Source organism: Fodinicola acaciae (assembly GCF_010993745.1).
Taxonomy (GTDB): domain Bacteria; phylum Actinomycetota; class Actinomycetes; order Mycobacteriales; family HKI-0501; genus Fodinicola; species Fodinicola acaciae.
In genome coordinates, this window is the sequence record NZ_WOTN01000002.1 from 1423860 (window position 1) to 1481530 (window position 57671).

General features: G+C 67.2%; 53 protein-coding genes (1 of these 53 only partly in view). 34 read left to right on the forward strand and 19 right to left on the reverse strand.

All coding sequences use genetic code 11. The features are described 5' to 3' along the window. The first annotated feature begins 73 nt into the window (after positions 1–73). From GNX95_RS21935 to GNX95_RS21985, 11 genes are all read left to right on the forward strand, one after another. Positions 74–523: a DUF6918 family protein gene (locus GNX95_RS21935; protein ID WP_163509265.1), complete on the forward strand. Its 450-nt coding sequence runs from the start codon at positions 74–76 to the stop codon at positions 521–523. Positions 524–680: 157 nt separating this feature from the next. Next, positions 681–2231, forward strand: coding sequence for an NCS1 family nucleobase:cation symporter-1 (locus GNX95_RS21940; protein WP_163509266.1), 1551 nt, complete (start codon positions 681–683; stop codon positions 2229–2231). 161 nt (positions 2232–2392) lie between these two features. Beyond that, positions 2393–3226: a nitrilase-related carbon-nitrogen hydrolase gene (locus GNX95_RS21945; protein WP_222853926.1), complete on the forward strand. Its 834-nt coding sequence runs from the start codon at positions 2393–2395 to the stop codon at positions 3224–3226. Continuing rightward, on the forward strand, positions 3223–4620 hold the full coding sequence (gene hydA, locus GNX95_RS21950) for a dihydropyrimidinase (RefSeq protein ID WP_163509268.1): 1398 nt from the start codon (positions 3223–3225) through the stop codon (positions 4618–4620). The genes GNX95_RS21945 and hydA overlap by 4 nt, the downstream gene beginning before the upstream one ends. Positions 4621–4628: 8 nt before the next feature. Continuing rightward, positions 4629–5618 carry a TIGR03842 family LLM class F420-dependent oxidoreductase gene (locus GNX95_RS21955; protein ID WP_163509269.1) on the forward strand — a complete coding sequence of 330 codons (990 nt, stop codon included), beginning with the start codon at positions 4629–4631 and terminating at the stop codon, positions 5616–5618. A 268-nt stretch (positions 5619–5886) separates the two neighbouring features. Continuing rightward, a complete protein-coding gene (locus GNX95_RS21960) occupies positions 5887–6699 on the forward strand; it encodes an META domain-containing protein (RefSeq protein ID WP_163509270.1) in 813 nt (270 codons plus the stop codon). 114 nt (positions 6700–6813) lie between these two features. After that, positions 6814–7764: a ferritin family protein gene (locus tag GNX95_RS21965; protein ID WP_163509271.1), complete on the forward strand. Its 951-nt coding sequence runs from the start codon at positions 6814–6816 to the stop codon at positions 7762–7764. Between the two features lie 2 nt (positions 7765–7766). Then, the gene (locus GNX95_RS21970; protein WP_163509272.1) at positions 7767–8201 is read left to right on the forward strand and encodes a hypothetical protein; all 435 of its coding nucleotides are present in this window, start codon (positions 7767–7769) and stop codon (positions 8199–8201) included. An 8-nt stretch (positions 8202–8209) separates the two neighbouring features. After that, positions 8210–9403 (forward strand): serine hydrolase domain-containing protein, encoded by a 1194-nt coding sequence (locus GNX95_RS21975; RefSeq protein WP_163509273.1) that lies wholly within the window; start codon positions 8210–8212, stop codon positions 9401–9403. Then, a complete protein-coding gene (locus GNX95_RS21980) occupies positions 9400–10320 on the forward strand; it encodes an SDR family oxidoreductase (RefSeq protein ID WP_163509274.1) in 921 nt (306 codons plus the stop codon). Before GNX95_RS21975 ends, GNX95_RS21980 begins: the two co-directional genes overlap by 4 nt. A gap of 3 nt (positions 10321–10323) precedes the next feature. Beyond that, a complete protein-coding gene (locus GNX95_RS21985; protein ID WP_163509275.1) occupies positions 10324–11160 on the forward strand; it encodes a MaoC/PaaZ C-terminal domain-containing protein in 837 nt (278 codons plus the stop codon). A gap of 321 nt (positions 11161–11481) precedes the next feature. Here GNX95_RS21985 and GNX95_RS21990 read toward each other — a convergent pair whose 3' ends face one another. Beyond that, the gene (locus GNX95_RS21990; RefSeq protein ID WP_163509276.1) at positions 11482–12303 is read right to left on the reverse strand and encodes an acyl-CoA thioesterase domain-containing protein; all 822 of its coding nucleotides are present in this window, start codon (positions 12301–12303) and stop codon (positions 11482–11484) included. Then, a complete protein-coding gene (locus GNX95_RS21995) occupies positions 12296–12931 on the reverse strand; it encodes a TetR/AcrR family transcriptional regulator (RefSeq protein ID WP_163509277.1) in 636 nt (211 codons plus the stop codon). The genes GNX95_RS21990 and GNX95_RS21995 overlap by 8 nt, the downstream gene beginning before the upstream one ends. A gap of 140 nt (positions 12932–13071) precedes the next feature. On the opposite strand from GNX95_RS21995, the gene GNX95_RS22000 reads away from it, so the two are divergent. Genes GNX95_RS22000 through GNX95_RS22015 form a run of 4 tightly spaced genes read left to right on the forward strand, consistent with a single transcriptional unit; the run spans position 13072 to position 17829 of the window. Continuing rightward, on the forward strand, positions 13072–14244 hold the full coding sequence (locus GNX95_RS22000) for an acyl-CoA dehydrogenase family protein (RefSeq protein WP_163509278.1): 1173 nt from the start codon (positions 13072–13074) through the stop codon (positions 14242–14244). Beyond that, on the forward strand, positions 14241–15380 hold the full coding sequence (locus tag GNX95_RS22005) for an acetyl-CoA acetyltransferase (RefSeq protein ID WP_163509279.1): 1140 nt from the start codon (positions 14241–14243) through the stop codon (positions 15378–15380). The genes GNX95_RS22000 and GNX95_RS22005 overlap by 4 nt, the downstream gene beginning before the upstream one ends. 5 nt (positions 15381–15385) lie before the next feature. Beyond that, on the forward strand, positions 15386–15763 hold the full coding sequence (locus GNX95_RS22010; protein WP_222853809.1) for a Zn-ribbon domain-containing OB-fold protein: 378 nt from the start codon (positions 15386–15388) through the stop codon (positions 15761–15763). Next, a complete protein-coding gene (locus GNX95_RS22015; RefSeq protein ID WP_163509281.1) occupies positions 15760–17829 on the forward strand; it encodes an acetate--CoA ligase family protein in 2070 nt (689 codons plus the stop codon). The genes GNX95_RS22010 and GNX95_RS22015 overlap by 4 nt, the downstream gene beginning before the upstream one ends. Here the strand turns inward: GNX95_RS22015 and GNX95_RS22020 are convergent. The 5 genes from GNX95_RS22020 to GNX95_RS22040 all read right to left on the reverse strand — a co-directional run bounded on the left by GNX95_RS22020 (position 17803) and on the right by GNX95_RS22040 (position 22886). After that, on the reverse strand, positions 17803–18321 hold the full coding sequence (locus GNX95_RS22020; RefSeq protein WP_163509282.1) for a GNAT family N-acetyltransferase: 519 nt from the start codon (positions 18319–18321) through the stop codon (positions 17803–17805). The genes GNX95_RS22015 and GNX95_RS22020 overlap by 27 nt on opposite strands. 327 nt (positions 18322–18648) lie before the next feature. Continuing rightward, on the reverse strand, positions 18649–19548 hold the full coding sequence (locus GNX95_RS22025; protein WP_163509283.1) for a phytoene/squalene synthase family protein: 900 nt from the start codon (positions 19546–19548) through the stop codon (positions 18649–18651). Then, positions 19545–21425 carry a Na+/H+ antiporter NhaA gene (nhaA, locus tag GNX95_RS22030; RefSeq protein WP_163509284.1) on the reverse strand — a complete coding sequence of 627 codons (1881 nt, stop codon included), beginning with the start codon at positions 21423–21425 and terminating at the stop codon, positions 19545–19547. Before nhaA ends, GNX95_RS22025 begins: the two co-directional genes overlap by 4 nt. After that, complete coding sequence (locus GNX95_RS22035; RefSeq protein ID WP_163509285.1) at positions 21419–22030, reverse strand: TetR/AcrR family transcriptional regulator; 612 nt, start codon at positions 22028–22030, stop codon at positions 21419–21421. Before GNX95_RS22035 ends, nhaA begins: the two co-directional genes overlap by 7 nt. Further along, a complete protein-coding gene (locus tag GNX95_RS22040; protein WP_163509286.1) occupies positions 22014–22886 on the reverse strand; it encodes an oxygenase MpaB family protein in 873 nt (290 codons plus the stop codon). Before GNX95_RS22040 ends, GNX95_RS22035 begins: the two co-directional genes overlap by 17 nt. A gap of 98 nt (positions 22887–22984) precedes the next feature. On the opposite strand from GNX95_RS22040, the gene GNX95_RS22045 reads away from it, so the two are divergent. Beyond that, positions 22985–23851, forward strand: a complete 867-nt coding sequence (locus GNX95_RS22045; RefSeq protein ID WP_163509287.1) for an SMP-30/gluconolactonase/LRE family protein — start codon at positions 22985–22987, stop codon at positions 23849–23851. Positions 23852–23904: 53 nt separating this feature from the next. Here GNX95_RS22045 and dgoD read toward each other — a convergent pair whose 3' ends face one another. Together dgoD and GNX95_RS22055 are read right to left on the reverse strand one after the other, a co-directional pair. Further along, complete coding sequence (dgoD, locus tag GNX95_RS22050) at positions 23905–25050, reverse strand: galactonate dehydratase (protein ID WP_163509288.1); 1146 nt, start codon at positions 25048–25050, stop codon at positions 23905–23907. Next, positions 25047–25712: a FadR/GntR family transcriptional regulator gene (locus GNX95_RS22055; protein WP_222853810.1), complete on the reverse strand. Its 666-nt coding sequence runs from the start codon at positions 25710–25712 to the stop codon at positions 25047–25049. The genes dgoD and GNX95_RS22055 overlap by 4 nt, the downstream gene beginning before the upstream one ends. 34 nt (positions 25713–25746) lie before the next feature. Here GNX95_RS22055 and GNX95_RS22060 point away from each other — a divergent pair, with 34 nt between their 5' ends. The 3 genes from GNX95_RS22060 to GNX95_RS22070 all read left to right on the forward strand — a co-directional run bounded on the left by GNX95_RS22060 (position 25747) and on the right by GNX95_RS22070 (position 28480). After that, entirely contained in the window at positions 25747–26475 is a 729-nt protein-coding gene (locus GNX95_RS22060; RefSeq protein ID WP_246281699.1) for an SDR family NAD(P)-dependent oxidoreductase, read from the forward strand. Between the two features lie 219 nt (positions 26476–26694). After that, on the forward strand, positions 26695–27618 hold the full coding sequence (locus GNX95_RS22065) for an oxidoreductase (protein WP_163509290.1): 924 nt from the start codon (positions 26695–26697) through the stop codon (positions 27616–27618). A gap of 109 nt (positions 27619–27727) precedes the next feature. Continuing rightward, on the forward strand, positions 27728–28480 hold the full coding sequence (locus GNX95_RS22070; RefSeq protein WP_163509291.1) for a dienelactone hydrolase family protein: 753 nt from the start codon (positions 27728–27730) through the stop codon (positions 28478–28480). On the opposite strand, the gene GNX95_RS22075 is transcribed toward GNX95_RS22070, so the two are convergent. Beyond that, on the reverse strand, positions 28449–30056 hold the full coding sequence (locus tag GNX95_RS22075; protein WP_163509292.1) for an acyl-CoA synthetase: 1608 nt from the start codon (positions 30054–30056) through the stop codon (positions 28449–28451). The genes GNX95_RS22070 and GNX95_RS22075 overlap by 32 nt on opposite strands. A gap of 138 nt (positions 30057–30194) precedes the next feature. On the opposite strand from GNX95_RS22075, the gene GNX95_RS22080 reads away from it, so the two are divergent. The 3 genes from GNX95_RS22080 to GNX95_RS22090 all read left to right on the forward strand — a co-directional run bounded on the left by GNX95_RS22080 (position 30195) and on the right by GNX95_RS22090 (position 33295). Further along, positions 30195–31397 (forward strand): alpha/beta hydrolase, encoded by a 1203-nt coding sequence (locus GNX95_RS22080; protein WP_222853811.1) that lies wholly within the window; start codon positions 30195–30197, stop codon positions 31395–31397. Between the two features lie 147 nt (positions 31398–31544). After that, complete coding sequence (locus tag GNX95_RS22085) at positions 31545–32204, forward strand: response regulator (RefSeq protein WP_187369674.1); 660 nt, start codon at positions 31545–31547, stop codon at positions 32202–32204. After that, the gene (locus GNX95_RS22090) at positions 32201–33295 is read left to right on the forward strand and encodes a sensor histidine kinase (RefSeq protein ID WP_246281700.1); all 1095 of its coding nucleotides are present in this window, start codon (positions 32201–32203) and stop codon (positions 33293–33295) included. Before GNX95_RS22085 ends, GNX95_RS22090 begins: the two co-directional genes overlap by 4 nt. A gap of 3 nt (positions 33296–33298) precedes the next feature. On the opposite strand, the gene GNX95_RS22095 is transcribed toward GNX95_RS22090, so the two are convergent. The 5 genes from GNX95_RS22095 to GNX95_RS22115 form a co-directional block, all read right to left on the reverse strand. Then, on the reverse strand, positions 33299–33634 hold the full coding sequence (locus tag GNX95_RS22095; protein WP_163509293.1) for a DUF6355 family natural product biosynthesis protein: 336 nt from the start codon (positions 33632–33634) through the stop codon (positions 33299–33301). Positions 33635–33670: 36 nt separating this feature from the next. Further along, the gene (locus GNX95_RS22100) at positions 33671–33961 is read right to left on the reverse strand and encodes a DUF6355 family natural product biosynthesis protein (RefSeq protein WP_163509294.1); all 291 of its coding nucleotides are present in this window, start codon (positions 33959–33961) and stop codon (positions 33671–33673) included. A 183-nt stretch (positions 33962–34144) separates the two neighbouring features. Then, positions 34145–34777 carry a response regulator gene (locus tag GNX95_RS22105; protein WP_163509295.1) on the reverse strand — a complete coding sequence of 211 codons (633 nt, stop codon included), beginning with the start codon at positions 34775–34777 and terminating at the stop codon, positions 34145–34147. Then, positions 34774–35928 (reverse strand): sensor histidine kinase, encoded by a 1155-nt coding sequence (locus GNX95_RS22110; protein WP_163509296.1) that lies wholly within the window; start codon positions 35926–35928, stop codon positions 34774–34776. Before GNX95_RS22110 ends, GNX95_RS22105 begins: the two co-directional genes overlap by 4 nt. 147 nt (positions 35929–36075) lie before the next feature. Beyond that, entirely contained in the window at positions 36076–36699 is a 624-nt protein-coding gene (locus GNX95_RS22115; RefSeq protein WP_163509297.1) for a class I SAM-dependent methyltransferase, read from the reverse strand. 82 nt (positions 36700–36781) lie between these two features. Between GNX95_RS22115 and GNX95_RS22120 the strand changes: the two genes are divergently transcribed. The 8 genes from GNX95_RS22120 (at position 36782) to GNX95_RS22155 (ending at position 50708) form a co-directional block, all read left to right on the forward strand. Further along, positions 36782–37255: a DUF4188 domain-containing protein gene (locus GNX95_RS22120; RefSeq protein ID WP_246281701.1), complete on the forward strand. Its 474-nt coding sequence runs from the start codon at positions 36782–36784 to the stop codon at positions 37253–37255. 135 nt (positions 37256–37390) lie between these two features. After that, entirely contained in the window at positions 37391–39922 is a 2532-nt protein-coding gene (locus tag GNX95_RS22125) for a preprotein translocase subunit SecA (protein ID WP_163509299.1), read from the forward strand. A 577-nt stretch (positions 39923–40499) separates the two neighbouring features. After that, positions 40500–43724 carry a DUF2961 domain-containing protein gene (locus GNX95_RS22130; RefSeq protein WP_246281702.1) on the forward strand — a complete coding sequence of 1075 codons (3225 nt, stop codon included), beginning with the start codon at positions 40500–40502 and terminating at the stop codon, positions 43722–43724. A gap of 188 nt (positions 43725–43912) precedes the next feature. Beyond that, positions 43913–45265, forward strand: a complete 1353-nt coding sequence (locus GNX95_RS22135; protein WP_163509301.1) for an MFS transporter — start codon at positions 43913–43915, stop codon at positions 45263–45265. Between the two features lie 185 nt (positions 45266–45450). Continuing rightward, positions 45451–47079, forward strand: a complete 1629-nt coding sequence (gene ctaD / locus GNX95_RS22140; protein WP_222853929.1) for an aa3-type cytochrome oxidase subunit I — start codon at positions 45451–45453, stop codon at positions 47077–47079. 808 nt (positions 47080–47887) lie between these two features. Then, the gene (locus tag GNX95_RS22145) at positions 47888–48796 is read left to right on the forward strand and encodes a DUF559 domain-containing protein (RefSeq protein WP_163509303.1); all 909 of its coding nucleotides are present in this window, start codon (positions 47888–47890) and stop codon (positions 48794–48796) included. Between the two features lie 9 nt (positions 48797–48805). Further along, the gene (gene serB, locus GNX95_RS22150) at positions 48806–50008 is read left to right on the forward strand and encodes a phosphoserine phosphatase SerB (protein ID WP_163509304.1); all 1203 of its coding nucleotides are present in this window, start codon (positions 48806–48808) and stop codon (positions 50006–50008) included. Beyond that, entirely contained in the window at positions 49995–50708 is a 714-nt protein-coding gene (locus GNX95_RS22155) for a peptidyl-tRNA hydrolase (RefSeq protein ID WP_163509305.1), read from the forward strand. Before serB ends, GNX95_RS22155 begins: the two co-directional genes overlap by 14 nt. On the opposite strand, the gene GNX95_RS22160 is transcribed toward GNX95_RS22155, so the two are convergent. Continuing rightward, a complete protein-coding gene (locus GNX95_RS22160) occupies positions 50686–51402 on the reverse strand; it encodes a TetR/AcrR family transcriptional regulator (RefSeq protein WP_222853812.1) in 717 nt (238 codons plus the stop codon). The genes GNX95_RS22155 and GNX95_RS22160 overlap by 23 nt on opposite strands. Positions 51403–51458: 56 nt before the next feature. On the opposite strand from GNX95_RS22160, the gene GNX95_RS22165 reads away from it, so the two are divergent. From GNX95_RS22165 to GNX95_RS22170, 3 genes are read left to right on the forward strand one after another with little or no spacing between them, the layout of a single operon-like run. After that, the gene (locus tag GNX95_RS22165; protein WP_222853813.1) at positions 51459–52718 is read left to right on the forward strand and encodes an FAD-dependent monooxygenase; all 1260 of its coding nucleotides are present in this window, start codon (positions 51459–51461) and stop codon (positions 52716–52718) included. Beyond that, positions 52664–52804 (forward strand): aromatic-ring hydroxylase C-terminal domain-containing protein, encoded by a 141-nt coding sequence (locus GNX95_RS44370; protein ID WP_425483908.1) that lies wholly within the window; start codon positions 52664–52666, stop codon positions 52802–52804. Before GNX95_RS22165 ends, GNX95_RS44370 begins: the two co-directional genes overlap by 55 nt. A gap of 28 nt (positions 52805–52832) precedes the next feature. After that, complete coding sequence (locus tag GNX95_RS22170; protein WP_163509306.1) at positions 52833–53231, forward strand: MerR family transcriptional regulator; 399 nt, start codon at positions 52833–52835, stop codon at positions 53229–53231. A gap of 182 nt (positions 53232–53413) precedes the next feature. On the opposite strand, the gene GNX95_RS22175 is transcribed toward GNX95_RS22170, so the two are convergent. After that, entirely contained in the window at positions 53414–55114 is a 1701-nt protein-coding gene (locus GNX95_RS22175; RefSeq protein WP_163509307.1) for an MFS transporter, read from the reverse strand. A 70-nt stretch (positions 55115–55184) separates the two neighbouring features. On the opposite strand from GNX95_RS22175, the gene GNX95_RS22180 reads away from it, so the two are divergent. Beyond that, entirely contained in the window at positions 55185–55880 is a 696-nt protein-coding gene (locus GNX95_RS22180) for a TetR/AcrR family transcriptional regulator (RefSeq protein WP_163509308.1), read from the forward strand. 866 nt (positions 55881–56746) lie between these two features. Here GNX95_RS22180 and GNX95_RS22185 read toward each other — a convergent pair. Together GNX95_RS22185 and GNX95_RS22190 are read right to left on the reverse strand one after the other, a co-directional pair. Next, positions 56747–57331, reverse strand: a complete 585-nt coding sequence (locus tag GNX95_RS22185; protein ID WP_163509309.1) for an isochorismatase family protein — start codon at positions 57329–57331, stop codon at positions 56747–56749. Further along, positions 57328–57671, reverse strand: the end of a protein-coding gene (locus GNX95_RS22190) for a nicotinate phosphoribosyltransferase (protein ID WP_163509310.1). It continues 997 nt past the right edge of the window; the window shows 344 of its 1341 coding nt (coding positions 998–1341); its start codon lies off the right edge, out of view — the gene reads right to left on this strand; its stop codon occupies positions 57328–57330. The genes GNX95_RS22185 and GNX95_RS22190 overlap by 4 nt, the downstream gene beginning before the upstream one ends.

Consider the following 57671-nt stretch of genomic DNA (forward strand, 5'->3'; position numbering starts at 1 on the left):
GGCGCACTCCATGGTCTGACCAGCGGGTACGACCGTGCGCCGAACAGTGACAAGAGAGAGGGTTGGTACTCAGGTGGCAGAGACGCTGCACGAGATCCTGCTCACGCCAGGAAAGCGGCCCGAGGTCATCGCTGACTGCAAGCAGCTCCTGGACGAGGAGGTGTCGAGCAAGTCCGGCGCCTCGGGGCTCGCGGTCAAGAGCGCCTACACCATGGTCAAGGCCGTCAAGCCGGGCATCATCGACGAGGCCGTGGACAAGCTGCTGGACGACTTCATCGGCCGCCTGCAGCCGTTCTACGCCGACTACCGCGCGGCCGGCGCCGCGCAGCCGCTGGACGCCTACCTGGTCGGCCGCGGCGACGAGGTGTCCGACGCGCTGCTCGGGGTGACCGACGACCGCGCCGCCAACACCAGCCGCGCGACGGTCAAGAAGGCGTACGAGAAGATCCGTCCGCAAGGCAAGAAGAACGTCGAGCTGGCCCTGCCGCGACTCGGCAAGCTCATCGAGAAGCACGCCAGCTGACCACCGGCCGAAGGCGGCGGAGGACGCCTCCGCCGCCTTTTGCGTGCCCGCGTACGTCCAGAAGATCTTCCGAACCGCTTGGCAACTCGGCCGCCGTCGGGGACTATTCCGTGATCCGGCCGATCCGCGACCGGTGTGACACCAGGTGGAGGCGGAGATGACCAGTGCGGCCAGCGAGCTGCCGGTCGTGCATCCGGACGGCCGGGTCGACCTGGGGGAGACACCGCCGGCCAGCGGCCGGTACGCCAACCCCGAGCTGGCGCCGGTCCCGGTCGGCAAGCGCACCTGGACGACGTACAACTTCGCCGCCCTGTGGATGGGGATGGCGCACAACATCCCCAGCTATCTGCTCGCCTCCGGCCTGATCGCGCTGGGGATGGACTGGCTGCAGGCCTTCGTCACCATCACGCTGGGAAACATCATCGTGCTCATACCGATGTTGTTGAACAGCCACGCGGGCACGAAATACGGCATTCCGTTCCCGATTTTCGCGCGCGCTTTCTACGGCGTACGCGGCGCCAACCTCGCGGCGTTGTTGCGCGCTTTCATCGCCTGTGGCTGGTTTGGCATCCAGACCTGGGTCGGCGGCGAGGCGGTGTACGTCATCGTCGGAAAACTCGCCGGTGGCGGCTGGAGCAACGCGCCGTCGGTCGGCGGCCATCCGTGGACACTTTGGCTGAGCTTCGCGGTTTTCTGGCTGATCCAGATGGCCATCATCTGGCGCGGCATCGACGCGATCCGGCGGTTCGAAAACTGGGCCGCACCGCTGGTCACCGTGGCGTTCGCGGCGTTGCTGGTGTGGATCGTCATCCAGGCCGGCGGCCTCGGCCCGATCCTGACCACGCCGTCGAAACTCGGCTGGGGACCGGCGTTCTGGGCCGTCTTCGCGCCGTCGCTGATGGCGATGATCGCGTTCTGGGCCACGCTCTCGTTGAACATGCCTGACTTCACCAGGTTTGGCCTGAGCCAACGCAAGCAGGCGCTCGGCCAGATCCTCGGCCTGCCGACCACCATGTCGTTCATCTCGCTGGTGTCGATCGTGGTCACCTCCGGCACGGTGGTCATCTACGGCAAGGCGATCTGGGATCCGGTGCAGCTGGCCGGAAACTTCAGCAATCCGGTCGTTGTCGTCATCGGCCTGATCGTGGCCGTGTTGGCGACGATCTCCTGCAACGTCGCCGCCAACGTGGTGAGTCCGTCGTACGACTTTTCCAACGCCGCACCACGATTCGTCAGTTTCCGCACCGGTGGCCTCATCACCGGAATTATCGGCATCCTGATCCAGCCGTGGCAGCTGGTCAGCAATCCGCAGATCTACATCTACAACTGGCTCGGCCTCTACGGTGGCGTGCTCGCCGCCGTCGCCGGTGTCCTGCTGGCCGGCTACTGGGTCCGTGACCGCGCGGAGCTGGTGCTCGGCGACCTTTATCGCTCCGGCGGCCGTTACTGGTATTTTCACGGCTGGAACGTGCAGGCCGTGGTCGCGACGGTCATCGGCGCGGTGCTCGCGGTCGGTGGCGTCAATTCCCAACCGGGCAACGGACCTTTCCCCGCCGAGGGCCTGATTCCGTTCCTGAAGCCGCTTTACGACTACAGCTGGGCGGTCGGGCTGGTCGTCGGCTTCGCCGTCTATCTGCTGCTCACGCTGCCTGGTGCGAGCCAGCGGCGGCCGGTTCCGGCAGTAGCGGCCGCCGACGATTCGGGCTAGGGTCTGTCTCCATATTCCGCGGGGCGATAGCCGAGCCGCTGTCACATCTGTCTCGGGCCGCCTGACGGCGTTTGGATCTCGACTCTCATCCCCCCGGAATATGGAGACAGACCCAGCATCCGAACATCAAACGTATCGGGAGGAGCGCATAGATGGCGGAGATCATCCGGGCCGGCCTGGTCCAGCAGAAGTGGACCGGTGACAAGGAGTCGATGATCCGGGTCGCGGTCGACCACATCGCCACCGCCGCATCGCAAGGTGCGCAGGTGGTGTGTCTGCAGGAGCTGTTCTACGGGCCGTACTTCTGCCAGGTGCAGGACGCCGACTACTACTCCTACACCGAGCGGATCCCGGACGGGCCGACCACCAAGCTCATGCAGGAGGTCGCCAAACAGCACGGTGTCGTGCTGATCGTGCCGATGTACGAGGAAGAACAACCCGGTGTCTACTACAACACCGCCGCGGTCATCGACGCCGACGGCAAATACCTGGGCATGCACCGGAAAAACCACATCCCGCAGGTGAAGGGATTCTGGGAGAAGTTCTATTTCCGCCCCGGCAACCTCGGCTATCCGGTGTTCGACACCGCGGTCGGCCGGATCGGCGTCTACATCTGCTATGAGCGGCATTTCCCGGAAGGCTGGCGCGCTCTGGGCCTGGCCGGTGCCCGGATCGTATTCAACCCGTCGGCGACCAGCCGCGGACTTTCCCAGTATCTGTGGCGGTTGGAGCAGCCGGCGGCCGCGGTCGCCAACGAGTACTTCGTCGGCGCGATCAACCGGGTCGGCACCGAACCGTTGGGAGACAACGACTTCTACGGCCAGACCTACTTCGTCGACCCGCGCGGCCAGCTCGTCGGCGACGCGGCGTCCGACACCGAGGACGAGGTCGTCGTACGCGACCTGGACATGGGGACGCTGGCCGAGGTGCGCGACCTGTGGGCCTTCTATCGCGACCGCCGTCCCGACTCGTACGAAAGCCTGGTCACGCCATGAGTGTGGTGATTCGCGGCGGGCTCGTGGTCAGTCCGAGCGGCGCGACCGCCGGCGACGTCCTCGTGGAAGGCGAGAAAATCGTCGCGGTCGCCTCGCCGGACAGCGACGCCGCGCGGAGCTGGACCGCTGACCGTACGATCGACGCCGCCGGAAAATACGTGCTGCCGGGCGGCATCGACGCGCACACGCACATGGAAATGCCTTTCGGCGGCACGCATTCGGTGGACACCTTCGCGACCGGCACGACCGCCGCCGCGTGGGGTGGCACGACGACGATCATCGACTTCGCCGTGCAGGCCAAAGGTACGTCCCTGCTGTCCACATTGGACAAATGGCACGAGAAGGCCGACGGCAACTGCGCCATCGACTACGGCTTCCACATGATCCTCTCGGACGTCAACGAGGCGAGCCTGAAGGAGATGGACGCCTGCATCGAGGCCGGCGTGAACACCTTCAAGATGTTCATGGCCTATCCCGGCGTCTTCTACTCCACCGACGGCGACATCCTGCTGGCCATGCAGCGAGCCAAGGACAGCGGCTCGATCATCATGATGCACGCGGAAAACGGCATCGCGATCGACCAGCTGGTGGCGCAGTCGATCGCCGCCGGCCGCACGGACCCGGTCCATCACGGCCTGACCCGGCCGCCGGAGCTGGAGGGCGAGGCGACCTCGCGCGCGATCCAGCTGGCGAAGGTCACCGGTGCGCCGCTCTACATCGTGCATCTGTCGGCATCGCAGGCTCTGGCCGCGGTCGCGGAGGCACGCGACACCGGACAGAACGTGTTTGCCGAGACCTGTCCCCAATATCTTTATCTGTCCATTGAGGACTTGGCGCGGCCGGACTTCGAAGGCTCCAAGTTCGTCTGCTCGCCGCCGCTGCGGGAGAAGAGCCATCAGGCGGATTTGTGGCGTGGCCTGCGGACGAACGACCTGTCGGTGGTCTCCACCGACCACTGCCCGTTCTGTTTCAAGGACCAGAAAGAGCTCGGCCGCGGCGACTTCTCCAAGATTCCCAACGGAATGCCCGGTGTCGAGCACCGGATGGACCTGCTGCACCAGGGCGTGGCGGCCGGTGAGCTGTCGCTGACCCGCTGGGTCGAGGTCGCGTCGACGACCCCGGCGCGGATGTTTGGCCTCTATCCGCGTAAAGGCGTCATCGCCGCCGGGTCCGACGCCGACATCGTCGTGTACGACCCGGCCGCGTCGCAAACGCTGTCGGCGGCGACGCACCACATGAACGTGGACTATTCGGCGTACGAAGGCATGCGGCTGACCGGTCGCGTCTCGACCGTGCTGTCCCGTGGCTCGATCATCGTCGACGGCGGCGAGTTCCACGGAAAGACCGGCCACGGAAAGTTCCTGCACCGCGATCACTCGCAATATCTGAACTAGGACGCACCGTGGACTTTGGGATCGTGCTGCAGACCGATCCGCCGGCGAAAGCCGTCGTGGACCGGCTGATCGAGGCGGAGTCGCTGGGATTCCGCTACGGCTGGACGTTCGACTCGCACGTGCTCTGGCAGGAGCCGTTCGTCATCTACTCGCAGATCCTGGCGTCCACCTCGGACCTGGTCGTGGGGCCGCTGGTGACCAACCCGGCGACCCGCGACTGGTCGGTGATCGCGTCACTTTTCGCGACGCTCAACGACATGTACGGCAACCGTACGGTCTGCGGCATCGGCCGCGGCGACTCGGCACGGAGGGTTATCGGCCTGCCGCCGGCAAACCTGGCAACGCTCGGCGAGTCGATGCGTGTCATCAAGGAACTGGCCGAGGGGCGCGAGGTCGAGTACAACGGTGTGGCCGTCCGGATTCCGTGGGTCAGGGACGGAAAACTGGAGATCTGGATGGCCGGCTATGGCCCCAGGGCGCTCCGGCTGGTCGGCGAGCAGGCTGACGGTTTCGTGTTGCAGACCGCGGATCCGGACATCGCGCGCTGGACGATCGGTGCCGTACGCGCTGCGGCGACGGCCGCCGGTCGCGATCCGGCGGAGATCACGATGTGCGTCGCGGCGCCGGCGTACGTCGGCGAGGACATCGCACACCAGCGTGACCAGCTGCGCTGGTTTGGCGGCATGGTGGGAAACCACGTGGCCGACCTGGTCGCGCGCTATGGCGAGTCCGGCGCCGTGCCGCACGCGCTGACCGACTACATCCGCGAACGCGAAGGCTATGACTACGCGCATCACGGCCGCGCCGGCAACCCGTCGACCGACTTCGTGCCGGACAGCATCGTCGACCGGTTTTGTCTGGTGGGGCCGGTTTCCGCGCACCAGGACCGGCTGGCCGAGCTGGCCGAGATCGGCGTGGACAACTTCGCCATCTACCTGATGCACGACCAGCCGGCCGAGACGATGCGCGCGTACGGCGGCAAGATCATCCAAACCTAGACCCTTAGCCTGAGTTTTAGAAGGTGTAGGGGTCTGGTTCACGCGTGAGGTGTCAACCAGACCCGAGGCGAGTAATGCTGTTGTGGTTGCTCGCCAGGCCGGCCCCGATGTCCGGGGGTGCCAGGCCGCCCACCAGGATCACCCGACGCGCCTCACAACACACCCCACAGGAATCGCAATCAGACACAGCCCAAAAGGCCGCCAGGGCCCAACAGGTCAAACAACAAGCTGAAGGGAACCGGAACCGGTCCGGCTGCGTCTCAACGGTATGAACGGTACGAAGCTGCTGATAACTGTCATCGCGGTGTCGACGCTGACTGCTTGCGGTGGCCGCGCCGTCACAACCGGAGACGGTCCGGACCAGCTGGTCGGCCGCACTTTCGTGTCCACCAAGGTGACCGAGAACGGCAAGGCCAAGGAGCTGGCGCCGGGCACCACGGTGAGCTTCCAGTTCACCGACGACGGCCGGCTGAACGTACGCGGCGGCTGCAACGGCCTGTCCGGCAAGGTGGATGCCGCCGGCGGGCACCTGACCGTCGACAACCCGACGAGCACGCTGATGGCCTGCACGCAGCCGGGGCTGGACGCGCAGGAGAAGTGGCTGGCCCGGCTGATCAGCCAGAAACCGGCCTGGCAGCTGACCGGCGACGCGCTGGTCGTGTCCACCTCGACGACCCGGATCGAGATGGCAGACCGGCGCCAGGCCGACCCGGACAAGCCGTTGGCCGGTCCGCGGTGGACGGTCGACACGATCATTTCCGGGACCGTCGCCTCCAGCACGCCGGCCGCGCGGAAGGCATTCCTCAGCTTCAAAGACGGCAAGGTGAGCGGCAACAGCGGGTGCAACGGTTTCGGTGGCGAGGCGAAGATCGACGGCCGGACGATCCACTTCGGCAACGGCCCGATCCACACCGAGATCGCCTGCTCCGACGACATCATGAAGGTGGAACGCGGCGTTTTCGCGGTGTTGCGCGGCGACGTGACGTACAAAATCGAGTCCGACAAGCTGACGCTGACCGGCCAGGGCGGCGCCGGCCTGCAGTTGACCGCCACCGACGTGACCCCGTCGCCGACCAAATAACGCTACGGAAATCAGCCGATCCGTCCCCGGCCCGGCCATTGACATCGGCAGGGCCGGCGGTGGATGCTGCGATCAGTATTAGAGCGTGATTCTAATATCGATCGGAGTGTGGGTATGACCCAGACAGCCGCGCGGGTCGAGGACGGGGACCTCGCCCAGATGCGCGACGTCGACATCGACGACGTGCTCGACTACGTCCATCGCGATCTCAAGAAACTGCCGGGATATCTCGATCTTTACAAGCGCTATCTCAAGCAGCGCTGGGATGTCTACGAGCTGGACTTCGGCCAGGACCGGATTGACTGGCAGCAGAACATGTCCGAGGAGGAGCGCGAGTCGTTCGTCGCGATTTCCTCCGGCTTTCACCATGGCGAGCGCCAGGTGGAGGTGGAGCTGCCGGTGTTCATGCTGGCCGGCAGCGAGGAGTCGAAGATCTACATGTCCAGCCAGATCGAGGACGAGGCCCGGCACACGATCTTCTTCGACCGGTTCTATCGGGAGGTCGTCGGCCTTCCCGGTGACTCGGTGCAGGACGTGCTGGACCTGTCGTTCAAACACGTGTCCGAGACGTTCATCGGACCCTTCGGCCTGCTCGCGTACCAGGCCGACGACCTGCGCAAGGACCCGGCGGATCTGGCCGCGCGGGTACGCTATGGCACCAACTATTTCCTCTGGATCGAGGGCGTGTTGGCACTGACGGTCATGAAGGTGACCCTCAGCTATTGCCGCAACCGCGGGTTTCTGCCGGCCTACTACACCGGTTTCACCGCCACCTGCCGCGACGAGGCCCGGCATGTCCAGTCCGGCATGCGGTTTCTCCGCGAGGCGGTCGAGGAAGATCCGAAGATGTTGTTGGAGATCCACGAAACTCTCCGGGTCATCCTGTCGATGAACGGCGCGGCCAGCCGTGCGCTCGGCCTGGAGGCGCTGGGGTGGACGCCGGAGGAGGTGCGCCGGCTGATGATCCGCCAGCTGAAGATGAAGCTCTCCGACGTCGGCATCAAGCTCGCGCCGGACCTGGTGGAGATGGTGGAGAAAATCGAGCCGGAGCTGGCGGGAGGCTGACGATGACCGTACGGTTTTTCAGCCCGGAATGGGCCGAGTTGGCGCGCGACGCTGTCGACCGCGGTCCGGACGACGCGCTGCGGGCCAGCAAGCTGGAGACATACTGGGACTGGATCGACAACGTACGCACGGATTATTCGGATTCGTGGGCGCTGGGCGTCCGCGACCTGGACGGCGAGCCGGCGTATCTGTGGCTGGTGTGGGAAGCCGGGAAGTGCGTACGAGCCGAGGTGTCGCAGACGCTGCCGGACGCGACGTACGTGCTGGCCGGCGATCTGGACGTGTGGCAGGACCTGCTGTCCGGTGAGGACACCGGGCGGATCGTGATGTATCGCCGGCTGTTGCTGGAAAAAGGCGATGTGTTGCGGTTTTTCCGCGGCATCTATTTCTTCGTCGAGTCGGTCGCGGCGATCGGCCGGATCGCGGCCGCGGTGTGAGGAGCCGAATGCACGGGACGTGTGATCCGGCCTTTGCCGAGGTGCGCGAGGAGTTCGAACGCAACTTCGCCGAGCGCGGCGAGGCCGGCGCGTCGGTGCACGTCACGGTCGAGGGCGAGACCGTCGTCGACCTGGCCGGCGGCGGCTGGGATCCGGACACGCTCGTACACGTGTGGTCCGGCAGCAAAGGCGCCACCGCGCTGTGCGCGCACCTGCTGGCCTCTCGCGGCGAGCTCGACCTGCGCGCTCCGGTCGCCGCGTACTGGCCGGAGTTTGGCCAGAACGGCAAGGAAAACATCCTCGTCGCGCAGTTGTTGAACCATCAGGCGGGATTGCCGGCGGTCCGCAAGCCGTTGCCGCCGGGCGCGTTCTACGACTGGCAGACGATGATCTCGGCGTTGGCCGCCGAGGAGCCGTTCTGGCCGCCTGGCACGCGCAACGGCTATCACGGCCTGACTTTCGGCTTCCTGGTTGGCGAAGTCGTGCGGCGAGTGAGCGGCCGTGGTCTCGGCCAGTTCTTCCGCGAGGAGGTCGCCGAGCCGCTCGGCCTGGACTTCTGGTTCGGCCTGCCAGCCGAGCTGGAGCCGCGTGTGTCGCCGACGATTCCGGCTGATCCGACCGCGCCGGGCGCCCTGGTGCCGACCATGTACGCGACGATTTTCGCCGACCAGACCTCGATCCCGGCGCTCATGATGATGAACAGCGGCGGCTACATGTTGCCGGGCGAGTCGGACTCGAGGTCGGCGCATGCGGCCGTCATGGGTGCGGTCGGCGGCATCACCAACGCGCGTGGCCTGGCCGGCCTCTATCGGCCGCTGGCGCTGGACGGGTCGTACGGTGGCGTGCGGCTGGTCGAACAGAGCCAGCTTGCCGTCATGTCGGCGGTCAGCTCGGCGACCTCGGTGGACGCCTCGATCCTCGTACCGACGCGGTTTTCACTCGGTTTCGTGAAATGCGTGGACAACCGGCATCTTCCGGAAAACGACCGGGAGGGCATCCTGCTGTCCGAGGAGGCTTTTGGGCACAGCGGTTTCGGCGGATCGCTCGGTTTCGCCGATCCGCGTGCGCGGATGTCGTTTGGTTACGCGATGAACCGGCAGGGCATCGGTCTGGGTGTCAACGAGCGCGGACAGTCCCTGGTGGACGCGACCTACCGTGCGCTTGGATATCGGCGAGTTCCGGGAGGGATCTGGTACGCATGACCGGTCTGGTCGAGGACAAGGTCGTCGTCATCACCGGCGCCGCGCGCGGCATCGGGCGTGGCCACGCGCTGGAGTTTGCCAGGCAGGGCGCCAAAGTCGTGGTCAACGACCTTGGCGCACAGGTGGACGGCAGCGGCTCGTCGGACGGTCCGGCCGGTGAGGTGGTCGACCAGATCCGCGCGGCCGGCGGCGAGGCGATCGCCAACGGCGAGGACGTGGCCGACTTCGACGGCGCCGGCCGGCTGATCGGGTCGGCGATCGATCACTTCGGTGGTTTGGACGTGCTGGTCAACAACGCCGGCATTCTCCGCGACCGGATGATCTTCAACATGAGCATCGAGGAATGGGACGCGGTGATCCGCGTACACCTGCGCGGCACCTTCGGTCCGCTGCGGCATGCCGCGGCTTTTTGGCGTGAGCGCTCGAAAGCCGGCAACGCGGTCGAGGCGGCCGTCATCAACACCACGTCGTCGTCCGGCATTTATGGCAATCCAGGCCAGGCAAACTATGGCGCGGCGAAGGCCGGCATCGCCAGCCTGACCGTTATCGCCGCGCGTGAGCTGGAAAGATACGGCGTCACGGTCAACGCGGTCGCGCCGGCCGCGTTGACCAGGATGACCGAAAATCTGGTCAGGTGGCAGCAGGAGAAGCCGGCCGGTTTCGACCCGACCGCGTCGGACAACATCGCGCCTTTGGTGGTGTGGCTGGCAAGCGCGCAGGCCCGCGGGATCACCGGCCGCGTCTTCAACGTACGCGGTGGGTCGATCAGCATCGCCGAGGGATGGCACGCCGGGCCGCCGGTGGACAAAGGCGCGCGGTGGGAGCCGGACGAGCTCGGCGCGGTCATCCCTGATCTGGTGGCGAAAGCACGTGCGAACGCGTTGATGAACGGGCTCGCGCCCGGCGAGGAGGTCTGAGAGGTGCCGCTCAATCTCGACATCGTCGGCGTGGAGTCCGACCCGGTCGAACGTTCCTGGACGTCCAAGGACTCGCTGATCTACGCGCTGGGGATCGGTGCTGGCACGGAGGAGTTGGCGTTCACAACGGAAAACTCCGCCGGCGTCGAGCAGCAGGTGTTTCCGACGTACGCGGTGCTGCTCGCGCAGTCGACCGGCCATCGGCTCGGCGACTTCGATCCGGCGATGCTGGTGCACGCCGAGCAGGCATTCGAGCTGCACCGCCCGCTGACGCCGGCCGGCGCGCTGCGTACGACCGCGACAGTCACCGGCGTCTTTGACAAAGGCGCGGCGGCTTTGGTTGTCATTGAAGCCAAAGCGGTGGACCCGACGACCGGTGAGCCGGTGGTGACCACACGGTCGTCGCTCTACATTCGCGGTGAGGGTGGATTTGGCGGCGACCGCGGGCCGAAGGACCAGTGGACGCTGCCAGACCGCGCGCCGGACCACAAGCTCACGTACGCGACGCGACCGGAGCAGGCGCTGATCTATCGGCTCTCCGGTGACCGCAACCCGCTACACTCCGATCCGACTTTTGCCGCGCGCGCCGGCTTCGACCGGCCGATCCTGCATGGCCTCTGCACATACGGCATCACCGGCCGGGCCTTGCTGCACGGGATCGCCGGCTCGGACCCGGCGCGTTTCGTGCGGATGTCCGGCCGGTTCACCGCGCCGGTTTTTCCAGGCGAGTCACTGACAATCTCGGTGTGGCGCGGCGACGGCATCGACTTTCTGTTCCGTACGACCAAAGACGACGGCACCGTCGTCATCGACCGCGGCGTCGCCGGGATCGCGGAGTAGCAGCGGGCGCCGGGTCGCACACAGCAGGATGCATCGAGCGTGTTACCGATGTGACTACTGCGGCTGACGACTCGGTTGAGGCGCCCCACAGGTGTAATACTTGTCCAACAAGACATCAAACGAGGCCATACAACCATCGCAAAGTCGCGCCGACCGCCACACCCCGCCGCCACGACGAGCTCCCAGCACATGGACCACCCCACAAACAAACCGCACCGCGGCACCCAGCCCTCCACGGAATTGGGGGACCCTCTCAGCAGGTATCAAACAGTCGACGTAAGCATTTAGCGATAGCCCTCTGCGCCAGACGCACGCAAACAATCAGGCCTTGCCGAGCGACGCGGTCGGGTTCGCGACGGCGGCGATGTTGCAGAAGCCGATCGGTCCGGCGGTGTCGTGCATGACGCAGGATCCGACCGCGATGCCGTCCTCGCCGGCGTAACCATTGGCTTCCAGGCCAATTTCCTCGCCGCATGGCAGGCGCCGCAGGTAAAGCGTGTAGTCGGCGTTGATGAACTCCAGGCCGTTGCTGCCGCCGACGGCCAGCGGGCTGGCGAAGTCGGCGGCCAGGCCGAGGCGTACGAACGGCGACAGCGACTCGCCGGCGACCAGTTCGTGCGTGTCACGCAGCCAGGCGCGCCGGCAGTTTTCGCCGCGCCAGTTGGTGGTGACTTTTCCATCGGGGTCGAACATCCACAGGTCCCACGGCACCGACCACTGTCCGGGACGGTCCGTCGACGGCGCCGGGCCGAGCGTGGCCGGCTCCGGAATGTCCCAGGCCGGGGTTGCCGGGATCTCGCCGGTGGGATGCTCAGTGCGCTTCAGTTGTACGGAGCTGGCGCGCGCGATCGGTCCGTCCGGTCCGAGAACGACCGCGTCGGCGACCCGGATGCGGCGGCCGTCGCGTACGCGCGTGGTCTGCACTCGCAGCGGGACGAGCTTGCTGTTCTTGAAAAGATCGACGGTCAGCCGGCTGAAGTGAAAGCCTGGCGCGGCCTGTTCGCGTTCCAGAGCGCGCGCCAGCAGGCCGCCGAGCAGCCGGCCGTGCAACATGTCCGGCGACCAGGCGCTGCGCGCGTGCGGAGCCGGCATCAACTCTTGGCCGGAGAGCTCGAAAAAAGCCGGTAGGTCGCGGTCAGCCATCGTCGTCCTCGTCGTCGCGCAACGGATCCAGCCGGCGGATCAGCCGTACGGTCGCCTCGATCACCCGGTTGGCCTCGCGTTTGTTGGCGCAGGTCGCGATTTCCCTGCTGGCCTCGCCGATGATGCTGGTCAGGATCGACACCGTCATCCGCTCGACCGGATCGGCGCCGGCTTCCAACAGTACGGCGTTTTGGCGTATCCACTCGCGATTGCTGGCCCGCCGCACCAAGGTGAATCCCGGCGGTCCGTCGCCGTCCATGAACAACCGGATCAGATCGCGGCGCAACCACGCGCCTTCCATGAAAGCGCGCGCGCCGACGATGAAGAGCGCGAGGCGGTCCTCTTCTCCGTCGGCACGTGCCTTCGCGACCGCGGTGATCGCGCGCTGCTCCTGACTGGCCTCGTGGTCCTCCCACAGCGCCAGGAAAAGCTCGGTCTTGCCACCGAAATGATGATAGAGACTGCCGACGCTGGAGCTGGCCCGCTCGACCACCTCGGCGACGCTCGCCTCGGCAAACCCGCGCTGCACGAACACGGCGCTGGCCGCCTCCAGCAGGACGCGGCGGGTCTGCGCCGTACGGCTCCACTGCCAGGCGTTGGACGCCTTTCCGGTCGGCTTGCGCGGCATCCCCCGATTCTAGAGCAACGTTCTAGGATCCGGGAGTGAGACTTCCCACCCGTGCCCGTCCCGGCCCTTGACAGGCCACCGCGCCGGCGGCACGCTCATAACCATTACTAGAGGCGCGTTCTAGAAATAGGAGCCCGGCGATGGTCGACTTCTCGTTGAGCGACACCGAGCGGCAGATCCGCGACACGGTGCGCTCGTTCATCACCAAAGAGGTCATGCCGCTGGAGCCGGAGGTGCTGCGCAACGAACGCGCCGGCCGGCCGGCGCTGGAGCCAGGCGTCATCCGCGAGCTGCAACTGAAGGCGCGCAAGTCGGGTTTCTGGGGGATCAACACGCCGGAGGAGTACGGCGGCATGGCGCTCGGTCCGGTGATGTCGGTGATCATCGCGATCGAGACCGGTCGCACCTTCGTGCCGTTCGGTTTCGGCGGCACGGCCGACAACATCCTCTACGCCGGCACCGAGGAGCAGAAAAAGCGTTATCTCATCCCGACGATCGAGGGTGAGCGGCGCTCGTGTTTCGCGATCACCGAGCCTGGCGCCGGATCGGACGCGCGCGCCATCCGTACGCGTGCGGTGAAAGACGGCAGCGACTGGATCATCAACGGCGAGAAGACGTTTATCACCAACGGCAACGAGGCCGACTTCACCATGGTTTTCGCGGTCAACAACCCCGAGCTGGGGGCCGCCGGCGGGGTGACCTGCTTCCTGGTCGATCGCGACATGGGATGGAAGTCCGAACCGATCCCGACCATGGGTGAGTGGGGGCCGGCGTCGCTGATCTTCGAAGATGTACGCGTACCAGAGGAAAACGTGCTCGGCGAGGTCGGCCGCGGCTTCGAGCTGGCGATGAAGTGGATCGGCCAGGGTCGCTACATGATCCCGGCGCGCGCCATCGGCTCGGCCGAGCGGATGCTGCAGATGGCGATCGACTACGCCAAAATTCGCAAGTCCATGGGCAACTTCATCGCCGACTACCAGGCCATCCAGTGGATGATCGCCGATTCGGCGGTGGAGATCGAGTCGGCGAAATGGCTCACGTTGTTCGCGGCCTGGTCGGTCCAACAGGGTCTGGACGCCCGGCAGGCGTCGTCGATTTCCAAGCTGCAAGGCGCGACCATGGCCAACCACGTGGTCGACCGGGTGCTGCAGATCCACGGCGGCATGGGCTACACCAAGGAGCTGCCCATCGAGCGGTGGTATCGCGAGCTGCGGCTGCTGCGGATTTTCGAGGGCACGGACGAGATCCAGCGCCGTACGATCGCACGCAACCTGATCAAGGGCCACGCGCGGCTCGGTGGGATCGGGGAATGAGCCGCCGCGCCGGCATCGTCGGCGTGGCCGAGTCCGACCTCGGCAAGACGCCACACCTGACGGTGCTTTCGCAGCAGGCCACGGCAAGTGTCGCCGCACTGGCCGAAGCCGGCCTCGGTTTCGCCGATGTCGACGGCCTTTTCACGGCCGGCGGGTGGTCGTGGTCGCCGGCCATCGCGCTCGCGGAATATCTTGGGATCCAGCCGAAACACCTCGATGGAACGAACATCGGCGGCTCCTCGTTCGAGGCGCATGTCGGTCATGCGGTGGCGGCGATCGAGGCCGGTCTGATCGATGTCGCGTTGATCGCATATGGCAGCACGCAACGCACCGACCGGTCACGAAACCAGCCGCGTCCGGCGACGCTGGCCGAGCAGTATGAGCGGCCATACGGACTTCCCACGCCGGTTGGTGCGTACGCCCTCGCCGCCAACCGCTACATGTACGAGCACGGCGTCACCAGCGAGCAAATGGCGGAGGTTGCCGTCAGCGCTCGCGACTGGGCCGCGCTCAATCCAAAGGCGTACTATCGCGATCCGATCACCGTTGACGATGTCCTCGCGTCGGAGATGATCTGCGAGCCGCTGCACAAACTCGACTGCTGCCTGGTGACCGACGGCGGTGGCGCGGTCGTGCTGGCCGCCGAGGACCGCTGGCCGGACGTGGCGGCCCGGCCGGTCGTGGTGCTCGGACACGGCGAAACCACGACACACAACGGAATCGCGCAGATGCCGGACCTCACGGTGACCGGTGCGGCGCGGTCGGGTCCGGCGGCGATGACGATGGCCGGCGTGAGTCACACCGACTTCGACGTGGTGGAGATCTACGACTCTTTCACCATCACCGTGCTGCTTACCTTGGAATCGTTGGGTTTCTGCAAGCCCGGCGAGGCCGGTGACTTCGTACGCGCCGGCCGCACCGGTCCTGGTGGCGAGTTTCCGATGAACACCAACGGCGGCGGCCTGTCATACACGCACCCGGGAATGTACGGCATTTTCCTGCTGATCGAGGCGACTCGGCAGCTGCGTGGCGATTTCGCCGGTGCGCGGCAGGTCACGGATGCCGAGTTGGCGCTCGTCCATGGCACCGGCGGCGTGTTGTCGTCCACGTCCACGGTCGTGCTCGGAAGGGGATGAGTCGCGTGGAGATCGCGGTGGACACGGAAAGCAGGGAATTCTGGGACGGTGTCGCCGCCGGCGAGCTGCGAATCCAACGGTGTGAAGCCTGCGGGCACGCGGTTTTCTATCCGCGCGCGCTCTGTCCGTCGTGCCACTGCGACCGGCTGGTGTGGATTGTGGCGAGCGGCCGCGGCGAGGTTTACTCCTACACGGTGGCACATCGCGCGTTCGGTGAGTTCGCCACGGAGGCTCCTTTCACCGTGGCGCTGGTTGATCTGGACGAGGGGGTCAGGATGCTTACCCGGATCGTCGGCGGCACGGTCGCGATCGGCGACCGCGTCGAGCTGGAATTCGCGACTGCCGCGGGCAATCAGCTGCCGTGCTTCCGGCCGGTGGCATGAGCGCCGTCGGGGCGCTCTTCCATCCACGTTCGATCGCTCTGGTCGGCGCCACCGACAAGTCCGGATGGTCGCTGAACACCTACAACAACCTGCTGCTGCACCGGTTTGCCGGTCCGGTGTATTTGGTGAATCCACGTGCGGCGACTGTTCACGGCGCTGAGGCGTACGAAAGCCTGACCGCGATCGGGCTGCCGGTCGACCTCGCCTACGTCATGGTGCCGACGAAGGCTGTGCTTTCCGTGCTGACCGAAGGAGCTCGGCTTGGCATCAAGAACTATGTCATCCTCACCGCCGGTTTCGGCGAGGCCGGGCCGGGCGGTGTCGCGCTGCAGACGGCCTTGACCGAGCTGGTCGCGCGCGAGAATCTGACTGTGTTGGGGCCAAACGGCAACGGCTACATCAACGCCGCCGGTGGTGTGACGCCGTACGGCCTGCCGATCCCGACGCCGCTGCTGACCGGCCCGGTCGGCGTGGTGTTGCAGAGCGGCGCGCTCGCCAGTGCGGTGCTTTCCTTTGCTCAGGCCAGAAATATCGGCATCAGCCTGCTCACGTCGATGGGGAACGAGGCGACGGTTTCGGTCGTCGACGTGCTGGACTATCTGGTCGACGATCCGGCGACACGAGTCATCGCACTGTTCCTGGAATCCGTCCGGCGGCCGGATCGGTTCGCCGCGGTCGCACGCAAGGCCCAGGCGGCCGGAAAGCCGATCGTGGCACTGAAAATCGGGTCGAGCCAGCTCGCCTCGCAGACCGCACGTGCGCACACCGGTGCGCTCGTCGGCGACGACGATGTGACGAGTGCGGCGTTCCGGCAGCTCGGCGTGATCCGCGTACGATCGCTGGAAGATCTCATCATCACCGCCGGTCTGTTGGCCAGCTCCGGCTCGCTGCGAGGTCCGCGGATCGGTGTCGTGACGCCGTCCGGCGGTGCGTCGGAGATCATCGCCGACCGAGCCGAGGCCGAAGGTTTGCGACTTCCGTCGTACGCGCCGGAAACCGTGCGCCGGCTGACCGAGATCCTGCCGGATTTCGGCCAGGTGGCCAATCCGCTCGACATCACCGGCTACGTGGTCGTCGACCGGACATTGCTCGGTCGCGCGATGGAGGTCGTCGCCGACGACCCCGGCATCGACGTCGTCTTGCTGCTCAACGAGCTTCCGCGGGTACGTCCACCGGATCCGGCGCAGTTGCTGGAAATGTTTGGCCTTACCGCCAAGCGCATCCACAGCGCGCCGAAGCCGGTGGTGGTCGTCAGCAATGCGCTCACCGACATCACCGAGTTTGGCCGCGAGGTCGCCGCGGCGACCGGTTTCCCTTACGTGACAGGCGGCATCGAGCATGGCCTGACGGCGATCGGTGCCGCCGTACGCTGGTCGACCGCGCGACCGCCGCAGCCGAGCGTGCCATCGACACCGGTGCTGCGCGGCTCGCCGTCAGGTCTGTGGGTCGAGCGTGAAGCGGCCACATTGCTGGCCGACAACGGCATTCCGGTCGTGCCGTCGACCTATGCGTCCAATGTGGACACCGCGGTCACGGCGGCAGAGTCGTACGGCTATCCGGTCGTGCTCAAAGCGGCGGCCGAAGGTCTTGGTCACAAGAGCGATGTCGGTGGCGTGCGGCTTGGACTGTCCACTGTGGACCACGTACGCTCGGCGTACGAGGAGATTCTGGCCAGGACCAGGGCCACTGGCGTGCTCGTCCAGCCACAGCGCGTCGGTGGCGTCGAGCTGCTGGTCGGCGTCGTACGCGATGCCGCCTGGGGACTGACGATGGCCGTTGGTCTTGGCGGCATCTGGGTCGAGGTGCTGCGTGACTCGTCGTTGCGGCTGCTGCCGGTCGACCGCGCCGAGGCTTTGGCCGCGTTGAACGAATTGCGCGGTGTCGAGCTGCTGCGTGGCGCTCGCGGCACGGAGCCGGCCGACCTCGAGGCGGTCGCGGATGTTGTCGCTCGGGTGAGCGATCTCGCGGTCGGTCTCGGCGACCGGCTGGAGTCGTTGGAAATCAACCCGCTGCTGGTGCGCGGATCGACGGTCGAGGCGCTAGACGCTCTGGTCACCTGGCGATAGAGCCGCGCCGTAGATGCGCACCGGCCAGTTTTTGTAGGTGAGCGCGCGCTCGTAGCTGAGGCCGATCTTTTCGGCCACCCGCTGCGAAGGAACGTTGTCGGGATGGATGATCGCGACCAACCGGCGTACGCCCAATGCTTTCGCCGCGTGGTCGCGACAGGCGGCCGCTGCCTCCGTCGCGTAGCCGTTGCCTTGTAGGTCGGCGCGTACGTGATAGCCGACCTCGATCTCGCGCACGCCTTCCACCACCTGGACGGTCAGCCCGCAGTCGCCGATGAACTCGCCGGAGCGCAGGGTCAGGATCCACAGGCCGAAACCCTCGTCGCGATAAAGCCGTTTGCTCCAGTCGATCCAGCCCTGCGCTTCCTCGCGTGTCTTGGTGCGGGGGTAATAGCGCATCACGGCCGGGTCGGCGAAAAGCGTGGCCATGTCGTCCAGGTCGGCGTCGGTCATCTGCCGGAACGAGAGCCGGTCGGTTGGGTCTGGAGTCACCTGGTCTCCCCTCGTCGCGTGCCAACCGGTCGCGTGAATTCTACCGGCCAAGGCAAGGTCTTTTCGGAACGCCCCTTTCCGTGCACACAGGGGTCGGCTGGGTTTCGCCTGTGTGGCGGGTGCTCCTGCGCGGAGGGCGACCTCAAGGGAGAGGAGGCGGGGGCGCCATCACAGCCTCCGTAGCGCTATGCGTAATAGTTGTTTAACAAGACATCAAACCGGACATCTGCTGCGAGTCGCCAGTCACAACTGCCTTGCCTGCCTCGAAGTCGAGCACCCGCGATGCCGGATTTTCATTGACAAGAGCCAGAAAGAACGCTGACTCGCTCAGACCGGCCTGTCGCCGAGAAAAGCTCGGCCGGCGACCCGCAGCCGGGTGGCCAGCGGCACCGAGACACGCCGATCGAAAACCTGGTAGTCGGCCTTCTCCACCTCGTCGAGAATTCCACGATAGAGCACCAAAGCGGTGCCGATGCACAGCCGGCTGGAGTCGGCCAGCAGCGGAATGCCGCCGGCCGCATACGCGTAGATGTCGCGCGTACGCTCGATTTCGAAAGCCAGCAGCTCGCGGATCTGCGGCGTCACCACCCGCCGTTGCCACGCATGCCGCGTCACGCCAAACTTTTCCAGGTCTTCCAACGGAAGATAGATCCGGTCGCGGTCCAGGTCCTCGGCGATGTCGCGGATGAAGTTGGTCAGCTGGAACGCCTCGCCGAGCGCGTGCGCACGCGGATATGCCTCGTCGCTGACCGGCTCCAGAATCGGCGTCATCTGCAGGCCGATCACCGCGGCCGAGCCGTACATGTATCGCTGGAGATCGGCGTAGGTCCGGTAGGCGGTGACGGTCAGGTCCATCCGCATCGACTGCAGGAATGCCTTGATGTGGCCGACCGGAATGTCCCAGGTGCGGATGGTGTGCAGCAGCGCCCGGCAGACCGGGTCGGCGGAGCTGCCGGCGTCGAGGTCGCCGAGCACTCGCTCGCTCCACCTGTCAAACTCGGCCGCTTTGCTGGCCGGGTCGCCGTTGTCGACGATTTCGTCGGCGTGGCGGGCAAAACCGTAGAGACTGTGGACGTACGGACGTTTCGCCGCCGGCAGCAGAAGCGTCGCCAGATAATACGTGCGGCCGAAGGTCGCGTGCAGTTGGCGGCAGCGCTCGTACGACGCGCGCAGGCTCGGCTCGGTGATGCCGGCCGCGTCCAGCCAGCGCGCATGCCTCCGCTTCACCTGGTTGAGCCCGTCCGCGCACCGATGGAGGCACGCGCTCGTGCGGTTTTCACCGCTGCCGTCAGCGTCTGGATGTCGAACGCGCCATAGTGCCGGCGGCCGTTGATGAAAAACGTCGGCGTGCCGGAAACTCCGGACAGGTCGGCGGATTCCACGTCCTGTGCGACGCGGCCGGAGTGTACGTGCCGGAGCAGCTCGTCGTGGAAGCGGTCGCCGTCCAGACCGAGCTGTTCGGCGTATGCCACCAGCTCCTTCGGCCGCAGGTTTTCCTGTCGTTCCAACAACAGGTCGTGCATGTCCCAGAAGCGGCCCTGCGCGGCGGCGGCCTCGGCCGCCTCGGCGGCGAGCTCGGCCTGCGGATGTACGTCGGTCAGCGGCAGATGCCGCCAAACATACCGTAAATCGTTGTCAGCCAGCAGATCGCGGACCACCGGCTCGGCGCGTCCACAGTAGGGACACTGGAAATCGCCGTATTCGACGATGGTCACCGACGCCTGCGCCGGACCGCGGATGTGGTCGCGCTCCGGGTCGACCGGCTCGGTCAGGTCGATGATGTCCTCGGTGTCACCGTGCAAAGCGAGCGCTCGGCGCTCCGGAGAGAGCAGCCTGGTGGCGCGATAGACGATCCAGGTGATCGCCGAGCTGAGGACCGCGGCGGTCAGTACGCCGAGTTTCGCCTCGTCCAGTTGGCGTCCCTGGAAGGCCAGCGTCGCGATCAGGAACGACACGGTGAAACCGATGCCGGCGATCGTGCCGCTGCCGCCGACCGCGGCCCAGCCGACCTGCGGCCGCAGCCGGCCGCGGGTCATCCGTGAGATGACCCAGGACGTGCCGATGATGCCGATCGGTTTGCCAATGACAAAGCCGAAAATAATGCCGAGCGTGACCGGTGTCGTGTACGCGCGCGCCAGGAACCCTCCGTCGATCACGATTCCGGCATTTGCCAGGGCGAAAAGCGGCACGATGACATAGCTCGTCCACGGATGGAAGCGGTTTTGCAGGCGTGCGTTGGGGGACAGGCTCGCGGTCAGGCCGGCGACCGCCTCGCGCGCCAGCTGCGCGGTCGGTTGTTCGCGGAACAGCCGGAAAAGCCCGGTCGCGCGCTCGAGCGCGTCGCGCGCCGGCGTGTACGCCGTCGTGACCAGACCGATCGCCAGGCCGGACACCACCGGATCGACGCCACTTTCCAGCAGCGCGGCCCAGACGATCATGCCGAGCGCGGCGTAGACGAATCCTGATCGTACGTGCGCCGCGCGAATGCCAAGCAATATCGCGAAAACCGCGACCGCGACGAGCAGCGGCAACAGCTGGATGTCTTTGCTGTAGACAAAAGCGATGACAATCAGCGACACGACATCATCGACGACGAAGACGGTCAGCAGGAACACGCGAATCCGGTCCGGCACGTCTTTCCCGAGCAGGGCGAGCATTCCGAGCGCCAGCGCGGTGTCGGTGGACATCGCCACGGCCCAGCCGTGCGCCGCGTCGCCGGTGGCGTTGAAGGCGAGATAGATCAGCGACGGGACCGCCAGGCCGGCGACGCCGGCGGCGGCCGGCAGCACGAAACGGCTGCGCTCGCGCAGGTCGCCGAGGTCGAACTCGCGCCTCGCCTCCAGGCCGACGACCAGGAAGAACAGCGCCATCAGCCCGCTGTTGACGCAGCCGCGCAGGTCGAGGCCGAGGCTGGCGCCGGCCATCCGGACCGACAGCGGCAGGTGCCAGAGGCCTTCGTACGTGCTCGGCGAGACATTGGCCCAGATCAGTGCGGCGGCGATGGCGCCGACCAGGACGCCGGAGCTGCCCGCCTCGGTGCGCAGGAACGCGCGTACCGGTGCCGCGATCGCCCTCGTCCACAGCGTACGGTCGTCGGTCACCACTGGCGGAGGAGCGGCAGGAAGTAGCGGCGGGCCGTGGCGCGTACGTCGTCGTCTGTCTCCAGCGGCAGGCAGGTCTCGGGCGTGAGCACCAGCGACATCGACAGCCGCACCAGGATCTCGGCGAACTGGTCCGGGTCGACGCCGGTGTCCGGCCGGTATTCCGGCGACTGCCGGTATTGGTCGGCCATGAACTGCCGCATGATGGCGATCGCCGGACCGCCATGAATCGTCAGGAACGGCAACAAAAACTCCGGCTCGCTCTGCAGCAGGCGGCCGAGCAGCGGTTGTTTGCGCGCGTTGCGAAGGCCGACCACGAAGCCTTCCACCAGCCGGTCGGCGAGCGTCGGCTGCGACTGTACGGCGTCGTTGATCTCGGTGAAGAAGCGGCGCGACTCGCGTACCAGCACGGCTTGGATGAGCTCGTCGCGGCTGGCGAACCGGCGATAGAGCGTGGCGCGGCCGAGGCCGGCGCGGCGGGCTACGTCGTCCACGCTGGTGCGCCGCAGGCCGTGGTCGAGATATTCGGCCAGCGCCGCGTCCAGGATCCGTACGCTGACCTCGTCGACCTGCGGTTCGGGAAGCAGCGCGTCAAGCGAGGTTGCCATCGGTCCCACGATAGCGGCGTGCCGGCCAGCCTTCCCGCCGGAACGCCGCTTTGGCTCGCGGCATGAAGCGCAGCTGGCGCGGCACCAGCGGCCACGACCGGCGGATCACCGCGGCGAGCCGCTCCAACTTTCGCTGGTCGCGGCGGGTCCAGGACAGGCCGAGCGTCTCGCGGGTCGACGGCGCCAGCAGCCCGACGCCGAGCAGCCACATGGGGTTGCTGACGACCGGCGACACCAGCCGCCACAACGGTTGCGGGATCCACGGCTGCGTCATCGTCGCCGGTTTGTGCGCCATCTCGATGAAAGCCTCGACGGCCGGCGTCTTCTCCAGCACGTGTGCGTACGTGTTTTCCAGATATCGCTCGAAACCGTCGCGATCGTCCGGCGCGGGCCGGTCACTGACGCCGTAACGCGCGTAGACCACCTGCTGCTCACGAAACAGCGTCTCGCGCTCGTGCCGTGTCGTCGGATGGTCGAGCAGGTCGACCATCTTGATGACCGCCTCGCTCATCGTCGCGTGCGCCCAGTAGAAAACCTCCGGATCGAGCGCGTGATAGCGGCGGCCTCGGTTGTCTGTGCCCTTGATCTGGTGGTGCAGGTCGCGAATGCCGTGGCCGGTCTCGGCCGGCCGGGAGTCGTAGATGACGCCGGCGATCTGCGGCACCGACCGGAGAAACCGGTCCCACGGCTCGGTGTAGAAGGCCGAGTGCTGCTCGACGCCGGCGCCCAGGCCCGGCAGCGACAGCTGGACCAGGCCGACCCACGGACCGATCAGGATCATCCGCTGGTCGCCGGCGTAGCGCCAGCTCAGCGACGCCGGACCGACCAGCGAGTCGTCGAGTGTGGGTACGCTCATCGCGGCCTCCTGAGACATTGAGACGATTCTTTCATGGATGTCTCACGTGTCAAGACCGATAGGCTGTTTCCCATCTCCGACAGCGAAAGCGAGGACGCATGACCGCCGCCGAGCAAGTCACCGATCCGATCTGCGCGCACGGTGAGGGACCCGTGTGGCATCCGGGGTGGGGCGGCCTGCGCTGGGTCGACATGCTCGCCGGCGACGTGCTGACGCTCGGCGACACGGTGACCCGGCGTAACTTCGGCAAGGTCGCCGCGGTCATGCGGCCGCGTACGTCGGGCGGCGCGGTGCTCGCGGTCGAGCGCGGATTTGTGTTGCTGGACAACGGATCCGACGGCTTCGGCGCCGGCACCGAGCCGCGCTTTCTCGGCGAGCTGTGGTCGTCGCAGGACGTACGGATGAACGAGGGTGGCTGCGATCCGGACGGCCGGTTCTATTGCGGCAGCATGCCCTACGACGAGACCTCACCGGTCGGCAAGGTCTATCGGCTCGACCCGTCCGGCGAGGTCAGCGTCGTGCTGGAAGGCGTGACGATCTCCAACGGCTTCGCGTTCAGCCCGGACAACAGCGTCGCGTACTACGTGGACACGCCGACGCATCGCATCGACGCCTTCGACTATGACCCGGTGAACGGGCTGACCAACCGGCGCGTGGCGGTGGCGGTGCCGGAGGAGGCCGGCGGGCCGGACGGCCTGACCGTCGATGCGGAAGGCTACATCTGGCTGGCGCTCTTCGGCGGCTCGGCGGTGCACCGGTATGCGCCGGACGGCCGGCTGGACGGCAGGATCGAGCTGCCGACCAGCCAGATCACCGCTTGCACATTTGGCGGCGCCGACCTCGACAAGCTCTACATCACCACGTCGCAGCTGGCGCTGGAGCCCGGCTCGCAGGCGCTGGCCGGCGCGCTGTTCGTCGCCGACGTGGGTGTACGGGGCCTGCCCGCGCACCCCTTCGCCGGCTGAGGCCGCATGGCCACCATGCTTGCATCCAACGCAAGCATGGTGGCCATGCGAACTCACCACTCGGCGAAGGAGCCGTCGTTGTGGCGCCACACAGGCGTACGCCAGACGGGCGCTGAGGTGGCGGCGCGGCGTACGGCGGCCTCGTCGACCTCGATGCCGAGGCCGGGCCGCTCGGTGCGTACGGCGTGGCCGTCGACGAACCGGAAGACCGACGGGTCGACCAGATAGTCGAGCAGCTCGGCGCCGGCGTTGTAATGGATGCCCAGACTTTGTTCCTGGATAAGGAAGTTCGGCGTCGCGAAGGCGACCTGCAGGCTGGCGGCCAGCGAGATCGGACCGAGCGGGCAGTGCGGTGCGAGATGCGCGCCGAAGACCTCGGCAAGCGCGGCGATCCGGCGTACCTCCGAGATGCCGCCGGCGTGCGAGAGGTCCGGTTGTACGACCGCGATGCCGGCCTGCAGCGCCGGCAGGAAGTCGGTGCGGGAGAACAGCCGCTCGCCGGTCGCGATCGGGATCTGGCTGGCGTCGACGACCGACCGCAGTGCGCTGACGTGCTCCGGCAGCACCGGCTCCTCGACGAACAACGGATGTGTGTCGGTCAGCATCGGCAACAGCCGGCGCGCGTTGGCGGCGGTGACGCGGCCGTGGAAGTCGATCGCGAAGTCGCGCGCGTCGCCGAGCACCGACCGCGCGATCTCGGCACGCTCCACGACGGCGGCGGTGTCGGCGCGCGAGGCGATCGGTGCGAGCCGGCCGGTGGCGTTCATCTTGACCGCGGTGAAACCGGCTTCCACCTGTGCTTTCACCGACTCGGCGAGCTGTGACGGCTCGTCGCCGCCGACCCAGCCGTAGACGCGTACGCGGTCGCGGACCGGTCCGCCGAGCAGCGCGTGCACCGGCGCCTCCCGGGCCTTGCCGGCGATGTCCCACAATGCCTGGTCGAGCCCGGCGACCGCACTGGAGCGTACGGGTCCGCCGCGATAGAAGCCGGCCTTGGACAGCACCTGCCAGTGGTCCTCGATACGCAGCGGATCGGTGCCGACGATCAGCTCGGCAAGCTCGTCGACCGCCGCGCGTACGACCTCCACGCTGCCTTCCAGCGTCGGCTCACCCCAGCCGACCAGGCCGTCGTCGGTCTCGACACGGCAGAACAGCCAGCGTGGCGCGACCGGAAACGTCTCGACTCTGGTGATCTTCACTGGCGTTCGTCCTGGTTGGCGACCTGCAGCAGCGTACGCATCGCGTCCTCCGCCGCGTCGGCGTCGCCGGCTCGGATGGCCTCCACGACGGCCTGGTGCACCGGCACGGGTGACGGCGCTTCGCCGCTGTGTACGAGCCGGTCGCGCTGCGCCAGACCGGTGGCGATAACCGCTTCCAGTCGCCGCATCATGTCGTTGTGCGTGGCCGCGAACAGCGCCTGGTGATAGTCGAGGTCTGCTCGTACGGGGTCCTGGTCGTCGGCCATCGCGCTGAGCGCGTTTTCGAGTTTCTCGAGGTCTTCATCGGTGCGTCGTTGTGCTGCGAGGCGCGCCGCTGCTGGCTCGAGCGCCGCGCGCACCTCACCGAGCTCGGCCAGGAACTCGTCGGTCACCACCGGCGCCTGCCAGTGCAGCACGTCGCCGTCGAGCAGGTTCCAGTCGGCGCGTGGCCGTACGAAGGTGCCGCGTTTGGGCCGCGAGTCGACCAGGCCCTTGGCCGAGAGCACCTTCAGGGCCTCGCGAAACGCGGTCAGGCTCACGTCCAGCTCGGCCTGCAGGCCGGCGGTGTCGATGATGGTGCCAGGCGGCATGCCGCCGCCGACGATGCGGCGGGCGATGGCCTCCACCGTCTGGCCGTGCACGCCTCTGGTGGAGTACGCCACCGCCACCTCCTCGATAATTAATTATGAATATATAGTGACCGCCGTGAGCCTGTCCGAGCGGATCGTGGTGGTCACCGGTGGAGCCAACGGCATCGGCCGCGCGGTCGCCGAGGTCGCTGCTCGGGACGGCGCTCGGGTGGTGGTCGTCGACATCGATGTTTCCGCTGGTCAGTATCGGTGTGACGTGGCCGACGGCGAGGCCGTCGCCGAGGTCTTCGGCCGGATCGTGCAGGCGTACGGCCGGATCGACGTGCTGGTCAACAACGCCGGCCGCAACGCCTACTTCGACCCGGTCGAGATGACCGAGGCCGACTGGGACGAGGTCTTCGCCGTCGATCTGAAGGCCGCCTGGCTGTGCGCCAAGCACGCGCTGCCGTCGATGCTCGCGCAGGGCCGTGGGTCGATCGTCAACGTGGCGTCGCTGCACTCGCGGCTGACCGCCGCCGGCATGTTTCCGTACGCGGCGGCCAAGTCCGGCCTGGTCGGCCTGACCCGCAGCCTGGCGCTGGAGGTGGCCGGCCGCGGCGTACGCGTCAACGCCGTCAGCCCCGGTTACACGCGTACGGCCATCGTGCAGGACTATCTCGACCGGTCCGACGATCCGTCGCTGGAGCGGCGGATCCTGGACGTACATCCGCTCGGCCGGATCGCCGAGCCGGCCGAGATCGCCGAGGTCGTCTGCTTCCTCGCCTCGGACGCCGCGTCCTTCGTCACCGGCGCCGAATGGCGCGTCGACGGCGGCCTTGGCGCCCGCTTCGCCTGACGCTAGATGGCCGCATGGCCACCATGCGTGCGTTGGGCGAGCGCATGGCCACCATGCGTGCATCCCGCTTCGATCTGACAACATGCGTGTGCAGATTTGGCTCCCCCCGAACAGGCCCATGTTGTCGCGGCCGGCGGACAGTTTTGGGGTGGGTGGATTCGCCGCCGGTGTGGTGCGTGGTCGGCTACGGTCGGGGGATCGACGGCAGGAGGATTCGCCATGGGGTGGTCGGTACGCGACATTCCGCCGCAGGACGGTCGCGTTGCGGTGGTGACCGGCGCCAACAGCGGCCTCGGCTTCGTCACGGCGCGCGAGCTGGCGATGGCGGGTGCGACGGTCGTGCTCGCCTGCCGCGACACCGACCGCGGTGACCAGGCGGCGGCGAAGATGACCAGGGCGGGCGTGCCGGCCGAGCGGCTGCCGGTGCGCCGGCTCGACCTCGCCGCGCTCGGGTCCGTACGTGACTTCGCGGCCGGCATCGGCAAGGAACACAAAGCCATCGACCTGCTGATCAACAACGCCGGCGTGATGGCGATCCCGCTGCGGCAAACGGCCGACGGCTTCGAGATGCAGTTTGGCACCAACCATCTCGGCCATTTCGCGTTGACCGGCCTGCTGCTGCCGGCGCTGACCGCCGCCGCGCAGCCGCGCGTGGTGACGCTGACCAGCATCGTCGGTTACAGCGGCCGGATCGACTTCGCGGATCTCAATGGCAGCAGGAAATATCGCAAGTGGCCGGCGTACGCGCAGTCCAAGCTCGCCAACCTGCTCTTCGCCGAGGAGCTGCAGCGGCGAGCCGGCGGCGCGCTGCTCAGCCTGGCCGCGCATCCGGGTTATTCCTCGACAAACCTGCAAAACGTCGGTCCGCGGATGAGCGGCAACAAGCTCATGGGCTCGTTGATGGACATCGGTACGAAGCTGGTCGCCCAGAGCGCCGAAGGTGGCGCGTTGCCCAGCCTGTACGCGGCGACCGTCGCTGGTCTGCCCGGCGGCACGCTCTACGGTCCCGGCCTGGCGCAGTGGCGCGGCGCGCCCACGCGCGTACGTCCGCCGTTCCGGATCAAGGACCACACACCGGAGGTCGCGCAGCGGCTCTGGACGACCTCGGAGTCGTTGACGGACGTGACGTACGATTTCAGCTGATCGGCCGACCGGGTTCTGACCGCCGATATCTGGAACTAATTCGATTTTTGTGCTATGATGCAAGGAAAGTCGCAATAGTGTGAGCGGGTCCCAAGGAAAGGATCCGCTGATGTGTTACGAACGCGACGCCAAGCCGCCGTCCGCCGGCCGGCCGCAAACCGGCATCACCGCCGAGCCTGTCGTGCTGACCTCGTCCGACGGTGCCAGCTTCGCCGCGTATTTGGCTCAGCCGCTGGAAAATCCAGCCGCCGGCGTGCTCGTCCAGACCGACAACAAAGGCCTCTCCGGTTTCTACGAGCAGCTCTGCCAGCGGCTCGCCGAGCAGGGACATCCGGCATTGGCGATCGACTTCTTCGGTCGTACGGCCGGCGTCGACTATCCGCATCACGGCGACATCTGGCCACACCTGCGCGCGCTCACCCGCGACGGCATCTTCGCCGACATGCGTGCCGGCATCGCGAAACTCCGCGAGATCGGCTGCCAAACCGTTGTGTCACTTGGGTTCTGCATGGGGGGACGATTCGCCTTCTACACCGCGCTGCCGGAGTTTGGCGTCGCCGGCGTCATCGGCCTGTACGGTTTTCCCGGCGAGCTCAACGGAAAACCCGGTCCGACTCAGGAGGCGGCCGGCTTCCGCGTGCCGATCCTCGGGTTGTTCGGCGGGGCCGACGACGGCATCGGTCCGGACGTGATCGCCGCATTCGACCAGGCACTGGAAACCGAGCACGAGTTCATCGTCTATCCCGGCGCGCCGCACGGCTTCTTCGAGCTCGACCAGGCCGAGTTCGCGGACGCTCAGCAGGACGCGTGGCGGCGCATCCTCGATTTCCTCAGGCGTCGTATTCGGCCAGTTTCCGCTTGAGCACCTTGCCGGTCGTGTTGCGCGGCAGCTCCTCCAGGAAGACCACCTCGCGTGGCACCTTGTGCCGCGCGAGGTTGGCCTTCACGTACGACCGCAGCACCTCGGCATCGACCTTCGCGGTCACCACGACAAAGGCGCGCAGCCGCTGGCCGAAATCCTCGTCGGGCACGCCGATCACCGCGGCGTCGATGACGTTTTCGTGGTCGAGCAACAGGTTTTCGACCTCGATCGGATAGACGTTCTCGCCGCCGGAGACGATCATGTCGTCGTCGCGACCGTCCACGAACAGCAGCCCCGACTCGTCGAAATGGCCGACGTCACCGCTGGAGAGCAGGCCGTCGATCACCGCCTTGTTGCCGCCGTCGGTGTAGCCGGAAAAGCTCAGGTCGCTGCCGGCGAAGATGCGGCCGGTCACGTGCGGCTCGGTGATCTGGTTGTTTTCGGTGTCATACAACCGCACCTCGCAGCCGTGCGGCGCCCTGCCGACCGTGCCGGGAGCCTGCTGCCAGTCATGCGGCGTGGCCACCGTGCACACCGCGACCTCGGTCGAACCGTAGAGATTGTAAAGCACCGGGCCAAAACTCTTGATGACCCGGTTGCCGAGATCCGGCGACAACGCCGAGCCGGCGGCGAAAACGATCCGCAGGGCCGACGTGTCATAACGGCGTAACACGTCAGGGCCGAGATCCATGATGCGGCTCAGCATGGTCGGTACGACGACCAGCGCCGTACATCGATATTCCTCGACCGCCTGCAGCGTCGCCTCCGGATCGAAGCGGCGGCGCAGCACGATCGTCGAGCCGAGCGCCAGGTTGAGCACGAACTGGGAGAAGCCGGTGCCGTGGAAGAGCGGCGCGGCGATCATCGTGCATTCACCCGTACGGTAAGGAATCCGCTCGAGGAAATGCGCGGCTGCGAACGGCGACCTGATCTGCCGGGGCGCGCCTTTCGGCGTGCCGGTGGTGCCGCTGGTGAGCAACACGAGACCACCGGGAGCCGGCGGCACCGGCACCGGTTTGTCACTGCTGTTAGCAATGAGGTCGTCGAGGGTTGTCACGCGTACGGCCAGTTCGTCGTCGTCGGCCCACGCGAGAAACCGCCTTACGCCACCGGGAAGGTGATCGATGACGCCGGCGAACTCCTGGTCGTAGACGGCCGCGCTGACGTTTTCCCGCTCGGCCACGTCGGCCAGTTGCGGCGCCGCGAAGCCGGTGTTCATCAGCAGCAGCCGTGCGCCGAGCTTGCCGGCCGCGAGCATCGCCAGCACCAGCCAGCGGTGGTCGCGGCACAGCACCGCGATGACGTCCTTTTCCGCGAGTCCGGCGTCGTGCCAGCCGCGCGCCAGCGAGTTGGCCTGCCGGTCGAGCTGGCTGTAGGTCAGCTGGCCGCGCTCGTCGACGATGGCCAGCGCGTGCGGCGTACGCTCCATCCCGATCGTCGCGGCGCCGACGATCGGACCCCAGCGGCGGGTCAGGATCATCGACCGTACGCCGTTGTCCGGCCGGGTCAGCTCGACCAGGCCCGCGCGGCGCATCACGTCGATGCTGTGCAGCGCGTTCGGCACTCGCGCCGCCATCGACGGGATGGCACGTAAGCGCGTCGGCAATCCGGAAAGGTGCGTCAACACAGGCACTCCCCGCCCTCGGCTTCGCCTTGACATTACCGGCTGTACCGTCAACACAGGCAGCCGGTTTGCAGACTTGTGGAGAGCCCGATGACGATGATCCCGACGCCGGATCAACTGCTGAAGGCGACCGGCAACCTGTCGGCGATGGTCTCCGGCAGCGGCCTGGCCGACACCCGGCCGGTGCCGCGGATGCTGATCGACTCCGGCCCCAAGCGCTCGGTCTATCGGCTGGCCCCCGGCCGCGAGCCGGTCGACACCGATCCGGTGCTGCTCGTGCCGCCGCTGGCCGTGCCGGCCTTCTGCTTCGACCTGCGCCGCGGCTGCAGCCTCGCCGAGCACCTGGTCGACGGCGGCCGCCGCGCGTACCAGCTGGACTACGGCAGCATCGCGTTCTCCGACCGCCGCCTGGGGATCGAGCACTGGATCGACGAGGTGCTGCCGCGCGCGATCAGCGCGGTGAGCGCCGACGCCGGCGGCCGGCCCGTGCACCTCGTGTCGTGGTGCCTCGGCGGGATCTTCTCGCTGCTGACCGCCGCTGACCAGCCGAAGCTGCCGATCGCCTCGATCACCGCCGTGGCCAGTCCGATCGACTTCACCGCGATCCCGCTGGTCGCGCCGGCCCGTCCGCTCATCGACGTGGCCAACGGCCACGCCTTCACCGCGCTCTACCGGCTGCTCGGCGGCGCGCCGGCGCCGCTGGTCAGGCGGGTCTTCCAGCTGACCGGCATCGACAAGTACGTGACCAAGCCGCTGGCCATCCTGACCCACCTCGACGACACCGAATACCTCGCCCAGATCGAGGCGGTCGACCGGTTCACCGCCAACATGGCCGCCTATCCGGGCCGTACGTTCGGCCAGATGTATCACCGGTTCTTCCGGTCCAACGACCTCGCCGACGGCGTGCTCGACCTGGAGGGCCGGCTGATCTCGCTGGCCGAGGTGCGCGTGCCGGTGCTGGTGGTCGCCGGAGCGGCCGACACGATCGCGCCGCAGCTGGCCGTGCACCGGATCGTCGACGTGCTGACCGGCGCGGCGGACGTACGCTTCGAGGTCGCGCCGGGCGGCCACCTCGGCGTCCTCACCGGCCGGCGCTCGCGCGAGACCACCTGGAAGCTGATCGACGCGTTCGTCGACGAGCTGATGGCCGCACCACCACCTCCGAAGAAAGCCGCCGTCGCGAAGAAGACCATGGCGAAGAAGGCCAGTGTCGCGAAGAAGACTCCGGCGAAGAAAACCGCGGCTGCCAAGAAAACCACGGCGCCCCGCAAACGGACACCACCGCGAGGGTGATGGTTTACGGCCGTCGAATGTCACTCTCGGCGCGGTCCGGTCCGCCGGAAGACGGAGACGGGGCCGTCTGGTGGCGGTCGGTGGTGCGCTTGGCGAGCGGTGTGACCGGTGTTGTGATGGCATAGCCTCCGGGTGAGAGGAGGCCGCGTGATCCGGGTCGTGGTGGTGGATGACGAGGCGCTGGTACGGACCGGGTTCAGCCACATCCTGTCCGCGGCCGGCGACATCGAGGTGGTCGGCGCGGTCGGCGGCGCGGAGGCGCTGGCCGAGGTCCGCGAGCGGCGGCCCGACCTGGTGTTGCTCGACATCCGGATGCCGGACGTCGACGGCCTGACCGTGTTGCGGCAGATCCGCGCGCTGCCGGAGCCGCCGGTGGTGGCGATGCTGACGACCTTCGACGCCGACGAATACGTGGCGACCGCGCTGCGTACCGGCGCCAGCGGCTTCCTGCTCAAGGACACCGAGCCGACGCAGATCGCGCACCTGGTGCGCACGCTCGCCGGCGGCGAGGTCGTACTTTCCAGCAAAGTCACCAAAACCGTGGTCGACGGCTTTCTCGGCACCGAGGTCGACGCGCAGACCGCCGGCCGGCTGCGCCGGCTCAGCGAACGCGAACACGACGTGTTGCTGCTGATCGCCGAAGGCCTGCCAAACGCCGACATCGGCGCGCGGATGCACCTCAGCGTCGGTACGGTCAAGGACCACGTGAGCGCGATTCTCACCAAGCTGGAGGTCGGCAACCGCGTGCAGGCCGCGCTGGTCGCCGAGCGCGCCGGACTTCTGCGGCAGGCCAGGGAGAAGCCGTGAAGCGGATCCCGCCGGCGATCTGGGCCGACGCGGTCTTCCTGCTGATCGCCATCGCGGACGCCGCGATCAACCTCGACCCGGACGACCCCGGCGGCAACCTCAGCATGGCACTGGCCTGCGCCGCGCTGATCGTGCGCCGCCGCTGGTCGTTCGTCGTTTTCCTGCTGACATTGCCGGCCGCGCTGTTCTCCGCTGGCACGGCCGCGCCGCTGATCGCGCTCTACACCTTCGCGTCGCTGACCCGCCGCCGGCCGATGCTGGTTGGCTGCGTGATCGCTTTCGCGGTCTGCAACGCACTTCCGTGGCCACCACCACCTTTCCTCGCCTCCGAAGGATTCGAGACGGTCGTGACGCTCGCGTACGCGGCCGCCTTCGCCGTCGCGCCGGCGCTGCTCGGCCAGTTTGTCCAGGCCAGACGCGATCTTTCCGCGCAGCTGGCGGAGATCTCGCAGGCGCAGGAACACCAGCGGATGCTGACCACGCAGACCGTACTGGCAAAGGAACGCGCGCAGCTCGCGCGCGAAATGCACGACGTGGTGTCGCATCAGGTGAGCCTGATCGCCGTACGCGCCGGCGCGTTGCAGGTGCGTACGCGTGACGAGGAAACAAAAGAAGCCGCCACCACGATCCGCCAGCTCGCCGTCAACACGCTCGACGAGCTGCGCCACATGGTGACGGTTTTGCGTGCGTCGGGCAGCCTGCAGACCGAGCTGACGCCGCAGCCGACGCTCGGCGAGCTCCGACAGCTGATCGCCAACAGTGGCATCGAAACCGCGCTGAACGCCGATCTTCCCGACGACGTCAGCAAACCGGTGCAGCGGGCGATCTATCGTACGGTCCAGGAAGCGTTGACCAACGTACGCAAACACGCACCTGGTGCGAGCGCCACCGTCGACATCCGCGCCGAAGACGGCGACATTCGGTTGACCGTAACGAATTCCGCGCCGACGCGGCCGACGCTGTCGCTTCCCGGCGCCGGCCACGGCCTGCTCGGCCTGCGCGAGCGAGCGGAGCTGCTCGGCGGCGAGATCAGCTCCGGCCCGACCGCGGCCGACGGATTCCAGGTGCGGCTCCGCCTGCCCTACCAATAGGGCTTACTGGTCGATGGGTCCTCGCTTGTTGCACAGATCACCGGTGTACCAGGCATTCCGGATCACCTCAGGAGCACCGAGCGCGGTCAGCCCGGGACCAACGCACAGGAACTCGTCGGAAACGAACCGCTTGTCGATGTGGATCACGATCAACGATCCGTCGCTGGTGCAGTGGTTGTACCAGGCCCATCCGTCGGACGAGGAGAAGCCGCACGGCTTGGACTTCGACTCGGCCGCCGCGGCGGCTGTGGCGGTGACGCCGGTGGTCGCGCTGACCGCGAACGCCGTCGCGGCCAGCAACGCAAGGGCGCGCCGGCGCGCATTCGACTTGATTCTCATGTCCTTGCCGCTTTCTGCTCGGTTTGACGTACGCAGCTATGCGTGATTGCAAAGATCGCCGGTGTAGTACGCGTTGCGGATGAGCGAACTCGAACCCAGGATCGTCAGGCCCGGACCGACGCAGTCGTAGCGGTCCTGGAGGACGGGATAGTCGATCTTGATCCAGATCCACGAGCCGTCGCTGGTGCAGTGGTTGTACCAGGCGTGGCCTTCGGATTCGGAATAGCCACACGGCTTGGCCGCCGACGCCGCGGAGACGTTGCCGGTGGCCATCGCCACGGCCAGCAGCGCGACCGCGCCGATTCTGACCAGGATGCCTCTTCTCATGGCCCTCGCTTCCCTCGGTCCTGCCCTGAGGCGGACAACCATAGGCAAAGGCACTAATTTTTCGCTAAGTGTATGTAAGGCCTCTCTTGCCGGGGCGGCGCAGCAGCCACCCCGCACCGATGACCGCGAGCGCGCTCAGCGAGACCGATGGCGGCGCTCGTCGCCGTGCATTGGTTGCGGCTGCTACGCGACGAGGCCGTTTTCCCAGGCCCAGGCGGCGACGGCGGTGCGGTTACGCACGTCCAGCTTGCGTTGCAGGCTGGCGACGTGTGTTTTCACCGTACCGAGCGCGATGAACAGCTCGGCGGCGATGTCGGCGTTGGTCTTGCCGCGCGCCACCAGCCGCAACACGTCGGTCTCGCGCTCGGTCAGGCTTTCCGGCAGCGACGGCGGCCGGCCGGACGGCTTGGTGATGTGCTTCAGCAGTCGTACGGTCACCGACGGGCTGATCAGCGTGTCGCCGCTGACCGCGGCGCGTACGGCCTCGACCAGCAGGGCCGGTCCGGCGTCTTTCAGCAGGAATCCGCAGGCACCGTTGCGCAGCGCGGCATAGACGTATTCGTCGAGGTCGAAGGTCGTCACGACGACCACTCGCATCGTGTCGGCGAGCAGCCTGGTCACCTCCAGGCCGTCGAGGCGTGGCATGCGGATGTCGGCGAGCACGACATCCGGCTGCAACCGGCGTGCCAGCTCGACCGCCTCGGCGCCGTCCGATGCCTCGCCGACCACCTCGATATCGGCCTGAGCGTTGAGAATCATGGCGAAACCGCTGCGTACCATCTCCTGGTCGTCGGCGACCACCACACGGATGTTCATGCGTCCTCCACCGGCAGTGTCGCGGCCACGCGCCAGCCGATCGCCGACGGACCGGCGGCGAGCGTGCCGCCGACCGCCTCGACCCGCTCGGTCAACCCGATCAGGCCGAAGCCACCGCGTGCCGGCTCGGCGGCGCGTACGCCGTCGTTTTCCACCGCCACCTCCAGATCGCCGCCAGATCTGGCCAGCCGAATGTCCACAGTGGACGCTTCCGGCGCGTGCCGGCGTACGTTTGTCAGCGCTTCCAACACGATCCGGTATGCGGACGTGGTGACCTCCGGCGGCAGCCGATCGTCCACATCGGGCTCGACGGTCAGGACGGCGACGGTTTTTCCGGTGCTGGAAAAGCGTTCGACCATCTCCGGCAGGTCGGACAGGCCGTGCGGCAGCGTCGCCTCCTCCGGCGCCTCGCGCAGCATGCCGACCGTACGCCGCAGGGAGGCCAGCGCGGCGGTGCCGGCCTCCTCGATCTTTTGCAGCGCCTGCACGGCAAGCGCCGGGTCGGTCTGCGCGACGACCTGCGATGCCTGTGCCTGCACCACGATCCCGCTGACGTGATGCGCGACGAAGTCGTGCAGGTCGCGCGCCAGCTCCAGCCGTTGCGCGTGCCGGAGGGCGGCCAGTGACCGTACGCGCTGATTGTCCTGCGTACGCAGGTAAAGCCCGACCAGCGCGGCGATGATCGCGCCGAGCAGCCACATCATCATGCTGCTGAGGATCGAGATCAGATCGGTCTGCGGCGTCATCGTCAGCACGCGCGGCGGCAGCAGCACGGCGGCGAGCGTCGTCAGGCCGACGCATACGACACGTATCCAGCCGCTCAGCCAGCGCATGCCGCAGAGGAGGTATGCGAGCAGGCCGGCGGTCTCCGCGAACGGCGCCGCGTTGACCGACGGCCGGAGCGTGAGGATGACCGCGCTCACCGCGATCGAGAAGCCGGCGGCGACCGCGGTCAGGGCCGGCAGCCAGCGCCGGCTGTCCGGCCAGCCGAGCGCCAGGCCGACCAGGCTGGCCGCCGCGACCAGCGTCGACACCAGCGGCAGCCCGTACGGCCGGCCGGCGAACGGCGCCGAGGTGTACGCGCTGTCGAAGGCCACCAGGACCACCAGCGCGACACAGATCCCGCCGGCCAGCCGCCACGTCCGTCCCACGCGCCGAGCCTACGGTCCCACCGGCGCCGCGCACCTCAGCCAAAAGACAGACGCCGCCTTTGGTCCCCTTTCCCATAGCCCCCAGCCACCCACGCCAAAACCGCGCCGACGCAATCGGATTCCGATTGCGTCGTCGGCCGCGCCGGGTCAGAGCGCGTCGTGGCCGACGAAGGTGAACATCCGCTCGCCGGTCACCAGCGGCCGCGGCGTGCCGGTGAACCGGTGCATCGCGACGCCATAGCCACCGGCCGGACCGCTGACCCAGCGCAGCTCGAAGCCGGCCTCCTCGAACCACCGGCAGATCGTCGGCACCAGGTCCGGCTCGCGGCGGTGGCGTGTCCAGATCACCGAGCCGCCGGTGCGGCACAGCTGGTCGAGGCAGCCGACCGCCTGCCGGATGTCGTCCTCGGTGATGTTGCCGAAGATGCCGCAGGCGATGACCAGGTCGGCCGGTGCGAAACCGGCGTACTGGTCGAGCAGCGACGCGTCGCCGGTCACCACCTCGACGGCGGGCGGCGCCTTCCGTCCCGCGTACGCGGCAAGCTCCGGATCGAGCTCGACGAGCCGGGCACGTACGTCCTCGCGCCGCGGATGGTGCGCCAACACCTCCAGGAGATCACGGCCCTGGCCAGCGCAAATGCTGACCGCGGTAAGTGGGCCGGGTGGCGCGGTGTCCAGCACCTCGCGGATCCGCTCCCGCACGATCCGCAGCCGCTGCGAGAGGTGTGAGTCGGGCTCGTCGTACGCGCGATGCCACTCGCTCCAATCCATGCCCGCACCATAGCCGCTTGACACATGGACAGTGTCGCTATCTAATAATGGACAGCGACACTATCCATTGGAGGCGAGTGTGGTGGCGGATATCAACGAGGGCCGGTGGACGGCGCAGGTGGACGAGGAGATCGTCGTCTTCCTCATCGGCATGCGGTTCAACAAGCTGCGCGCGGTCACCAAGTGGTGGCCGGTGTTCACCGCGATGCCAGGCATGCTGAAGGAGCTGATGTCCGATCCGGAGAGCGGCCTGCTCAACTACCACATGCACGTCGGTTGGCGCAGCATCACGCTCGTCCAGTACTGGCGCGGTGTCGACGACCTGACCGCGTACGCCAGCGACCAGGACAGAAAACACCGGCCGGCCTGGCTCGACTTCTTCCGCAACCGGTTCAAGGGCGCTCCGGTCGGCTTCTGGCACGAGACATACGTCGTCAAGCCGGGCACCACCGAGCAGGTCTACGGCAACATGCCGGCCTACGGGATGGCCAAGGCGACCAAGGCCGTACGCGTCGGCAAGCAGCACGACTCGGCCCGCCAGCGGCTGGCCGCCTGAGAGACTGTTGGGGAACTGACGCACGGCTATCGCGCACCTCAGTTCCCCGACAGTCTGACAGTCGAAACGTCACCCTCGCGCCGGTTAACAGGGTTTCCGCGCGGCGGGTCGGACGGCTCGGCTAGCGTAAGCGCCATGGCCTTCTCGTTCCGCGGAATCACCGACCGGGTCAAGCGCGTGCTGCAGCGTCCCGGCACGGTCAACCTCGCTCCCTACCGCGCACTGTTGTCCGAGGTCGAGGAACGCGCCGAGGAGATCAAGGATCTCTCCGACGAGAAGCTGGCCGACGCGTTCGCCGACCTCAAGGGTTACATCGACGAGGGCCTGGACGTACGAGCCGATGTCTGCGCGCTCGGTCGTGAGGCGGCTGAGCGCGGCATCGGCGAGCGGCCATACGACGTGCAGCTGATCGGCGCGCTGGCGATGATGGACGGCAACGTGGCCGAGATGGCCACCGGTGAGGGCAAGACGCTCACCGCCGTGCTCGCCGCCGCCGGCTTCCACGTGCAGGGCAAGCGCGTGCACGTCCTCACCGTCAACGACTACCTGGCGCGCCGCGACGCCGAGTGGATGGGCCCGATCTACCAGCTGCTCGGCATGTCCGTCGCGTACGTCATCGCCGGCTCCAGTCCGGAGCAGCGGCGCGAGGCCTACAAGTGCGACGTCACGTACGTCACCGCCACCGAGGCCGGCTTCGACTACCTGCGCGACCACCTGGTGACCAGCGTCGACGACATCGTGCAGCAGCCGTTTGACACCGCGATCGTGGACGAGGCCGACTCGCTGTTGGTCGACGAGGCCCGGGTGCCGCTGGTGCTCGGTGGCTCGGTCGCGCACACCGACGACACGCTCGCCTCCACCGCCGAGCTGGTACGCGGCCTCAAACCCGGCCTGCACTACCGGATCGAGGACGACGGTCGCAACGTCCAGCTGACCGACGCCGGCGCCGCGGTCGTCGAGGAGATCCTCGGTGCCGAGCACGAGGCCAATGCCGAGGTGGCCGAGAAGCTCGCCGAGACCGACGAGAAGCTGCTCGAGGCAGCGGAGAAGGTCGCCGAGGAGAGCGTACGGTCAGCCAACGACGAGGATGACGACGCCAAGGCCGAAGCCGAGGCCGACGCCGATGCTGATGACGACGCTGACGACGAGGTCGAGGCCGAGGCCGACGAGGAGCCGGAGCCGAAGCGCTTCAACCTGTACGCGCCGGAAAACCTGCCGCGGCTGACCGCGATCAACCTCGCGCTGCACGCCGAGGCGCTGCTGCGCCGCGATGTCGACTACATCGTGCGCGACGGAAAAGTGCGGCTGGTCAACGAGTTCCGCGGCCGGATCGCCGAGCTGCAGCGCTGGCCCGACGGCCTGCAGGCGGCCGTCGAGGCCAAGGAGGCGCTGGCCTCCACCGACGCCGGCGAGGTGCTGTCCAACATCACCATGCAGGCCTTGCTGAAGCTCTACGGCACGGTCTGCGGCATGACCGGCACCGCCGTACCAGCCGCCGAGGAGCTGCGCGAGTTCTACAACCTCGAGGTCGCGGTCATCCCGCTGCACCGGGAAAACGTACGCATCGACGAGCCCGACCGCGTGTACGCATCGTTGGCGGAGAAGGAAACCGCGGCGATCGACGAGGTCAAGAAGGCGCACGAAGACGGCCGGCCGGTGCTGATCGGCACGCTGGACGTGGCCGAGTCCGAGCGGCTCGGCCAGGCGCTGGCCGACGCCGGCCTGGAATGTTCGGTGCTCAACGCGAAAAACGACGCCGAGGAGGCGCGGATCATCGCCGAGGCCGGCACGTACGGCGCGATCACCGTGTCGACGCAGATCGCCGGCCGCGGTGTCGACATCCGGCTGGGCGGCAGCGACCAGACCGACCGTGACCGGATCGTCGAGCTCGGCGGCCTCTACATCATCGGCGTCGGCCGGCACGAGAGCCGCCGCGTCGACAACCAGCTGCGTGGCCGCGCCGGCCGGCAGGGTGACCCCGGCGAGTCGGTGTTTTTCGTCAGTGTCAACGACAATCTCGTGCAGAGCTATGGCCGCGACGCGCTGCCGCCGCCGCAGCTGCCGGACGAGGACGGCCAGCTGCGCGACCCCGCGCTGCAGCGCGCGATCGAGCACGCGCAGCGGGTCAGTGAAGGTGTTTTCCTGCAGATCCACCGAAACACCTGGCGTTACAACTACCTGATCGAGCAGCAGCGCCAAGTGGTGCACAGCCGCCGCGACGACGTGCTGCGTACGCCCGCCACCATCGAACGCCTCGAGGACCGCTGCGGCGAGCGCTATGACGAGCTCGTCAAGGAGTTTGACCTGGAGCGCGTCACCGAGGCGGCCCGGCAGATCGAGCTGTATCACCTCGACCGCGCCTGGGCCGACCATCTCGCCACGCTGTCCGACATCCGCGAAGGCGTCCACCTGCGCGCTCTCGGCCGGCTCGACCCGCTGGACGAGTTTCACCGCGAGGCGATCCCGGCTTTCGAGCAGATGCTCGCCGAGGTCGAGGAGAAGGTGGAGAAGACCTTCACCGAGGTGCCGTTCGACTCCGACGGCAAGCCGGAGCTGGAGGAGGTCGGTCTGACCCGCGCGACCACCACCTGGACGTACGTCATCAAGGAAAACCCGTTCGGCTCGGAGTGGGAGCGCGCACTGCAGACCTTCCGCCGCCGCGCCTAGTCTCCGTTTGGCCGCAGGGACCCCTTACGTGCGCCTGGCGCCAATGCCAGTGTCGGCGCCCCATGTTTGTTGCGTTGGGTGGGTGGTTGGGTTTTCGCCTGCGCGGCGGGCGCGCCTGCGCGGCGGGCGGCCTCAAGGGAGGGGCGCCTTGATGGTGTCTGCTTGTGTGAGGGTGCGCCCGCCGACGGGGAGAACGAGCAAGCCAGCCACATTGAAAGCAACCCGTTGGCCGGGACGCCAAATGATCTTTTGCTGTAGCGCTAAATGCACGTCTTGTCTGTTTCTGGTGTGGTGACAGGGCCTCCCTGTGTGCGTCTGACGCACGTAAGGGGTCCATGCGAACATCACACCGGCGCCGGGCTGTTACTGGTGTGGCTAGTGTGACTCACAATGCAGGAGAGACGGCAAATCGGCGTAATACGTGTTGATCATGATATACAAAACGGACATACGCTCGATTGACATCTCGTGCGATGTTCATTATTTACCTGGTTCTGCGTTGACCGGTGGGTAGGCGACCCCTTACTGTGCGGGCCGGAAATCGATTACGCGTGTCTGCGCCGCAAAGGTGGTCCGCATGGCTCGGTCTCGTACGTCCCGATTCCTGGTGCTTCTCGGCGCCGCCGTGTTGCTCGTCGCCGGCTTGCTGCCAGCGGCTGGCAACGCGGCGGTCGCGCCGCGTGCTCTGCCCAACGGCGGGAAGGGGCCGGTCGGCTGGCAGAGCTATCGCGACCTCAACCAGCTGCCATCCGTGCCGGTCGGCGTACAGACCAGGCAGTTCTCCTCCTTCGACCGCGACGGCGGCAACGACGACTGGATGCCGGGTCCGTCGGTGTGCCTGCGCCAGACGAGTACGGGATGCGTCATCGCCGAGGACTCCGGCGCGGGGGAGATCTCCTCGATCTGGTTCACCCAGAACAGCGGCGACGTGTCGGCGACCGGCATCATCACGATCGAGCTGGACGGCACCACGGTTTTGCGTGACTCGCTGCAAAATGTGGTCAATGGTGGCCGCGGCGCGCCGTTCGTCTATCCGTTGGTTGCCAATGCCGACAAAAGTTCCGGCGGCGTCTACATCAAGGTGCCGATGCCTTATCGCACAACGATGCGCGTGACAACGCAGAACGTGCCCAACTACTACCACGTCGACTACCGGCATTTCAACGACGCGGTCGGGGTCACGACCTTCGATCCGAGCGACCAGGCGCAGGACGTGCTGAGCATGCTCAACGGTGTCGGTACGAAGGACCCGAAGCCGCCGGTTTCCGGTGCCGTCACGGCAACCAACACCGTCAACGTGCCGGCCGGCGGCACCGCGACGGTCGCGAGCCTGACCGGTCCGGGCACCGTACGCGCGTTGCGGCTCAACGTGCCCAACCGCACGCCGGCCCTGCTTTCGGCTCTGCACCTGCGGATCACCTTCGACAACCGGCAGACGGTCGACTCGCCGGTGTCCGAGTTCTTCGGCGCCGGCCTGGTGGAGTTCAACGTACGCGCGTTGATGTACGGCATCGACACCTCGACCGGTTGGTATTCGGCATGGTGGCCGATGCCCTATTGGCAGTCGGCGCGGATCGACCTGGTCAACACCTCGTCGGCGGCGGTGAACGGCATTCAAACCGAGGTCACCTCGGTCGCGCAGGTGGCGGGCACGCAGACCGATCTTGGCTATTTCACCACGCAGTCGCGGCGCGGTGACACCACCGACGGCCAGGACTGGATCTTCGCCGACGCCGCCGGCAGCGGCAAGTTCGTTGGCGTTTCGCAGACTTTCCGCGCTCATTACAACGGCCGTGACTATCTCGAAGGTGACGAGCGCGGGTACGTCGACTCCGCCCTGTCGCCGAACCTCTACGGCACCGGCACCGAGGATTTCTACGAGAGCGGCTGGTATTTCAACCGCGGCATCTTCTCCAACCCGTTCAACGCAAACACCGCTCACCTGCTGGCCGGCGCCAACTGTGCCAACGAATGCGACGCGGCGTACCGGCTGATGATCGCCGACGCCGTGCCATACACCAGCTCGCTGCGCTTCGGCATCGAGCACGGACCGCACAATGACCGGTTCGCCGACTATGGTTCCACGGCCTTCCTTTACACACAGCCAACAGTGAGCGCAGCGCGTACCGACTCGATAGAGGTCGGCGACGCGACGAGCCGCGGCGCGCATTCCTACACCGACTCCGGTGCCACGCAGTATTCGCTGACCGGCGCGTACGACGGTGACTTCGACAATGAGACGGGTCCGGAGGTTTTCCGTTCCGCGACCGGAAATGTCTCCTTCACCGTCGCGGTCGATCCGGCCAACACCGGTGTCGTCCTGAGGCGTACGGCCGATCAGCGGTCGTCGCTGCAGAGCGTGGACGTACAGGTGGATGGCACGGCGGCTGGCCGGTGGACCCAGATGCTGGGGAACGGCTACAAAAACCTGCTGGCCGACACGTACGCGCTGCCGGCGGCATTGACGACCGGAAAGTCGTCGATCACGGTGACCCTGGTGGCGACCGGCGGTCCGGCCTGGACGGCGGCGCGTTATGCCGTCGATTCCCTGGTCGGTCCGCGGATGGACACGCAGGCGCCGGCCGCGCCGGCGGTGGTCGCCAGCCCACCGCGTGCGCACGCCGTACAGCTGACCTGGGCACCGCCGGCGGACAATGTTGGAGCGGCCCTGTATCGCATCTATGGCGCGAAATCCGGTGCCACACCCGCACTGCTCGGCACCTCGCGGCTGGCGTCTTTCACCTATGGTCCGGTGCCGCCAGGCGAGCAGTGGCGCTTCCAGGTCGTCGCGGTGGACGCCGCCGGCAACGCTTCCGCGATGTCCAGCGCGGTCACCGGGACCACGAAGGTCGCGACACACAGCGACTTCAACGGTGACGGCAAGGACGACATCGTCACCTTCACCGCCGGTGGCGCGGCGTACGTCTCTTTCTCCGACCCTGCCAACAAAAAGTTCGCGCAGGACGGCTGGCTGTGGTCCACCTCGATCCCGGCCGGCATTTCGCTGACCGGGGATGTCGATGGCGACGGAAAAGCCGACGTCATCACGTTCACCAGAGGAGACGCGGCCGACGTCTACGTCTCGCTCTCGACCGGCACCGGTTTCGCGGCGCCGAAGAAGTGGCACGATCATTTCTGTGTTGGCACGGAAATCCCGGCGGTCGGTGACGTCGACGGCGACGGCAAGGACGACGTCATCACCTTCACTCGCGGCACGGCGGCGGACGTTTACGTTTCGCTTTCCGACGGCACGAAATTCGTCCAGGACGGGTGGAAATGGCACGACCATTTCGCCGTGGACAACGAATTTCCAGCGGTCGGCGACGTGAACGGTGACGGCAAGGCGGACATCGTCACCTTCACGCGCAACGCCAGCGGTCAGGTCTACACCGCGCTGTCCGACGGCACGTCCTTCGTGCAGGACGGCTGGCTGTGGAGCAGCGGCACCGTACTCGCCGGCGAGGTCGCCACCGTCGCCGACGCCAACGGTGACGGCCGCGACGACGTGGTGACCTTCACCCGCGGCACGACGGCCGACGTGTTCGTATCAGCGTCCAATGGCACCAGCTTCGCCGGTCGCGCGAAGTGGCACGACTGGTTTGGCGCGAACGACGAACAGGTCGGCACAGGCGACTTCAACGGCGACGGCGTCAGCGACGTGGTCACGTTCACGCGCGGCGACACGGCGGACGTGTATGTGGCGTTGTCCGACCGTACGCAGTTCCTCGGCACCGGCGAGAAATGGCACGACCACTTCGCCGTCGGCACCGAGACGCCCCGACCAACCATCCTCATCCCCTGACCCCGCCGCGTCGGGTGCATCCTGACCAGGGCAAATGCGTCGCGAGGTGACATTCGGTCAGCCGTCGCGGCGCCCGAATGCCACCTCCTTGACCTACCGGATCGATTCAGGAGGTCAACAAGGCTACATCTGGACACTCTGGGACCCTGCCGCTCCGGCTGGCCGCGATTCTCCGGGCGGCCGCGACAATGCTGGCCGGATCATTGCGACAAGTGGCCTGCCGGCCACTGGAGCGACGGCCGGCGGCTCCGGATCATGAGGACGTGACGACCACATCAACGCGTACGCGCCGCCGTACGCTGATCCATCCTGCCTGGCTCGTCGCCGGTGTCGCCTTCCTGGCGGTCATCGGCGCGGCCGGCTTCCGCTCCACGCCTGGCGTGATGGTGACGCCGCTCCAGCAGGAGTTTGGCTGGTCCACCGGCGCGATCTCGGCAGCCGTCTCGGTCAACCTCGTCCTCTACGGTGTGACCTCGCCGTTCGCGACCGCGCTGATGGAGCGCTTCGGACCACGGCGCGTCGTCGCGATGGCCCTGCTGACCGTGGCGATCGGCAGCGGCGCGACGGTGTTCATGACCGCCACCTGGCAGCTCGTCCTGTGCTGGGGGATCCTGGTCGGCCTCGGCACCGGCTCGATGGCGCTCGGCTTCGCCGCACTGGTCACCGACCGCTGGTTCGTCGCGCGCCGCGGCCTGGTGATCGGCCTGCTCACCGCCGCCGGCGCGACCGGCCAGCTCGTCTTCCTGCCACTGCTGTCCACGCTCGCTGTCAACAGCGGCTGGCGCGCGGCGGCGCTCGCCGTCACCGCGATCGCGCTCATCGCCGTGCCGCTCGTCTGGTGGCGGCTCCGCGACCGTCCGGAGGACATCGGCGTGCTGCCGTACGGCGCGACCGAGCCGATCGAGGCCAAGCCGGCCGGCGGCGGCGCGCTCCGCGCGGTCACGGCACTCGGCATGGCCGCGAAGAAGCCGGTGTTCTGGCTGCTCGCGGCCAGCTTCGCGATCTGCGGCGCGACCACCAACGGACTCGTCCAGATCCACTTCATCCCGGCCGCGCACGACCACGGAATGGGGGAGACCACGTCGGCCAGCCTGCTCGCGGTGATCGGCATCTTCGACATCGTCGGTACGGTCCTGTCCGGCTGGCTCACCGACCGCTTCGACTCGCGCCTGCTGCTGATCGTCTACTACACCGGCCGCGGCCTGTCGCTGCTCGTACTGCCGGCGCTGTTCGCCGCGACGATACGGCCGGACATGGTCGTTTTCATCGTGTTCTACGGCCTGGACTGGGTCGCCACTGTGCCGCCGACGGTCGCGTTGTGCCGCCGTTTCTTCGGCACCGACGGGCCGGTCGTCTTCGCCTGGGTCCTCGCCTCGCACCAGGTCGGCGCCGGCATCGCGTCGGTGACGGCCGGATACGTACGCGACGCGCTCGGCAACTACGACCTGGTCTGGTACGTCGCCGGCATGCTCAGCATCCTCGCGGCGATAATCGTGCTCGCCATCCAACGCCGGCCGCGTACGGCCGTAGTGGCTGGGTGAGGACCCGACCCCTGCACGTGCTCTACAGACTGTCGAGGACTATTCTCCTCGCGGAGGGGCAAGTGCTCCTCGCATGCTCGCGAACACGCTGGAGGGGTTTGGTGAGCACGGCCGACAAGCGGGTTGCCCCGACACCCATCGTCACTCGGCCCTGGCCGGTCCGGGAGTCGGTCAAGGGCAGCGCGATGCTGAGCCTGATCCGGACGACGGACGCGAAGACCATCGGCATCCTCTACATGGTCACGTCGTTCCTCTTCTTCGCGATCGGCGGCCTGCTGGCCCTGCTGATGCGCGCGGAGCTGGCTCGGCCGGGGCTGCAGTTCCTCACCAACGAGCAGTACAACCAGCTGTTCACCATGCACGGCACGATCATGCTGTTGCTGTTCGCGACGCCGATGGTGTTCGCGTTCGCCAACTACATCGTGCCGCTGCAGATCGGGTCGCCGGACGTGGCGTTCCCGCGGCTGAACGCGTTCTCGTTCTGGCTGTTCGCCTTCGGCGGCACGATCGTGGTGCTCGGCTTCATCACGCCGGGCGGCGCCGCCGACTTCGGCTGGTTCGCGTACGCGCCGCTCAACTCCGCGGTCAACTCGCCGGGCGCCGGCGCCGACATGTGGATCGTCGGCCTGATGATCTCCGGTCTGGGGACCATCCTCGGCTCGGTCAACATGGTCACCACGATCATGACGCTGCGCGCTCCTGGCATGACGATGTTCCGGATGCCGATCTTCACCTGGAACATCCTGATCACCGCGCTGCTCGCGCTGATGGTCTTCCCGGTGCTGGCCGCCATGCTCGCCGCGCTGACCGCCGACCGGCACCTCGGTGCGCGGGTCTTCGACGCGGACAACGGAGGTGCGCTGCTCTGGCAGCATCTGTTCTGGTTCTTCGGCCATCCCGAGGTCTATATCGTGGCGTTGCCGTTCTTCGGCATCATCACCGAGGTCATCCCGACCTTCAGCCGTAAGCCGGTGTTCGGCTACAAGCCGCTGGTCGGCGCCACGCTGGCGATCGGCGCGCTGTCGCTGACCGTGTGGGCCCACCACATGTTCGCCACCGGCGCCGTGCTGCTGCCGTTCTTCAGCTTCCTGTCGTTCCTGATCGCCGTACCGACCGGCATCAAGTTCTTCAACTGGATCGGCACGATGTGGCGCGGGTCGATCACCTTCCAGACACCGATGCTGTTCGCGATCGGCTTCCTGGTGACGTTCCTGTTCGGTGGCCTGTCCGGCGTACTGCTGGCCTCGCCGCCGATCGACTTCCACGTCTCCGACTCGTACTTCGTGGTCGCGCACTTCCACTACGTGCTCTTCGGCACCATCGTGTTCGCCGTGTACGCCGGCGTCTACTACTGGTTCCCCAAGATGACCGGCCGGATGATGGACGAGCGGCTCGGCAAGGTGCACTTCTGGCTGACCTTCATCGGCTTCAACACCACGTTCCTGGTGCAGCACTGGCTCGGCGCCGAAGGCATGCCGCGCCGCTACGCCGACTATCTCGCGACCGACGGCTTCGCCACCCTGAACACCGTGTCCACCATCGGCGCCTTCATCCTCGGCGCGTCGACGCTGCCGTTCGCCTGGAACGTCTGGAAGTCGTACAAGCTCGGCCGCGTGGTCACCGTGGACGACCCGTGGGGCTACGGCGGCTCGCTGGAGTGGGCCACCTCGTGCCCGCCTCCTCGGCACAACTTCCTTGAGCTGCCGCGGATCCGTTCCGAGCGGCCGGCCTTCGACCTGAAGTTCCCCGACTACGCACCAGGCGCCAAGCCAGTCGCCCGCGCGTCCCAGAAGGAAGTAAGCAGCTCCAAGTAGCCCTTCCGTACGCACGCGCTGACTCGCCGGCGGCCCTGTCAGGTCCCGGCGAGTTTCGCGTCTTCTCCGGCTTTCAGCACGTAGCGCCGCACATTCCCCGGCACTCGCGAGGCCTCGCTGCGGTCCAGTCGCCCTTCGCCGAGTGCCGTGTTTTGTCCGGCTTTCATTGGCTGGCGCGGTTTTGGTGGCGTTGGGTGTCGGCTGGCGTTTTTTTGTGTGTCGGTCGGCGTTCTTTGTGTGTCGGTCGCCGAGTGCCGGGTTCTTGGCGGCGTTCGCCGAGTGCCGGGCTTGTTGCGTCGTTTGTCGAGTGCCGGACTTCTGGTGACGTTGAGCGTCGAGCGGCGAGTTTCCTGTGGCGCTCAGCGAGTGGCGGGGTTTGTGTGGCGCTCGGCGACCGCCGTCTTTTGCTCGGCTTTCGTTGACTGGCGGGGTTTTGGTGGCGTTGGGTGTCGGCTGGCGTTCTTTATGTGTCACTCGGCGAGTGCCGGGTTCTTGGCGGCGTTCGCCGAGTGGCGGGTTTCGGATGGCGTTGAGCGTCGAGTAGCGGGTTTTCTGTGTCGCTCGGCGAGTGGCGGGGTTTTGGCGGCGCTGGCGAGCGGTCGGCGCTGCCGGCATGCTGGCGGACTGCCAGCGCTGGCGGTGCGCGGGACGTGCAGAGGCCTGGCGAGGCCCGGACGAGCGGAGGCCTGGCGATGCAGGGGACGTGCCGAGGTCGGCGCGCCGATTTTTGAGATGGAAAGTATGTGGATGATGTTGAATCTGTGGATAACTCTGCGGCTACCGCACGCCAAACGCGCATGCTGGCGACATGACTATTCCGTATCGACAGATTCGCGGCCTCACCGCGGACGACGGGCTGATCAGCTCAGCTGACCTCACCCGTGTGATGTCCAGCAGAGAGATCCAGCGACTAATCACCCTCGGTGCACTCACCAGGGTCGTTCAGGGTGTGTACGCTCCGGCGCAGACGAGCGTCGACATCGCGGTGAAACTGCGCGCACTCGACCGCAACGAGCCCGGCCGGTTGATCGGCTGTTTCGCCACCGCAGCAGAGATCCTTGGAGTCGGCGTCATCGTTGACGAGACGGTACACGTCATTCCGCGCAGCGGCAGGCCGGACCACTACGAAGGCGTACGCGCGCATCGCATGCATCTGCAGGACGACGATGTCGCGCAGTGCGGTGCCGTTCATGTCACGGCGCCGGCGCGTACGGCGGCCGATCTGGCGCGACTGTCCGATCGGCTGGATGCGATCGCGGTTCTTGACGCGGCGATGCGAAAATGGCCAACCTTGCCGGCACAGATCTCGGCGGTCCTCGAGCGTGCCGATGGCCTGCGTGGTGTCAGGCAGGCACGTGAGCTGCTTCGACTCGCTGACCCCGGAGCCGAGTCACCGATGGAGAGCCGCGCGAGGCTCCGGTTCCATGATGGCGGACTGCCGCCTCCTCAGACCCAGGTGATCGTGCGGGACGAGTACGGCGAGATGCGGCTGGATTGCGGCTGGCCGGAGGAGCAGGTGGCGGCCGAGTACGACGGAGCCGCCCACGACGACGCTGTCAGCCGGCGTGCCGATCGTCACCGCCACAACAGGCTGCGTGCGCTCGGCTGGGAAGTCTTCGTCTTCACCGACATCGACGTCTACCAGCAACCTCAGCGCATGTGCGCACTGATCAAGACCGCCTTGGCAGTGCGTGGCGCCGTTCGGCGGGCCAGTTAGGCTGGTGGGGTGGCTGAACCGATCCGGGTGGTGTGTACGGTCACCGGCACGGACCGGCCGGGAGTGTCGGCGGCGCTGTTCGAGGCGTTGACGGCGTACGAGAGTGACTCCGCCGTACGCGTCGAGGTGCGTGACGTCGAGCAGGTGACCATCAGAGGCAAGCTCACGCTCGGCGTCAGCCTCGCGGTGCACGGCGACGCCGGAGCGCTCGCCAGCCAGCTCAACAAGACCTGCGCGCGGCTCGGTCTGACCGCCGAGGTGGTGATCGGCGCGACCAAGCCGGCGAAAGCCAGGAAAACCAGGAAACAACACGTCATTCTGCTGGGCCGGCCGCTCACCGCGACCGCGTTGGCGGAGGCGGCGGCGAGGATCGCCGAGCTCGGCGGCAACATCGACCGGATCACCAGGCTGTCCAAATATCCGGTCACCAGCCTGGAGCTGATCGTCTCCAGCACCGACGGCGTCGAGTTGCGCAAAGCGTTGGCGGAGGCGGCGAAAGCGACCAACACCGACCTCGCGGTCGAGCCGGCCGGGCTGGCGCGCCGCGCGACCAGGCTGGTGGTTTTCGACGTGGATTCCACGCTGATCACCGGCGAGGTCATCGAAATGCTCGCCGAGCACGCCGGCCGTGGACCGGAGGTGGCCAGGGTCACCGAGCAGGCGATGCGCGGCGAGTTGGATTTCGCCGAAAGCCTGAGGGCGCGGGTCCAGCAGCTGAAAGGTCTCGACGCGGGCGTCATCCAGGCCGTACGCGCCGACCTGCGGCTGACACCAGGCGCGCGCACTTTGGTGCGTACGCTCAAAAGGATGGGTTATCTCTGCGGCGTCGTCTCCGGCGGCTTCACTCAGATCACCGACCAACTCGTCAACGACCTCCACCTCGACTTCTCCGCGGCCAACACGCTGGAAATCAGGGACGGAAAACTCACCGGAGAGGTCGTCGGCGAGCTCGTCGACCGGCCGGGGAAAGCCAAAGCGCTGCGGAATTTCGCCGCGGCGGCGAGGATTCCGATGAGCCAGACCGTCGCGGTCGGCGACGGCGCCAACGACATCGACATGATCACGGCCGCCGGACTGGGCATTGCTTTCAACGCGAAGCCAGCGCTCAGAGCGGTCGCCGACACCTCGCTCAACCAGCCCTACCTGGACGCCATCCTGTTCTTCCTCGGCATCAGCCGCGACGAAGTGGAAGAGGCCGATGCCGGCAGCTGACCAGTTGACCGCGCTGCTCGCGCCGATGGTCGAGCGCCACCAGAAGCTGGTACGCGGCGAGGCCGAGCCGGAGACGGACGTACGCGCGCAGCCTTTGGTGTTGCGCCTGGAAAAAGCCGATCCACCGACGCACACCGACGCGCTCACCGCGGCGGCTCGGGCGGTCATCAGGCTGCTCGCCGATCCGCGTGCGAACGAGGAATGGCACGAGGAAGTCAGCGCCTGGATAGGCAACCGCATCCGCAAGGTCGTACGCCGAGCGCGTGGTGCGCACTGGCGCGCGGCGGAGGATTTGCCTGGTGTGACGGTGAAAGTGGGCTCGGCGGAGGTACGCGCGTTTCCGCCCGGCCTGGTGACCGAGCTGCCGAAGGAGCTGTCCCGCCTGCAGGTCAGCGGCATCGAACTCGAAGACGAGCCAAGAGAGCCAACAGAAGGCCCGACTCTGTGGCTCACGCCAGAGGCGACGATGACCACCGGCAAGGCGATGGCGCAGGTCGGCCACGCGGTGATGCTGCTCGCCGCGTACGCCCAACCGGCCTGGTTGACGACCTGGACCGAGCAGGATTTTCCGCTCAACGTAAGGAAAGCGACCAAGCGGGAGTGGGTCGACCTGACCGCTGACGACGACGCGGTGGCCGTACGCGACGCCGGTTTCACCGAGGTCGAGCCGGGCACGATCACCGTTCTCGCGAAGCCCTGATGCTCATCGCGAAGCCGTCGAGCAATCGGTCCAGGCCGTGCCGGAAGCTGCGGTCGGTGCGGTCCGCGGCGTGCGGCTCCTCGGCGTCCAGCCAGGCTCGCACGACCAGCGGAAAGCGGCCGCTCTCGATCACGGTCCGCGCGTATGCGGCATGCGCGTCCATCCACGCCTCCACGTCCTGGCCGGAGCGCTGCGTGGCCGCGCGGTCGGACAGCTCACGTACGGCGTGGCCCTGCACGTACGCGTTGAGCGCGTCGACCAGGATGACCATCTCGTCGATCGACAGGCCCCAGCCGTCGAGCGCGCGCAGGCCGCGCTCCTGGACGGCCAGGCCGTGCGGACCGACCGCCGGCCGACCGGACAGCTCGGCCATCCACGGATGGCGCAGGATCCGCTCGCGCTGCCAGGACGCGAGCGCGCGCAGGTCGTCCGGCCAGTAGCCGGTCGGTTCCGGCAGCGGCGCCGAGCCGAGCACCAGGTCGACCATCAGGTCGAACAGGTCCTCTTTCGAGGCCACGTAACGATAGACCGAGGTCGTGCCGGTCCCCAGCTCGGCCGCGACGCGCCGCATCGACACGGCGTCGAGGCCGTCGGCGTCGGCGACGTGTACGCACACGTGCGCGATCTCCGCGCGGCTGTGTGCCGGCTTCGGACCGCGCGCGGCTCGTTCGGGCCGCATCCAGATGACATCCACTGCGAACAGTGTAACCTGGTTTCGAAAACTGCGAACACTGTGCCCTGGAGGTCATCGTGAACGTCATAGTCGTGGGAGCGGGTCCGGTCGGCCTGCTGCTGGCTGCCGAGCTGAAGCTGGCCGGCGCCAACCCGCTCGTACTGGAGAAACGCACCGAGCCGACCACGGAGCCGCGTGCGCGCGGCATCGGACCGCTGGCGACCGAGGCCCTCGTGCGCCGTGGCCTCGGCGCTGAGCTGGCCAAATACGACGAGAAGGGTCGCGCTGACAAGCTTCGTGATCACGGCAGCGCCAACGGCCACTTCGCCTCGATCTTCAAGATCGCCCAGGACGCTCAGGAGGAGCCGGACCGGCGTGCCACCCTGATCTGGCAGCCGGACCTGGAGAAGATCCTGCTCGACCACGCACGCAGCCTCGACGTGGAGATCCGCTATGGCACCGAGCTGACCGCGCTCGACCAGGACTTCGGCGGCTTCGAGGCCGACTTTCTGGTCGGCTGCGACGGCGGCCGCAGCACCGTGCGCAAGCTGGCCGGCTTCGACTTCCCCGGCACACCGCCGCTGATGACCGTACGGCGCGTGAACGCGCAGGTCAGCGGCGATCTGCCGGCGCCAGGCCGGCTCGACAGGGGGATGTTCTACTACGGCCCCGGCCTGGTCGCGACCTTCGACTTCGAGGATCTGGAGCGGCACGACGGACCGATCACCGCCGCCGAGATGGAGGCCAGCATCAAGCGCGTGGCCGGCGTCGACGCCACGGTGACCGGGGTCGGCGACGGCATCCGCTTCACCGACCAGGCGCGCCAGGTCACCAACTATCGCAACGGCCGCGTGTTCCTGGCCGGCGACGCCGCGCACGTACACTCGCCGAGCGGCGGCCAGGGACTCAACCTCGGCCTTATGGACGCGGTCAACCTCGGCTGGAAACTGGCGACCGGCGATGACGCGCTCCTGGAGACGTACAACGCCGAGCGCCATCCCGTCGGCGCCGCCGTGCTGCACAACACCCGTGCGCAATCGGCGCTGCTGCGGCCAGGTCCACACACCGACGCGCTGCGTGAGGTGATCTCGGACCTGATGGACATCCCGGAGGTCGTACGGTATTTCGGCCTGATGATCTCCGGCCTGGACATCCGCCACGAGCTGCCGTATGAGGTGGACCATCCGCTGGCCGGCGCGTACTGTCCCGACCTGCACCTCACGTACGCGGACGACAGCTGTGGACGGCTCTCCGACCTGACGCGTAAGGGGGTTTCGTCCGGATGGGTCCGCCGGAGGTCGTCTCGACTGGCCGCGCCGACCTGGCCGCGGCGCTGATCCGGCCGGACGGTGTGGTGGCCTGGGCCGCACAATCGGATTCCGATTGCCCGGAGCTGGTGCGGCGGACCTGGGGGTTGACTTAGAGCGCGCTCCAACTCCTACTTTGGACAGGTGAGTTACTCCATCGCTCAGGCGGCGCAGATCACCGGGCTGTCCGCCGACACGCTGCGCTATTACGAGCGGATCGGACTGGTCGAGGCGCCGGCCAGAGACACCGGCGGCCGTCGCACGTACACCGACGAAAACCTCAACTGGCTGGAGTTTCTCACCAAGCTACGGACCACCGGCATGCCGATCCGACTGATGCTGGAATACGCGTCGCTGGTGCATGGCGGCATCGGCACCTCCGTGCGGCGGCGGCAGATCCTGCAGCGGCACCAGGCGGACGTACGCGCGCGGCTGGCCGAGCTGGAGCAGTGCCTCAAGGTCATCGACTACAAGGTCGAGCACTATCAGGACGTGGAACGCCGGCTCGGCCTCGACCCCGAGGTCGCCGCCGAGTCGGCGTAGAAAGGTAGGGTCTGTTTCGAAGTCCCACCTGGCGCTAGCCGAGCCGCTGTCACATCTGTCTCGGGCCGCCTGACGGCACGGCGAAACCGCCCACGTGGCGTTGCCACGCCGGGCGGTCCCGCCGCACCGCCAGACGACGTTTGGAGCTCGACTCTCATCCACGTGAGACTTCGAAACAGACCCTAGTCGTGCAGCGCGGCTAGCTCCTTTCGGACGAGCCGCTCGTGTTCCTCGGCGTCTTCGCGCGCCCTGCGCGGCGACCAGCGGCCGGCCATCACGAAGATCAGCGGGATGAACAGCGCCTCGCCGGCCACGCAGACCCACCACCAGATCTGCCACTGGCCACGCGTCGCGGCGGCGGCTTGCTGCACCTGTGGACCGTACGTCTGCAGGAATGCCAGGTCTGTCTTCGGAACGGCGGCCACCGCGCGCAGTTTTTCGGCCGCGGTGGCGGCATCCACGTGCTGAGCCGTCGAGATCTCGCCGAGTGCCTTGGTCAATGCCGCGGTGTCGCGCGGATTGGTGCCGAGTGTCTTCAGCGTCGCCGGGTCGATCACCTTGATGGTGGCCAGCTGCGACTCGTATTTCGTCGACAATGTCTGCACTTCGGTGCCGTACTGGACAAGCGGCGTCATCGAGCTGACCACGAACGGCAGTGCGCCGATGCTGATCGCGACCACCATCCGGACGATCCAGCCCCACACCGCCAGGCCGGTGGCGGTCAACGCCGGATTGCGCCGCTCGACCGTCTCGGTGAAACTCGCCATCCATGGCGCGTACGCGATCGCCAGGCAGACCGCCATCAGGCTGATGATCCACACGAAGGTCGCATAGCTGGTCTCCGGATGGTTGACCCGCTCGGCGAAGACAATCGTCATGATGACGGAGCCGACCGCGCCGCCGACCATGAACGGTTTTCGCACCTTCGTGCGGTCCGAGACGATGCCGACCACGATCAGCGCGGCGGCGTCGATGGCCCAGAACCAGTTGCCGAGACTGTTTGCCTCGGCCAGCGAATAACCGAAAATCGTCGTGAAATAGATCGTGAAGAAACCGACCGCGGTGTAGTAGATGATCAGGAAGACAGCGATGGCAAACGCAGATCCGACGATGTCCAGGTGCAGCATCTGCCGCCACGGATGTTTGAGACTTTCGCTGACGTCGATGCCTTTCGCGCGCGCCTCGACGAGCTGCCGGTCGCGGATGCTGACCATCAGCTGGTCGCGCAGCTGTGGTGACAGCTCACGTAGACCGAACAACGCGACGACGAAGACGACCAGTCCGATCGCGCCGCAGATCACGAACTGGGTCTGCCAGGCCGGCAGGAAACCGATGGTGTTGCTGGAAATCACCGCGAGCGCGAGGCTGCCGACCACCGGACCGAGCGTCCAGAACCCCATCGCCGACGCGCGTCCGAGCTGCGGGGAGAAGTCGCGTACGAGTGCCGGCGTGGCGACCAGGATGATGCCTTCCACGAAGGACAAAATCGCCACCAGGACGGCAAAACTCCATTTGTCCGGCGCGTTTGGCAGCGCGAAGAGCGTCAGCACGCCGGTGAGCGCGAGGCCGTACGCGACCATGTTGGCGCGCCCCCACCGGTCGGCCAGTCCGGCGACGATCGAGGAAAACGCGCCGACCAGGTTGCCGACCACCGAAATGTAGACATAGTAAGGAAAGGACATGTGGTAGTGCGCGATGATCTCGGTCGCCACCGCGCCGGCGACATAGAGCTCGTAATAGAGCACCACGGTCGCGGCCACCACGATGCCGAGGTTGAGCAACCGCTTGCCGGTGCTCGGATAGTGGTCGAGCTGGCGGAACCAGAGCCCGCGCAGCCAGCCGTTTGGCTGGATTTTCCCCGCTGTGTCCGCGATCGCGGTCATCCGACCTCCCGACGCTGTGGGAGACTGTGGGTTCACAAGTACGCGGACGTACTCTAGAACTGGATGTGTGATGCGGCAAGAGGGGTCGCTCGCCCGTACGCACGAGGGCGAGCCGGGGCTGCCGCGCGGCCGGGCGCGGTTGCCGGAGGCGGACGTACGCGCGGCGCAGCGCGACCGGATCATCCGCGCGATCATCGGCAGCGTCGCGAAAAACGGTTACGCCGGCGCGACGATCGCGGATGTCGTGCGCCGCGCGAAGGTCTCGCGTGCGGCTTTTTACGTCCATTTCAGCGATCGAGAGGACTGTTTCCTGGCGGCCTGCCAGGCCGGCGGACGGTTGATGGTCGGTCACATCGTCGAGGCGACCAAGGCGCTGGCGGTGGATGCGAGTCCGGAACAGGCCATCCGGGTCGCCTGCCGAGCGCTGCTGGACTTCATCGTCACCGAGCCGGAGTTCGCCCGGGTTTTCTACGTCGAGATGGCCGGTGCCGGCCAGCGCGCGGTGGACCGGATCGACGCGTCGCGGCGGCGTTTCGCGCAGATGAACCGGATCTGGCACCAGCGTGCCATGGCGACCGATCCGACCGTGCCACCCGTGCCGGAAGACGCGTACGCCGCCGCCGTCGGTGCCACCACGGAGCTGGTACGCGCCGCCGTCCACGGTGGACGGTTTGACCGGATTCGCGAGATGGAGGACTCACTGGTGGCCCTCCACCTCGCCCTGCTCGGCGGAAAGCCCTGGGGCCCCGCGGCGAACGCCACCTAAGATCCGCCACTCGGCGAGCGACGCATGAATGGCGTCGCTCGGCGTTTGATGCCGCTGAAAACGCGGCGCTCGGCGAGCGTCGGCAATGTCCCGGCACTCGGCGAGTGTCGACAGAGTCCCGGCACTCGCCGAGCGACGCAAGAAACCCGGCACTCGGCAAGCGACGCAAGAAACCCGGCGCTCGGCGAGCGACGCGTGAATGGTGTCGCTTGGCGTTTGATGCCGCTGAAAACGCGGCGGTCGGCGAGTGTCGGCAATGTCTCGGCACTCGGCACTCGGCATTCGGCGATCGGCGCTGGGAACGCGGCGCTGGGCGAGCGCCGCCTAAGGTCCGGCGGTCGGCGAGCGACGCATGAATGGCGTCGCTCGGCGTTTGATGCCGCTGAAAACGTGGCAGTCGCTAAGCGTCGGAGAAGTCTCGGCAGTCGGCGAGCGTCGGCAATGTCTCGGCGCTCGGCGAGGGGCGCGAGAAACGCGGCGCTGGGCGTACGCCGCGAGAAAGTCCGGCGGTCGGCGTGTGACGCATGAATGGCGTCGCTCGGCGTTTGATGCCGCTGAAAACGCGGCGGTCGGCGAGTGTCGGCAGAGTCCCGGCGCTCGGCGAGCGACGCAAGAGACCCGGCGCTCGGCGAGCGACGCAAGAGACCCGGCGCTCGGCGAGCGACGCAAGAGACCCGGCGCTCGGCGAGCGACGCAAGAAACCCGGCGCTCGGCGAGCGACGCAAGAAACCCGGCGCTCGGCGAAACGGCCAGCGTACGTTGAATGCCGCAACGTCTGCGCGGCGAGCGCGAACTCGCGCCCGGGCGGCGCCTAGATTTGCCCAGCGAGCGTACGAGCGCGATCCGCTCGTCCCTGCTCGAATCGATCACTCGACCACGTCGATGCCGGCGGCGCGCATTTCCTCGACGGCGCGCGCATCATCGCCAGGCTGGAGGTTGACGAAACGCGTGGCGGCGACCGGCACGGTCACCGAATAGCCGAGCCGTTTCGCGTCCAATGCCGTTGCCTTCACACAAACATCGCCGGCGAGGCCGGTGACGACGACGTGACGCACCGACCTGGCTTTCAGCAGGCTGTCCAGCTCGGTGGCCGTCACGTCGTCGGAAACCGGGTCACGCACCGAAAAACCGGAATAGCCGTCCTCGCCGCCAACGCCTTTGCGTACGACCGGACCATCGACGGTCAGCTCTGGATGTAGCTCGGCGCCCCAAGTGCCGGCCACGCAGTGCACCGGCCACACCCCGCCGTCCTTGGCGAAATGCGGCGTGACCGGCGGATGCCAGTCCTGCGTGTAGAAAACCGGCGCCTGGGCGGCTTGCGCGGCGGCGATCTCGGCGTTCACCACCGGCACGGTTTCCTCCCCGTCGGCCACATAGAGGCCGCCTTTCGGGTCGGCGAAGTCGTTTTGTACGTCGACGACGATCAGAGCCGTATCGGTGCGGTAGGTCATTTTGGTTTGGCTTCCTCGAAGACGGTCGGGATCGCCGGCTCGCCCCTGGACAGTTTCAGGCCGTCCCACGGCAGCGTCACCATTCGCTCGCGCAGGTCGCGCCGGGCGGCCGCCAGGTCCGGCTGGCGGACGAGTTTTCCGTTGCGCACCAACGGCACCTGCAATGCGCGCTCGCCTGGACCAGGCTCGACCTCGCGAGCGCCGGCGATGACCACCTCTTCGATCGCGGTGCCGCTGGGTTTGTGCCGGCGCAGCGCGGCTTTCGCACCACCGCGGGACGGTTTTCCCTCGCTGCGCTTGGCAACCGGCCGGCCGTCGACCTCGACCAGCTTGTAGACCA

Bases quoted from the DNA above. Each gene is read 5' to 3' on its own strand.
- GNX95_RS22035 (WP_163509285.1), bottom strand. From the start codon at position 22,030: ATGGCAACCTCGCTTGACGCGCTGCTTCCCGAACCGCAGGTCGACGAG.
- GNX95_RS22080 (WP_222853811.1), top strand. From the start codon at position 30,195: ATGACGATGATCCCGACGCCGGATCAACTGCTGAAGGCGACCGGCAAC.
- GNX95_RS22115 (WP_163509297.1), bottom strand. From the start codon at position 36,699: ATGGATTGGAGCGAGTGGCATCGCGCGTACGACGAGCCCGACTCACAC.
- GNX95_RS22100 (WP_163509294.1), bottom strand. From the start codon at position 33,961: ATGAGAAGAGGCATCCTGGTCAGAATCGGCGCGGTCGCGCTGCTGGCC.
- GNX95_RS21995 (WP_163509277.1), bottom strand. From the start codon at position 12,931: ATGCCGCGCAAGCCGACCGGAAAGGCGTCCAACGCCTGGCAGTGGAGC.
- GNX95_RS21940 (WP_163509266.1), top strand. From the start codon at position 681: ATGACCAGTGCGGCCAGCGAGCTGCCGGTCGTGCATCCGGACGGCCGG.
- GNX95_RS22070 (WP_163509291.1), top strand. From the start codon at position 27,728: ATGTGTTACGAACGCGACGCCAAGCCGCCGTCCGCCGGCCGGCCGCAA.
- GNX95_RS22175 (WP_163509307.1), bottom strand. From the start codon at position 55,114: ATGACCGCGATCGCGGACACAGCGGGGAAAATCCAGCCAAACGGCTGG.
- GNX95_RS21975 (WP_163509273.1), top strand. From the start codon at position 8,210: ATGCACGGGACGTGTGATCCGGCCTTTGCCGAGGTGCGCGAGGAGTTC.
- GNX95_RS22065 (WP_163509290.1), top strand. From the start codon at position 26,695: ATGGGGTGGTCGGTACGCGACATTCCGCCGCAGGACGGTCGCGTTGCG.
- GNX95_RS22185 (WP_163509309.1), bottom strand. From the start codon at position 57,331: ATGACCTACCGCACCGATACGGCTCTGATCGTCGTCGACGTACAAAAC.
- GNX95_RS21970 (WP_163509272.1), top strand. From the start codon at position 7,767: ATGACCGTACGGTTTTTCAGCCCGGAATGGGCCGAGTTGGCGCGCGAC.
- GNX95_RS22045 (WP_163509287.1), top strand. From the start codon at position 22,985: ATGACCGCCGCCGAGCAAGTCACCGATCCGATCTGCGCGCACGGTGAG.
- GNX95_RS21965 (WP_163509271.1), top strand. From the start codon at position 6,814: ATGACCCAGACAGCCGCGCGGGTCGAGGACGGGGACCTCGCCCAGATG.
- hydA (WP_163509268.1), top strand. From the start codon at position 3,223: ATGAGTGTGGTGATTCGCGGCGGGCTCGTGGTCAGTCCGAGCGGCGCG.
- GNX95_RS22040 (WP_163509286.1), bottom strand. From the start codon at position 22,886: ATGAGCGTACCCACACTCGACGACTCGCTGGTCGGTCCGGCGTCGCTG.
- GNX95_RS22125 (WP_163509299.1), top strand. From the start codon at position 37,391: ATGGCCTTCTCGTTCCGCGGAATCACCGACCGGGTCAAGCGCGTGCTG.
- GNX95_RS22015 (WP_163509281.1), top strand. From the start codon at position 15,760: ATGAGCGCCGTCGGGGCGCTCTTCCATCCACGTTCGATCGCTCTGGTC.
- GNX95_RS44370 (WP_425483908.1), top strand. From the start codon at position 52,664: ATGGGTCCGCCGGAGGTCGTCTCGACTGGCCGCGCCGACCTGGCCGCG.
- GNX95_RS21990 (WP_163509276.1), bottom strand. From the start codon at position 12,303: ATGGCTGACCGCGACCTACCGGCTTTTTTCGAGCTCTCCGGCCAAGAG.
- GNX95_RS22000 (WP_163509278.1), top strand. From the start codon at position 13,072: ATGGTCGACTTCTCGTTGAGCGACACCGAGCGGCAGATCCGCGACACG.
- GNX95_RS22075 (WP_163509292.1), bottom strand. From the start codon at position 30,056: ATGGCGGCGCGAGTGCCGAACGCGCTGCACAGCATCGACGTGATGCGC.
- GNX95_RS22130 (WP_246281702.1), top strand. From the start codon at position 40,500: ATGGCTCGGTCTCGTACGTCCCGATTCCTGGTGCTTCTCGGCGCCGCC.
- GNX95_RS22135 (WP_163509301.1), top strand. From the start codon at position 43,913: ATGCTGGCCGGATCATTGCGACAAGTGGCCTGCCGGCCACTGGAGCGA.
- GNX95_RS22005 (WP_163509279.1), top strand. From the start codon at position 14,241: ATGAGCCGCCGCGCCGGCATCGTCGGCGTGGCCGAGTCCGACCTCGGC.
- GNX95_RS22155 (WP_163509305.1), top strand. From the start codon at position 49,995: ATGCCGGCAGCTGACCAGTTGACCGCGCTGCTCGCGCCGATGGTCGAG.
- GNX95_RS22095 (WP_163509293.1), bottom strand. From the start codon at position 33,634: ATGAGAATCAAGTCGAATGCGCGCCGGCGCGCCCTTGCGTTGCTGGCC.
- GNX95_RS21980 (WP_163509274.1), top strand. From the start codon at position 9,400: ATGACCGGTCTGGTCGAGGACAAGGTCGTCGTCATCACCGGCGCCGCG.
- GNX95_RS22180 (WP_163509308.1), top strand. From the start codon at position 55,185: ATGCGGCAAGAGGGGTCGCTCGCCCGTACGCACGAGGGCGAGCCGGGG.
- ctaD (WP_222853929.1), top strand. From the start codon at position 45,451: ATGCTGAGCCTGATCCGGACGACGGACGCGAAGACCATCGGCATCCTC.
- GNX95_RS22145 (WP_163509303.1), top strand. From the start codon at position 47,888: ATGACTATTCCGTATCGACAGATTCGCGGCCTCACCGCGGACGACGGG.
- GNX95_RS22105 (WP_163509295.1), bottom strand. From the start codon at position 34,777: ATGAACATCCGTGTGGTGGTCGCCGACGACCAGGAGATGGTACGCAGC.
- GNX95_RS21960 (WP_163509270.1), top strand. From the start codon at position 5,887: ATGAACGGTACGAAGCTGCTGATAACTGTCATCGCGGTGTCGACGCTG.